This window comes from Mesorhizobium sp. RCAM 05099, assembly GCF_059683685.1.
The window spans coordinates 6,262,623-6,320,293 of sequence record NZ_CM185035.1; the positions used below are offsets into that span (position 1 = coordinate 6,262,623).

The 57,671-nt window shown below is 58.6% G+C and carries 43 protein-coding genes and 10 pseudogenes (2 of these 53 cut by a window edge); 21 read left to right on the top strand and 32 right to left on the bottom strand.

The features are described 5' to 3' along the window. Both AC56QQ_RS31040 and AC56QQ_RS31045 read left to right on the top strand, forming a co-directional pair. Positions 1 to 715, top strand: the final stretch of a protein-coding gene (locus tag AC56QQ_RS31040) for an NAD-dependent succinate-semialdehyde dehydrogenase (RefSeq protein ID WP_497124551.1). 764 nt of this gene lie to the left of the window's left edge; the window shows 715 of its 1,479 coding nt (coding positions 765-1,479); its start codon lies off the left edge, out of view; it ends in the stop codon at positions 713 to 715. 20 nt (positions 716 to 735) lie between these two features. Next, on the top strand, positions 736 to 2,139 hold the full coding sequence (locus AC56QQ_RS31045; protein WP_497124552.1) for an aspartate aminotransferase family protein: 1,404 nt from the start codon (positions 736 to 738) through the stop codon (positions 2,137 to 2,139). Positions 2,140 to 2,627: 488 nt separating this feature from the next. On the opposite strand, the pseudogene AC56QQ_RS31050 reads toward AC56QQ_RS31045, so the two are convergent. The 3 genes and pseudogenes from AC56QQ_RS31050 to AC56QQ_RS31060 form a co-directional block, all read right to left on the bottom strand. After that, positions 2,628 to 2,795: pseudogene (locus AC56QQ_RS31050) on the bottom strand (ABC transporter permease); the annotation flags it as partial. Positions 2,796 to 2,959: 164 nt separating this feature from the next. Next, positions 2,960 to 4,276 carry a serine hydrolase domain-containing protein gene (locus AC56QQ_RS31055; protein WP_497124553.1) on the bottom strand — a complete coding sequence of 439 codons (1,317 nt, stop codon included), beginning with the start codon at positions 4,274 to 4,276 and terminating at the stop codon, positions 2,960 to 2,962. A gap of 339 nt (positions 4,277 to 4,615) precedes the next feature. Next, positions 4,616 to 5,794: a M24 family metallopeptidase gene (locus tag AC56QQ_RS31060; protein WP_497124554.1), complete on the bottom strand. Its 1,179-nt coding sequence runs from the start codon at positions 5,792 to 5,794 to the stop codon at positions 4,616 to 4,618. 653 nt (positions 5,795 to 6,447) lie between these two features. On the opposite strand from AC56QQ_RS31060, the gene AC56QQ_RS31065 reads away from it, so the two are divergent. Further along, positions 6,448 to 7,656 carry an aminotransferase class V-fold PLP-dependent enzyme gene (locus AC56QQ_RS31065; protein WP_497124555.1) on the top strand — a complete coding sequence of 403 codons (1,209 nt, stop codon included), beginning with the start codon at positions 6,448 to 6,450 and terminating at the stop codon, positions 7,654 to 7,656. A 32-nt stretch (positions 7,657 to 7,688) separates the two neighbouring features. Then, positions 7,689 to 8,831 (top strand): M20 family metallopeptidase, encoded by a 1,143-nt coding sequence (locus AC56QQ_RS31070; protein WP_497124556.1) that lies wholly within the window; start codon positions 7,689 to 7,691, stop codon positions 8,829 to 8,831. Positions 8,832 to 9,027: 196 nt separating this feature from the next. Here the strand turns inward: AC56QQ_RS31070 and AC56QQ_RS31075 are convergent, their stop codons facing one another. Beyond that, entirely contained in the window at positions 9,028 to 9,852 is an 825-nt protein-coding gene (locus tag AC56QQ_RS31075) for an IS5 family transposase (RefSeq protein WP_258599892.1), read from the bottom strand. 21 nt (positions 9,853 to 9,873) lie between these two features. On the opposite strand from AC56QQ_RS31075, the gene AC56QQ_RS31080 reads away from it, so the two are divergent. Further along, positions 9,874 to 10,212: an SDR family NAD(P)-dependent oxidoreductase gene (locus AC56QQ_RS31080; protein WP_497124558.1), complete on the top strand. Its 339-nt coding sequence runs from the start codon at positions 9,874 to 9,876 to the stop codon at positions 10,210 to 10,212. A 44-nt stretch (positions 10,213 to 10,256) separates the two neighbouring features. Here the strand turns inward: AC56QQ_RS31080 and AC56QQ_RS31085 are convergent, their stop codons facing one another. After that, complete coding sequence (locus tag AC56QQ_RS31085) at positions 10,257 to 11,456, bottom strand: IS256 family transposase (protein ID WP_497124559.1); 1,200 nt, start codon at positions 11,454 to 11,456, stop codon at positions 10,257 to 10,259. Positions 11,457 to 11,625: 169 nt separating this feature from the next. Between AC56QQ_RS31085 and AC56QQ_RS31090 the strand changes: the two genes are divergently transcribed. The 8 genes and pseudogenes from AC56QQ_RS31090 to AC56QQ_RS31125 form a co-directional block, all read left to right on the top strand. Next, on the top strand, positions 11,626 to 11,994 hold the full coding sequence (locus AC56QQ_RS31090; RefSeq protein WP_497124560.1) for an SDR family oxidoreductase: 369 nt from the start codon (positions 11,626 to 11,628) through the stop codon (positions 11,992 to 11,994). 71 nt (positions 11,995 to 12,065) lie between these two features. After that, a complete protein-coding gene (locus AC56QQ_RS31095) occupies positions 12,066 to 13,409 on the top strand; it encodes an IS1380 family transposase (protein ID WP_497124561.1) in 1,344 nt (447 codons plus the stop codon). 689 nt (positions 13,410 to 14,098) lie between these two features. Beyond that, positions 14,099 to 14,275 carry a transposase gene (locus AC56QQ_RS31100; protein ID WP_497129195.1) on the top strand — a complete coding sequence of 59 codons (177 nt, stop codon included), beginning with the start codon at positions 14,099 to 14,101 and terminating at the stop codon, positions 14,273 to 14,275. 49 nt (positions 14,276 to 14,324) lie between these two features. Then, positions 14,325 to 14,525 (top strand): annotated as a pseudogene (locus AC56QQ_RS31105) (IS5/IS1182 family transposase); the annotation flags it as partial. Positions 14,526 to 14,603: 78 nt separating this feature from the next. Next, positions 14,604 to 15,107 carry an IS66-like element accessory protein TnpA gene (gene tnpA, locus AC56QQ_RS31110; protein ID WP_413776950.1) on the top strand — a complete coding sequence of 168 codons (504 nt, stop codon included), beginning with the start codon at positions 14,604 to 14,606 and terminating at the stop codon, positions 15,105 to 15,107. A gap of 47 nt (positions 15,108 to 15,154) precedes the next feature. Then, positions 15,155 to 15,457: an IS66 family insertion sequence element accessory protein TnpB gene (tnpB, locus tag AC56QQ_RS31115; protein WP_497129197.1), complete on the top strand. Its 303-nt coding sequence runs from the start codon at positions 15,155 to 15,157 to the stop codon at positions 15,455 to 15,457. Between the two features lie 34 nt (positions 15,458 to 15,491). Continuing rightward, positions 15,492 to 17,172: pseudogene (gene tnpC / locus AC56QQ_RS31120) on the top strand (IS66 family transposase). A gap of 77 nt (positions 17,173 to 17,249) precedes the next feature. Continuing rightward, positions 17,250 to 17,461, top strand: a pseudogene (locus AC56QQ_RS31125) (IS5/IS1182 family transposase); the annotation flags it as partial. Positions 17,462 to 17,927: 466 nt separating this feature from the next. Here the strand turns inward: AC56QQ_RS31125 and AC56QQ_RS31130 are convergent. The 8 genes from AC56QQ_RS31130 to AC56QQ_RS31165 all read right to left on the bottom strand — a co-directional run bounded on the left by AC56QQ_RS31130 (position 17,928) and on the right by AC56QQ_RS31165 (position 28,955). Then, on the bottom strand, positions 17,928 to 19,595 hold the full coding sequence (locus AC56QQ_RS31130) for an ABC transporter ATP-binding protein (RefSeq protein WP_497124562.1): 1,668 nt from the start codon (positions 19,593 to 19,595) through the stop codon (positions 17,928 to 17,930). After that, a complete protein-coding gene (locus AC56QQ_RS31135; protein WP_497124563.1) occupies positions 19,588 to 20,442 on the bottom strand; it encodes an ABC transporter permease in 855 nt (284 codons plus the stop codon). Before AC56QQ_RS31135 ends, AC56QQ_RS31130 begins: the two co-directional genes overlap by 8 nt. Then, positions 20,439 to 21,410, bottom strand: a complete 972-nt coding sequence (locus AC56QQ_RS31140; protein WP_497124564.1) for an ABC transporter permease — start codon at positions 21,408 to 21,410, stop codon at positions 20,439 to 20,441. Before AC56QQ_RS31140 ends, AC56QQ_RS31135 begins: the two co-directional genes overlap by 4 nt. 400 nt (positions 21,411 to 21,810) lie before the next feature. Beyond that, positions 21,811 to 23,394, bottom strand: coding sequence for an ABC transporter substrate-binding protein (locus tag AC56QQ_RS31145; RefSeq protein WP_497124565.1), 1,584 nt, complete (start codon positions 23,392 to 23,394; stop codon positions 21,811 to 21,813). Between the two features lie 658 nt (positions 23,395 to 24,052). Further along, a complete protein-coding gene (locus AC56QQ_RS31150; RefSeq protein ID WP_497124566.1) occupies positions 24,053 to 25,642 on the bottom strand; it encodes an ABC transporter substrate-binding protein in 1,590 nt (529 codons plus the stop codon). 549 nt (positions 25,643 to 26,191) lie between these two features. Then, positions 26,192 to 27,589: an MmgE/PrpD family protein gene (locus AC56QQ_RS31155; protein ID WP_497124567.1), complete on the bottom strand. Its 1,398-nt coding sequence runs from the start codon at positions 27,587 to 27,589 to the stop codon at positions 26,192 to 26,194. A gap of 201 nt (positions 27,590 to 27,790) precedes the next feature. Next, on the bottom strand, positions 27,791 to 28,663 hold the full coding sequence (locus tag AC56QQ_RS31160) for an alpha/beta fold hydrolase (protein WP_497124569.1): 873 nt from the start codon (positions 28,661 to 28,663) through the stop codon (positions 27,791 to 27,793). Beyond that, positions 28,653 to 28,955 carry a hypothetical protein gene (locus AC56QQ_RS31165; RefSeq protein WP_497124570.1) on the bottom strand — a complete coding sequence of 101 codons (303 nt, stop codon included), beginning with the start codon at positions 28,953 to 28,955 and terminating at the stop codon, positions 28,653 to 28,655. Before AC56QQ_RS31165 ends, AC56QQ_RS31160 begins: the two co-directional genes overlap by 11 nt. 429 nt (positions 28,956 to 29,384) lie before the next feature. Between AC56QQ_RS31165 and AC56QQ_RS31170 the strand changes: the two genes are divergently transcribed. After that, a complete protein-coding gene (locus tag AC56QQ_RS31170; protein WP_497124572.1) occupies positions 29,385 to 29,867 on the top strand; it encodes an Lrp/AsnC family transcriptional regulator in 483 nt (160 codons plus the stop codon). A 117-nt stretch (positions 29,868 to 29,984) separates the two neighbouring features. On the opposite strand, the gene AC56QQ_RS31175 is transcribed toward AC56QQ_RS31170, so the two are convergent. Further along, a complete protein-coding gene (locus AC56QQ_RS31175; protein ID WP_497124574.1) occupies positions 29,985 to 30,947 on the bottom strand; it encodes a LysR family transcriptional regulator in 963 nt (320 codons plus the stop codon). Positions 30,948 to 31,164: 217 nt separating this feature from the next. On the opposite strand from AC56QQ_RS31175, the gene AC56QQ_RS31180 reads away from it, so the two are divergent. Beyond that, positions 31,165 to 32,412 carry an ATP-grasp domain-containing protein gene (locus AC56QQ_RS31180; protein ID WP_497124576.1) on the top strand — a complete coding sequence of 416 codons (1,248 nt, stop codon included), beginning with the start codon at positions 31,165 to 31,167 and terminating at the stop codon, positions 32,410 to 32,412. 375 nt (positions 32,413 to 32,787) lie between these two features. Here AC56QQ_RS31180 and AC56QQ_RS31185 read toward each other — a convergent pair whose 3' ends face one another. The 6 genes and pseudogenes from AC56QQ_RS31185 to AC56QQ_RS31210 all read right to left on the bottom strand — a co-directional run. Further along, positions 32,788 to 33,006 (bottom strand): hypothetical protein, encoded by a 219-nt coding sequence (locus tag AC56QQ_RS31185; protein ID WP_497124577.1) that lies wholly within the window; start codon positions 33,004 to 33,006, stop codon positions 32,788 to 32,790. 377 nt (positions 33,007 to 33,383) lie between these two features. Then, positions 33,384 to 34,859: an aldehyde dehydrogenase gene (locus AC56QQ_RS31190; protein ID WP_497124578.1), complete on the bottom strand. Its 1,476-nt coding sequence runs from the start codon at positions 34,857 to 34,859 to the stop codon at positions 33,384 to 33,386. Between the two features lie 413 nt (positions 34,860 to 35,272). Beyond that, positions 35,273 to 35,689 carry a DUF2267 domain-containing protein gene (locus AC56QQ_RS31195; RefSeq protein ID WP_497124579.1) on the bottom strand — a complete coding sequence of 139 codons (417 nt, stop codon included), beginning with the start codon at positions 35,687 to 35,689 and terminating at the stop codon, positions 35,273 to 35,275. A 562-nt stretch (positions 35,690 to 36,251) separates the two neighbouring features. After that, positions 36,252 to 37,184, bottom strand: coding sequence for an isopenicillin N synthase family dioxygenase (locus tag AC56QQ_RS31200; protein WP_497124580.1), 933 nt, complete (start codon positions 37,182 to 37,184; stop codon positions 36,252 to 36,254). Positions 37,185 to 37,724: 540 nt separating this feature from the next. Continuing rightward, a complete protein-coding gene (locus AC56QQ_RS31205; RefSeq protein ID WP_497124582.1) occupies positions 37,725 to 39,422 on the bottom strand; it encodes a GMC family oxidoreductase in 1,698 nt (565 codons plus the stop codon). A gap of 1,642 nt (positions 39,423 to 41,064) precedes the next feature. Beyond that, a pseudogene (locus AC56QQ_RS31210) lies at positions 41,065 to 41,312 on the bottom strand (transposase); the annotation flags it as partial. 57 nt (positions 41,313 to 41,369) lie between these two features. On the opposite strand from AC56QQ_RS31210, the gene AC56QQ_RS31215 reads away from it, so the two are divergent. Then, a complete protein-coding gene (locus tag AC56QQ_RS31215; RefSeq protein ID WP_497124583.1) occupies positions 41,370 to 41,591 on the top strand; it encodes a hypothetical protein in 222 nt (73 codons plus the stop codon). Between the two features lie 285 nt (positions 41,592 to 41,876). Here the strand turns inward: AC56QQ_RS31215 and AC56QQ_RS31220 are convergent. From AC56QQ_RS31220 to ectB, 4 genes and pseudogenes are all read right to left on the bottom strand, one after another. Beyond that, positions 41,877 to 42,181 (bottom strand): annotated as a pseudogene (locus AC56QQ_RS31220) (transposase); the annotation flags it as partial. Further along, positions 42,178 to 43,182 (bottom strand): annotated as a pseudogene (locus tag AC56QQ_RS31225) (ATP-grasp domain-containing protein); the annotation flags it as partial. The pseudogenes AC56QQ_RS31220 and AC56QQ_RS31225, both read right to left, overlap by 4 nt. Positions 43,183 to 43,249: 67 nt before the next feature. Beyond that, positions 43,250 to 44,083, bottom strand: a complete 834-nt coding sequence (locus AC56QQ_RS31230) for a 2OG-Fe(II)-dependent halogenase WelO5 family protein (RefSeq protein WP_497124584.1) — start codon at positions 44,081 to 44,083, stop codon at positions 43,250 to 43,252. After that, positions 44,080 to 45,333, bottom strand: coding sequence for a diaminobutyrate--2-oxoglutarate transaminase (gene ectB / locus AC56QQ_RS31235; protein WP_497124585.1), 1,254 nt, complete (start codon positions 45,331 to 45,333; stop codon positions 44,080 to 44,082). Before ectB ends, AC56QQ_RS31230 begins: the two co-directional genes overlap by 4 nt. A 1,438-nt stretch (positions 45,334 to 46,771) precedes the next feature. Here ectB and gmd point away from each other — a divergent pair. The 5 genes and pseudogenes from gmd (at position 46,772) to pyrE (ending at position 50,669) form a co-directional block, all read left to right on the top strand. Continuing rightward, a pseudogene (gmd, locus tag AC56QQ_RS31240) lies at positions 46,772 to 47,832 on the top strand (GDP-mannose 4,6-dehydratase). An 877-nt stretch (positions 47,833 to 48,709) separates the two neighbouring features. After that, positions 48,710 to 48,847, top strand: coding sequence for a hypothetical protein (locus tag AC56QQ_RS31245; RefSeq protein WP_497124586.1), 138 nt, complete (start codon positions 48,710 to 48,712; stop codon positions 48,845 to 48,847). 23 nt (positions 48,848 to 48,870) lie between these two features. Then, positions 48,871 to 49,654 (top strand): annotated as a pseudogene (locus AC56QQ_RS31250) (acetoacetate decarboxylase). Then, positions 49,638 to 49,862, top strand: a complete 225-nt coding sequence (locus AC56QQ_RS31255) for a hypothetical protein (RefSeq protein ID WP_497124587.1) — start codon at positions 49,638 to 49,640, stop codon at positions 49,860 to 49,862. The pseudogene AC56QQ_RS31250 and the gene AC56QQ_RS31255 overlap by 17 nt, the downstream one beginning before the upstream one ends. A 210-nt stretch (positions 49,863 to 50,072) precedes the next feature. Next, positions 50,073 to 50,669 (top strand): orotate phosphoribosyltransferase, encoded by a 597-nt coding sequence (gene pyrE / locus AC56QQ_RS31260; protein ID WP_497124588.1) that lies wholly within the window; start codon positions 50,073 to 50,075, stop codon positions 50,667 to 50,669. A 537-nt stretch (positions 50,670 to 51,206) separates the two neighbouring features. On the opposite strand, the gene fdxB is transcribed toward pyrE, so the two are convergent. From fdxB to AC56QQ_RS31300, 8 genes and pseudogenes are all read right to left on the bottom strand, one after another. Beyond that, positions 51,207 to 51,527 carry a ferredoxin III, nif-specific gene (gene fdxB, locus AC56QQ_RS31265; protein WP_497124589.1) on the bottom strand — a complete coding sequence of 107 codons (321 nt, stop codon included), beginning with the start codon at positions 51,525 to 51,527 and terminating at the stop codon, positions 51,207 to 51,209. Next, positions 51,524 to 51,727, bottom strand: coding sequence for a CCE_0567 family metalloprotein (locus AC56QQ_RS31270; RefSeq protein ID WP_497124590.1), 204 nt, complete (start codon positions 51,725 to 51,727; stop codon positions 51,524 to 51,526). Before AC56QQ_RS31270 ends, fdxB begins: the two co-directional genes overlap by 4 nt. Continuing rightward, positions 51,714 to 52,214: a DUF269 domain-containing protein gene (locus tag AC56QQ_RS31275; protein ID WP_497124591.1), complete on the bottom strand. Its 501-nt coding sequence runs from the start codon at positions 52,212 to 52,214 to the stop codon at positions 51,714 to 51,716. Before AC56QQ_RS31275 ends, AC56QQ_RS31270 begins: the two co-directional genes overlap by 14 nt. A gap of 338 nt (positions 52,215 to 52,552) precedes the next feature. Next, positions 52,553 to 53,735: pseudogene (locus AC56QQ_RS31280) on the bottom strand (TlpA disulfide reductase family protein). A 1,350-nt stretch (positions 53,736 to 55,085) separates the two neighbouring features. Further along, complete coding sequence (locus AC56QQ_RS31285) at positions 55,086 to 55,361, bottom strand: universal stress protein (RefSeq protein WP_497124592.1); 276 nt, start codon at positions 55,359 to 55,361, stop codon at positions 55,086 to 55,088. A gap of 72 nt (positions 55,362 to 55,433) precedes the next feature. Further along, positions 55,434 to 55,808, bottom strand: coding sequence for a hypothetical protein (locus AC56QQ_RS31290; protein ID WP_497124593.1), 375 nt, complete (start codon positions 55,806 to 55,808; stop codon positions 55,434 to 55,436). A 262-nt stretch (positions 55,809 to 56,070) separates the two neighbouring features. Next, complete coding sequence (locus AC56QQ_RS31295; RefSeq protein ID WP_497124595.1) at positions 56,071 to 56,796, bottom strand: winged helix-turn-helix transcriptional regulator; 726 nt, start codon at positions 56,794 to 56,796, stop codon at positions 56,071 to 56,073. A 475-nt stretch (positions 56,797 to 57,271) separates the two neighbouring features. Further along, on the bottom strand, positions 57,272 to 57,671 hold the 3' portion of the coding sequence (locus AC56QQ_RS31300) for a NifX-associated nitrogen fixation protein (RefSeq protein WP_497124596.1). 80 nt of this gene lie beyond the right edge of the window; the window shows 400 of its 480 coding nt (coding positions 81-480); its start codon lies beyond the right edge, outside the window — the gene reads right to left on this strand; it ends in the stop codon at positions 57,272 to 57,274.

Sequence of the window (57,671 nt, forward strand, 5' to 3'; positions counted from 1 at the left end):
TGTCAAGAAAGCTTCGCTCGAACTGGGCGGCAATGCTCCCTTCATCCTTTTCGACGACGTGCCGATGGAAGTTGCGGTCGCTGGCTGCATGGCAGCCAAGTTCGCTACATCCGGCCAGGACTGTCTGGCAGCAAACAGGATTTACGTTCAGCGGGGAGTCTATGACCGTTTCGTAGAGGAATTGGGCAAGGCCACCAGCAAACTGAAAGTCGGACACGGACTGGAGTTCGACGTCGACATCGGTCCAATGACTAAGGCATCTGGTGCCGCAAAATGCAGGCGGCAGATCTCCGAGGCTCTTTCAGCAGGGGCTCGAATGATAGTCGGCGAACAGGATACCGCTCTTGGCGGGAACTTCGTGACGCCGACAGTGCTCGCCGATGTGACCGACGACATGCGGGTTGCAAAAGAAGAAACGTTCGGGCCTGTGGCTGCAATTCTGCCCTTCGAAGACGAAGCGGAGGTGCTCGCGCGCGCGAACAACTCGGAGATGGGCCTCGCGGCATATGTTTACACCCGAGATCTTAACCGCGCGATGCGGCTGACCGACCGGCTCGAATACGGCATGGTGGCGGTCAACACCCCAAAATTTACGGGAGCGCCCATTCCCTTCGGCGGATGGAAACAGTCCGGACTCGGCCGGGAAGGCTCCAAACACGGCATTACCGAGTATCTGGAATTAAAATACACCTGCTTCGGAAATCTTGCAGCATAAGAGATGAAAGGGTGAATTTGATGACTATCGACATCAAAGAAATAAGCAAGAAGGACAGGAATTCTGTCCTGCATCCCTTCACCCAGCTCAAGGATTTCGCAAGCGGCAAGCTTGGTGATCCGACGATCATCGAAACGGGCAAAGGAATCCGCATCCAAGATGCGCAGGGGAACCAGTTCATCGATGGCTTTGCCGGCCTTTACTGCGTCAATGTCGGGTATGGCCGCAGGGATGTCGCGGATGCGATCTCGCGTCAGGCCTATCGCCTGGCGTATTACCACTCCTACGCGGCGCACACGACCGACGAGCTTGCGATTCTGTCCGATCGCCTCGTGAAGATGGCGCCGGGCAAAATGAGCAAGGTGTTCTATGGCATGTCCGGCTCGGATGCCAACGAGACCCAGGCCAAGCTCGTCTGGTACTACAACAATCTCCGCGGCAAGCCGACCAAGAAGAAGATCATTTCGCGTGAACGCGGCTATCATGGCTGCAGCGTCGTGTCCGGCTCGATGACGGGCATGAGCTTCTATCATGACCACATGGACCTGCCGCTCCCGCAGATTGTTCACACCGGTGTTCCACACCATTACTGGGGCGCAACCCCGGGCGAGACTGAGCGCGAATTCTCCGCTCGCCGCGCCGCCGAGCTGGATCAGCTGATCGAACGCCTAGGTCCGGACAATGTTGGCGCCTTCATCGGCGAGCCGGTGCTCGGCACGGGCGGCATCACGCCGCCGCCGGAAGGGTACTGGGAAGCGATACAGACGGTCCTCAAAAAGCATGATGTGCTGCTCATTGCCGATGAAGTCATCACCGGTTTCGGCCGCACCGGTTCCATGTTCGGCTCCCAGCACTATGGCATGGAGCCAGATCTGATCACGATAGCGAAAGGTTTGACGTCGGCCTACTTCCCGCTCTCCGCGGCACTCGTCGGTGAGAAGGTGTATAAAGTCCTGGAGGATGGAGCCGACAAGGTCGGCGCATTCTCGCACGGCTACACCTATTCGGGTCATCCGATCGGAGCTGCGGCGGCAAACGCGGTTCTCGACATCGTCGAGAAGGAAGACCTACCCGGCAATGCTCGCAACGTTGGTGCATTCTTCCAGGCGCAATTGAAAGAAAGATTCGCGCAGTTACCGATCGTCGGCGAAGTGCGCGGCGTCGGCCTTATGGGTGCAATCGAGTTTGTCGCCGACCGGCACAATCGCAAACGTTTTGATCCGACGCTTAAGGTTGGTGCCAGAATTTCGAAGGCTGCCCGTGACCGTGGTCTCATCGCTCGTGCCATGCCGCACGGGGACATTTTGGGCTTTGCTCCGCCGTTGATAGCAACCAAGGCAGAAGTCGAAGAGATCGCTGCAATCGCCGAAAGCGCAGTGCGCTCGGTGGTGGACGAACTCGTCCGGGAGGGCCACATCCTCTGAAACACGCTTCGAGGTCTCCTGCACCATCAATGCGAGGCCGGAGAAGCCTTGCACATGTCCGTATAAACCAGTGGCCAGCCACACCTTCACGCCGTTCGGGACGGGATCGACCGCTCCAGCACATCAAGGATCCGGCCGAGCGCCGCAGCCGAAGGACGCCGCTAAGCTCCATTTTTCCATGCTGCTCTTCTTTGCGCGGTCGGAAGATCGGCGGTGGCTGTGCCACGACGACCTCCACGGTAACAAGCTGCGGCACGAACGGCACGGAGATCTGGCAGAGCTTCTTGCGACCGGAAAAGCTGGCAACATGAAGGTTTGCCGATCGCGCGATCTCCGAAACACCGCCCCAGCCTCGAAGGTCGCCGCGACCCGCCGCTCAACCTGATGCTTCGTCAGAGGGCTACTCTGAGTGCTTTGCACTGCTTCAGCCAACTCAGCAAGCCGGCCGTCAGTGTACCTCACTGTGAGGATGCGAAAGGACGGGGCAGAAGGAGGCACGGCGCGAAGCGAAGGCCGAGTTCGGAGAGTAGCGGCGACAGACATTCCGCAGAACCTCGCAGAAGATGATCCAGCCGCAGCCTACGCCCCGCATTTTGGCCGCCTCGACAAAGTCCATCGCATTGATGTCGGCGGGACGCGCGTGACAGCCGGTTGACCGCGCGGGTCTGGAGTTCGGCAGCAACACCGGCTATCACAACCAATCCAGGCCGTGCTAGATCTCTTCGCAAAAAATCAGCTTACCTTCGTGCGTAACCTACCCTGCCCCTCCGGCGGTGTTGCATCGCCGAACCGTTACGGTCTTGCACCGGTCACACAAATCTTAACGTTCCAGTGCATCTCGGATGGCGCGAATCGCCCCGAACGCATCAAAGGGAAGGGCTTTGGGGGGCTGGTAAACTTGGTCAGGCCACTGTGCCCGCTTAACCGGTGATTGGCCAGGCTGGTGTGAGAGCTTCACCGCCGCGAAGTCCGCTCGAGGATCAATATAGATCACCTGGCCACCATACCCCCACGCGATATAGGCGCCTCTCTCTTGGTCTTCAATCCAGAAAGTATTGTGATAAGCGCCATTGGGCAGGTCTGAACTGGCATCGGCATAAGAACCATTCGGCGCGAACAAGTCGAATAGAAGCGGCTTAGGGCGTCTTATCGCCTCGATCCATTCAGATGGAACGATCTGCCGGCCGTTGAGCCTGCCGCCGCGCAGATGCAGCAGCGCGAAGCGCGCGAAATCGCGGAGTGTGGCTTGAAATCCACCGGACGACATCGAGAAACGAGACTTGTCTACGATTTGGTAGGCGTCTTCCTCCGCTCCCATCGGACCCCATAATTCGCTGCTGTACAGTTCCGGGAGAAACTTGCCGGAAACGCGCTGCATGATTAGCCCGAGCACGTCGATGTTGGGGTCAAAGTACTTGAACCGCGCGCCATGCGGCGCCTCCTGCTCGGTTATCCGCAGAATCGCCTGCCATATATCGGCAGGAGCGTCAGGATGTCCCTCCGGGGGGCCGAAGTATCCTGTGGCCACAACGTAATTAAAGTAATCGTTGTGTGGCACGTACCACTGTCCCTTGAGAGTGGCGCCCGCAGTCATGTCTAGCAAGTGCTGCACGGTGGCGCCGCGATAAGCGGTCGCCTGCAGTTCCGGCAAATACCGTGTTACCAGACTCTCGGGGTCGATAAGCCCACGGTGGACAAGTATCCCGACCAAAGTCCCCGTGAGGGACTTCGAAGCCGATCTGGCGATGTGCCGAGAATGCGGTTCCATGCCATTCATGTATGTTTCGAACACGATCTCGCCGTGGTGCAGAACCAGAAACCCGTCAGTATAGTCCCTCTCGAGGTATTCGCGGACAGCGGCGCGCTGGCCGTCGCTGGACGCAACTTCGATGTCACCGATATCCCCCCTGGGCCGGCTTGGAAGCGGCAGGACCGGTCCTGGCCCGCGCCAGACCCGGGCGGTTCGCGTCGATTCGCTTACGTGCGAGTATGTCCATCTGCTATAAGGCCAAAAGGACCACTCGTCGGGTGGGATCATAGGCGCGCCTAGCGTCGGATCGAGCTGCCATAACTCGGGATTGGACTGCGATGACTTGCCGGCAACGCGGCGATTGAGATCATCGAATTCCTGAGACATCAAAACGCTCCTTTGACTTCGGCCAATGCCATCACGAGATGGCAGCAGATCGCTAATTTTATGAAATTCAGCCCTCATCAGGCCTATGCTTTGATCAAGGCGACACCGCCCGTGAAAGGTTTCACCTGGGCAATGGAGAGCCGATCGACATAAGCACTTAATCGGGACCACGCCCGTGTTCGCCAGCTGCTGCTGTGTTGGACGAAGCGAGGTTTGCAGGTGCGTTAACATTGCGCGTCTACTGTCCTGGCCGCGAACCGGGCCGGAATCGGGACACACTTATGTTGTCCTTGATTGGCCCAGCCTGGTGTCGTGACGATCAGAAGTTTGCGTCCGGTTTTAGCGGACGTAAAGCTGACGTTTGTAATTCGTCAAAATCTCGCAGCCAGTTTCGGTCACGCGAACAGTCTCGCTGGTGCCGACATCCGCAAAGCCGAACGCCTTGACCATCGAGGGGATATGGAAGACCATATTTGGCTTGAGGATCCGCGTTTCCCCTCGCTTAAACGACAGGATGTGTCCTTCGCCCCAATCCGGGGGGTAGCTGATGCCGATGGAATATCCTGTGCGCTTGAAACGACCTTCGTAGCCTCCATCGTTGACAGTCTGAGACCAGATGCTCCACACCTCACCGAGAGGGCGATCAGGACGTATGCCGTCGAGCATGTTTTCCAGCGCCCTTCGTGACACGTCCTCCATTTTCTCGAGTTCACGGTTGGATGGACTGACCACGGAAGCCCGCATGATCGCGGCGCTATAGCGCCGAACAGTGCCGGACAGTTCGAGGAAGACAGGATCACCCGGCTGAATCTGCCGGCCCGACCAAGTGCCATGCGCATAGCTCGTGCGCACGCCCGAAGTCACAAACGGCGGGTAGCCGGGGTATTCACTTCCCTTGAGCGTGACCACGCGCTGGATTTCGGCGGCGATTTCATTCTCGTTCACTCCAGCCCTTATCTGGTTGATGCCCGCTTCGATGCCGGCCTCGGCAATCCGCGCTGCCTGCCTGATATAGTCTATTTCGGCATCCGATTTGACGACGCGGACCGCCTCGACAATCATCGAGCCATCTTCGAAACGGACATCGGGGAGAAGGGTCTTGAGCGCTTCATAATCGGCGATCGAGAAGAACCAAGACTTTTTCTCGAACCCTACCTTCGCCTTGGCAAAACCCAGATTACGCAGCGTTTCCGCGAGCAGCTCGAGCGGGGCCTCGTGGTCCATGTAGCTGGTACTGTTATCTATCCACGAATAGGCCCGGACATTCACCTCTTCAATGCCACGCGTGATATGGAGGGGCTCCCCTTGCAGCGGGATAAGCAGATACTGGGCGGAGGCGTAACCGAGCGTGTTGTAACCGCTTAGGTAAAGCATGTTCTCGGGGACGGTCACCACGAGGATGTCCAGATCCCGGGCTGCAATGCCTTCGCGGACCGCCTTGAGCCTTCTTTGATACTCCAGGATGGTAAAAGCCAGGTCTTTTTCTACCTTTATGGTGTCTATGCCGGAAACTTTCATAGGAGCCCTTCAAAACAAAGAGGCGCGCCACGCGCTGGAAGGCATATCGTAGCATCTGACCTGCGCATAACGTTGCCGTCGTTCCCGAGTTCGCGCAGAAAACCTGCGTTGAACTGGCCTTGATTGCTCAAAAGCCTCCGTCTTCGTGGACATTGCTGTTACATCGACAACCACCCCCAACAATCCAAATGTCTAGAAAACGGCGGCGGGTGGGGCGAAATCTGCGCGATGGTTGCGCCCGCGTCGGGAGCCTGGACCCTCGCCGGCTTAGATCACTTCACGTCCGGCAGCCTCGGCGCGCGGGCGCGGGCCGTCGGAGTGTTCTGCCAGTTGAGATGGCAAGCTTGTTATCGGGTAAGAATGCGGCTGCCGTCACCGCTGGCGTCGCGTCCACTGTCTCGAGGCGCTGACGGCGCGGGCCTCCCGATGCCAAAGTGCCTGCGCGCACGATTGGCTGCTCCCTTCCGGCTCGAAAGTCTGCAAGCAATTCGCATCTATGCAGAAAATCCTCAACATGGGCGAGAAATAGGGGGAATTTCCCACCGTCTGACGGATATGATCAATCCTGCAGAGACGAAGCTAATTCCCCGCTGCCGCCAGCCGCGTTCGCGCTTGGAGTCTGTCCGCGGCGTTTGGACCAAGGTGAACCGCAATTGACAAGCACCATGACTATGAACGGCAGTAAGCTTCCATTAAACAGCATCCGTGACGATTTCCCAGCGACGCAAGACCTTATTTACATGGATGTTTCTAATCAAGGATTGATATCTCGAACCACAAGAGGGTCATTCGAGGATCATCTGAATAACAGATTGCACGGAATAAACGATGAGCTTAGCCAGTTGGCGGACATCGAGAAGACACGCGCCAGATTTGCTCAATTTGTTGGTGCGGATAAAGATGAAATTGCTATCACAAAGAACGCGTCAGAGGGGATCAACATAATCGCCAACGCGATTGACTGGCGATCCGGCGACAGCGTCGTCTTATGCCCTCAACTTGAGCATGCAAACAACATCCTGCCATGGCTCCAAGTGAAAGCTCTACATAATGTTGATCTCAAATTAGTGGAGCCGGATAAAGGGGCAATTCCCGTAGATGCGATTGTCGATGCGCTTGATTCCAGGACTCGCGTTGTGGCGCTTTCAACCGCAACGATGGTTCCTGGCTTTCGGACAGTCACGCAACCTGTCGCGGAGGCGTGCAGGCGTCATGGCGCATTCCTCTTGGCGGATGGGACTCAGTCGGTCGGAATACTCCATACCGATGTCAACCGGTTGGGAGTAGATGGTTTGGCCGTCTCGACTGTGAAGGGATTGATGGGCCTCTACGGATCGGGATTTCTCTACTGCCGCCGGGAGTGGGCAGATCAGCTAAAGCCAGCCTACCTCGCTCGCTTTAGCGTCGATCTCGGGAACGCACCAGAATCGGCTCCCATTCTCAACGCCGCCAAGCTGCGGGCTGGGGCGCCTCGTTTTGACATCGGGCATTACAATTTCCCAGGCATGATTGCCGCTCACGCATCCTTGGGGCAACTGCTGGAGATCGGAACAGAGGCAATCGACAAGCACGTGACATCTTTGGCAACTCGACTGGCTTCAGGACTGCTACAAGCCGGACTACCTGTCTGTGGCGGGCCTCCTGGCGAGCACACTGGGAGTATTGTGGCGGTGGGCGACATGGCTGCACTCGGCGGAGCGCAAGAAGTAGCCGCCTACATACCGTCGCTGCACTGCTATCTTGCGGAAAACAAGGTCGTTGCATCCACGCGACGAGGACTCCTTCGGTTCTCGCTCCATCTTTACAACAGCGAGGAGGAAGTCGACCAAGTTGTCGATATAGTCAAGAAATGGTCGAAGTAGCTGCGCCAGATCACAAGCCTATAGGAGAAGTTATGTCATCGCCAAGCGCAGATACCGTCGCGCTTCTTCAAGACCTTGTCAAAATTGAAAGCGTAAACCCTTCGCTTTCACCCAGGGGCAGCGGAGAACAGCGGGTCGCCGAATATCTTGAAAGGTTTTGCCGGGACCGAAACCTGCCTTATGAACTCCAGCACGTTGTCGACGGCCGCTCGAATTTCTTGACCTGGATCTCAGGCAAAGACCCTAGTCGGCGCCTTCTTTTTGTGGCCCATATGGACACGGTGCCCACTGATAACTGGGCTTCCGATCCATTTTCTCCCGAATTGAAGGATAATCGACTCTACGGTAGGGGAAGTTGCGACACAAAGGGTTCCCTCTCTGCAATGTTGATCGCCCTGAGTACCTTAGGGGACCGTCAGCCGAATGCCACAATTGTCGTTGCCGCCAGCATTGATGAAGAGTACCGCAAGATCGGCGCTCGCGCCATCGCTCTCTCCGGCAAGTCGTATGATGCCGCGGTTGTTGGTGAACCAACAGAGCTTGAGCTTGTAGTCGCCCACAAAGGGTCGGTCCGCTGGCAAATCGAGGTTCAGGGTGTCCCTGCTCACACTTCGAAGCCGCATCTCGGAGTCAATGCAATCTCAGGAATGGCAAAGGTGATATTGGCGCTCAACGAACACGGCGACAATCTTGCCTCACGCACCCAGCCTTTGGTCAGTGCTCCAACTTTGACGGTAAGTCTTATCGAGGGTGGCTTGGAATTGACGACGGTTCCTCCATCGTGCCGCATCTGGGTGGATCGGCGCCTCGTTCCAGGAGAGCGGCCGGAGCAGGCGTTGGCAGAAGTGGAGAACATACTGCAAGGCTTGCGGGATCGCGAAGACATCAAGGTCCGATCATTACTGCCTGCGCTTGAAGATCCTGCTCCGGACAGTGCCGAGTCGAGCAAGATAGCTTCCGTAGCTGCGCAGGCGTGCGCCGATGTTGCCGGGACAGGCAGGTACATTGGAGTGCCGTACGGCACGGATGCTAGTCAGCTATCGTTGGCGGGCATTCCATGCATCGTGCTTGGGCCGGGAAGCATTGATCGCGCTCACACGAACAATGAGTTCATTGAATTGGACCAACTCGAAAGATCCGTTGAAATATATAGGCGAATAATGCTCGATTATTAAGTTATAGAGAGAGAGAGAGAGCAATTGTCCGGCTCGACCACTCTCAATTGGGAGGAGATCTCGCTTGGATGATCGTGGCAGAAAAGTTCTGGTGATGGCCAGTAGCAAGGGTCTTGGCTTAGCCATCGCCAAACGATTAGCGGAAAACCGTTCGGAAATTGTTATCTGCGGTTGCAATAAGAGTCGGTTTGGAAAATCACGGATGGGCGTTTCTGCGTAGCATGATGCCGCCCATGGCGACGAGGATCATGGCCTGCGAGACATCGATGCGCTGCTCGTAATCGCGCACGAGGCGTCGCCACCGGATCATCCATCCGAACGTCCGTTCGACGACCCAGCGACGCGGTAGAACCTTGAAGCCTTTCTGGTCGTCGGAGCGGCGGATGATCTCGACGATGAAGTCGAGATAGCAGGCCTTATCCATCAGCTTGAGCCGGTCATAGGCCCCGTCGGCGAAGAGATGCTTGACCCACGGCCAGCGTTTGCGGATGCCGTCGAGTATCGCCTGCGCACCCGCGCTGTCGGAGATGTCAGCGGTGGTCAGGTTGACCATCAGGAGCCGTCCGTCCGTATCGACCGCAATATGGCGCTTGCGCCCGACGATCTTCTTACCCGCGTCGTAGCCTCGTGCTTTTGCATGGGGTGCCTTGATCGACTGACTATCAATCACACCAGCGCTGGGTGAAGGTTCGCGACCCTGCCGCTCGCGGTCGAGCATCAGTTCCACGTCGTGGATCGTCTGAAACAGGAAGCGCCGTGCCAACTCGCGGAACCAGCTATAGACCGTCTGCCACGGCCCAAAATGAATGGGCAACATCCGCCACCCACAGCCTGAGCGCACCAGATAGCGCACCGCGTTGATTACCTCCCGAAAATCCACCTCGCGGGGACGCCCACGCCGACCAGGAACCGGCATCAGTGGCGCGATCCGCTCCCATTCCTCATCTGTCAGATCACACGGATAACGCTTCGTCTTACGCGCGATCTTGGCAACACGGCCACGGCTCTGTTCGGTCCACATCCACGCTCTGAATCAGACTTCATGCGCAAACGAAACCCCTCAAATCCGATTTTCCAAACAGCCTCTAAGGCTACGTTAGACAAAGCTGTAGATGATCTACTGAATATAGAGGGATGCGCTGGCGCTCATGGCATAATTGCAGACCTAGCCCGGCGATCAGACGTCGACATGTTGATGCAACGCACTTTGGAGCTCCTCGGGAGCATTGATTGCGTCGTCGTAAATTCTGGTCATATGCCGTACGGATCTATCGAAGACCTAAGCGACGATGATTGGGACCAATCCTACGAGACGCTTCTCATGAGTGCAGTAAGGGTGTCGCGAGCGGCAGCGGCGATCGTGTCCCAGGGAGTGGTGTAGCTGACGGCTTGGTCGCCGCGCTCTCCGGCATGGGGCCGGGATGATCAGCGTGCCACGGCTGGCAGGCTGATGAGAGGATCATCGCTCATTTGGCTGATGGTTTCCAGCGTCATGTAGCTGGCGCGCTGGACGGCCCATTCATCATTCTGTTCAAGCAGCAACGCGCCGACGAGGCGGACGATGGCATCGTCATTGGGGAAGATGCCGACGACCTCGGTCCTGCGCTTGATCTCGCCGTTGAGGCGCTCGATCGGGTTGGTGCTATGCAGCTTGGCGCGGTGCTCCCTGGGGAAGGTCATGTAGGCCAGCACGTCGGGCTCGGCGTCGTCCATGATGGCGGCGAGCTTGGGCACCTTCGGCCGGATCTGGTCGGCGACGGCACGCCATTGGGTGCTGGCGGCTTCTGGCGTCTCCTGGGCAAACGCGGTGGCGATGAAGGCGGAGACGACACGGCGCCCGCTCTTGCCGGCATGCGCCAGCACGTTCCTCATGAAGTGGACCCGGCAGCGCTGCCATGTCGCGCACAGCACCTTGGTGACGGCCGCCTTGATGCCTTCATGGGCATCGGAGACGACGAGCTTGACGCCCCTGAGGCCGCGGCGGGTCAGCTTGCGCAAAAACTCCGTCCAGATCGGCTCGGCCTCAGACGTGCCGACCTCCATGCCCAGCACCTCGCGCCGGCCGTCCGCGTTGACGCCGACAGCGATGATGACGGCGACCGAGACGATGCGTCCGCCGCGGCGCACCTTGAGGTAGGTGGCATCGATCCACAGGTATGGCCAGTCGCCCTCGATGGGTCTTTCAAGGAACGCTTTGACCTTGCCGTCGATCTCTTCGCACAGCCGTGAGACCTGGCTCTTGGAGATGCCGCTCATGCCCATGGCCTTGACCAGGTCGTCGACCGAGCGGGTCGAGATACCTTGGACGTAGGCCTCCTGGATGACGGCCGTCAGCGCCTTCTCCGCCATGCGCCGCGGTTCGAGGAAGCCCGGAAAGTAGGAGCCCTTCCTGAGCTTGGGGATGCGCAGCTCGACGGTGCCGGCCCGCGTCTCCCAATCGCGATCGCGATAGCCGTTGCGCTGAGCCGTCCGCAGCGGGTTCTTCTCGCCATAGGCGGCGCCGGTGGCGGCGCCCACCTCCAGCTCCATCAGCCGCTCGGCGGCAAAGCCGATCATCTCGCGCAAGATATCGGCGTCGGGGGTCTTCTCCACGAGCGTGCGCAGGTTCATCATGTCGTCGGTCATCGGTGGTTCCTTCGAATCAGGTTGGTGTCAGCAACCCGACCTTACCGGGGAACATCGATGACCGCCGCAAAGCCGCTCGCTCGCTACGGCGCTGTTGAGGGCGCGCTCGCGAGCGGCTTCGCTACCGCCGAGCTACACCACGTCTGGGGACGCGACCGCAGCGGCTGCGATGAAAGCGTCTGGTCGTGGGGGTGATATCGTCTATGTTACCTCGGTAGGCGTGCACGAGGTAACAGGTCACCTATTGCTGTCGCACGTCATGCGTGCCGGCATAGCAGTATTAGCTAAGCACCTCGCAGACACACTCTCGGGAACTGGCGTTCGCGTGAACGTTGTCGCGCCTGGCTATTTTGACACGGGCAGAGTTCACAAGAGAATTGAGGCGTTGATGGTCGACGAAGGTCTCGATCGAGATGCCGCTATCAAACGTGTGGCCAATACCAATCCCTTGGGGCGTATTGGAACTGCCGACGAACTCGCGGAGCTAGCCCGTCTTATGCACGACAACCGATCTGAGAGGCTGGCGGATGTAGCCTAAGCGATTGATTTGGCGTAGGATTCGGTTGTCTAAGCCAACCCTGCCACCGCCTCTCGCGAGCCACACCCGCCATGACCGATGATACGTTGCTGCCGCTCTCATTTCCAGCCGTTGGACGCAAGAAGATCACAGCTGCGTTTGACGGCGGGCGCATCACCTCGGATGGTGGCGTCATGCTGCTGGCAGCGGCCGAGCGACGCCTGCAACTGGCCGACAGGCTGGCCGCCGCGATCCACGATCCGCGCGATCCAGCGCGGGTGACGCACGCCATGGCCGACATTGTGCGCGCCCGCATCTTTGCGATCGCATGCGGCTACGAGGATGCCAACGATCTCGACCGACTGCGCACCGACCCGGCCTTCAAGCTCGCCTGCGGACGGCTGCCCGACAGCGGGATTGATCTGTGCTCGCAGCCGACCTGCTCGCGCCTCGAGAACCTGCCCGACCTGCGCACCGTCATCCGGCTCGGCTGGGTGCTGGTCGATCTGTGGCTGTCGAGCTATGCCGCGCCGCCCAAAAGCGTCACGCTCGACATTGACGACACGGTGGATGTCGTTCACGGCCATCAGCAGCTCTCGCTCTTCAACGCCCATTACGACGAACGCTGCTTCCTGCCGATCCACATCTACGACGCCGCGACAGGACGCCCGGTCGCCATGATCCTGCGTCCCGGCAAGACCCCGACGGGCAAGGAGATCCGCGGCCATCTGCGCCGCCTTGTCCGGCGCATCCGCGCCCGCTGGCCTGCCACCCGCATTCTGATCCGCGGCGATGGCCACTATGGCCGGGCGGAAGTCATGGCCTGGTGCGAGAACAACGCGATCGACTACGTCTTCGGCCTGCCCGGCAACAAGGTTCTCCAGCGTCTCGTCGATGAAGCCGCCGACGACATCCGCACCCGCCGCGCACTCGAGCAGAAGCCGGTGCTGCGCGGCTATGCCGAGACCCGATACAAGGCGAGATCCTGGAAGACGGAACGTCGCGTCTGCGCCCGCATCGAGGCAACCTCGATGGGCCTCGACATCCGCTTCGTCGTCACCAATCTCGACAAAGGCTCCGCCGCGCATGTCTACGACGTGATCTACTGCGCCCGCGGCCGGGCCGAAAACCTGATCAAGATGCACAAGAGCCAGCTTGCCTCCGACCGCACCAGCTGCCGCTCACCGATTGCCAACCAGGTGCGCCTCGTCCTGCACACCGCCGCATACTGGCTGATGCTCACCCTGCGCGAGGCGGTGCCCGGAACCCATCATCTGCGCAACGCCGAGTTCGCCACGCTGCGGCTCAGGCTCCTCAAGCTCGGCGCCCGCGTCATCGAAACCGTCTCGCGCATCCGCCTGGCCTTCGCCGCTGTCTGTCCCGAGGCCAGCCTGTTCCGACAAATCGCTCTCACGCTGCAGCCCGCAGGACCATGACGGCCGGGGCATCAAAGCCCCGCCGAACCCGACACCTTAACCCTCCAGCGCGTTCCAAAGTCCAGTCTCAGCTGCGGTGAAAAAGACGCCTCACACCTTCATGACCGAACGCCCAGCGGCAACGAACTAAGCTGCTCGTGAATAGGACGGGCTAGTTGGATTCATCGTCGGTGACCGAGCAAGATACCTGAATGGCACGACAATAGTGATTGATGGAGGGGGCAGTCGCGTTGTGATGTAGCTGTAGGTGGACGTTGCTGTATCCCCGTCGCATCCGACCTCAGCGCACAAGCCAGCCGAAAGAGGGCGAATTATTTTTCTGCCCCAATGCCCCTCATGAGCTATGCAGCCGATTATGGCTGGCTGCTTGAGAGCTTGGATTTGAATGGCACGGCAAGGATGGACTTACAGCGGCGAGTTTCCGGCCGCACATCAGACACTCACTCTACGGTAAACGGAAGCCGGGGTCACGGCGGACTTTATGTCTTACGCTGCGAGCCGATGGCTCGGTACGCCCCCGACGAGGGCTGCCTTGCGCTAGCATGGCACGGTAGCGAAGCTGCACTCTTAAGGTCGTCCTGACGAGCACAGTAGCACAGTAAGCAGCACAGCATGAGCCATGTGACGTTATTGACCGGACCGGACCGGAGCGTCGTCGTCGTTGGCGTGAAGAGGATCAGTGCCGGATACTGGCCGCGGCATTCGCGCTCGGGGCCACAGTGGCGGCGGTGGCGCGTCAGTACGATGTCGCGATCAGCCTGATCTATAAGTGGCGCCGCACGCTGAGAGCCCGCGAGACAGGCTTTGCCGAAGTGGTACCCGATGAGCCTATTGCCGCTTCGGTGCCGGCGGCGTCCCAGCGGTGATCGAGCTGCAGATCGCCTGCAAGGTGCGGCTGCGCTGGGCGTTGCATGGATCAAGGCGTGGGCTTCGATGAAGAGCGTTAAGCCGACGGTCGGCTCGGGCGCACCGCCGGCGGACCGCGGCGGCCGCAATGCGGAAGCTGACTTCCATGGCCAGAAACGATCGAACGAGACGCATAGCTCGACCACCGATCCCAACGCCAGGCTCTACCGCAAGGGACGGGACAAGGAGGCCAAGCTGTGCTTCATGGGTATGCATACGACGAAGGCCGCCTACTGACGCGTACCTTGAGGCGTTAGTGTCCGCTTAGATTAAGTGGACGCTTGGCGAATGAAGTATCTGGCTATGGAGCAGCCGTCGACGGTTGATGCGAGCACGTCCGCGGCCCTGCCGCTGCCGCCGGGTGCGGGCCGACAGCGGACGCGCCGCTCCTGGACGGTCGAGCAGAAGCTGGCGATCGTGCGTGAGGTGCAGGAGTCCGGTGATCCGGTGTCGATTGTGGCGCGGCGTCACGACATGAACGCGAACCACTTGTTCATCTGGATGAAGCAAGCCCAGCAAGGGCGATTGGGCCGAGCCAACTCGGTGCCTGAGACCCCTCCGATCGCCTTCATTGACATGGGTGTTGTCGGTCCCAGCGTGCACGATGTAGAGCCGGAAGAGTCGGCTCCTGCGCGATCGCACTCTGAAGTACCAGCTACGATCAGCCAAGCGGTGTCTACCGGTGGCCGGATGGAAATCGTCGGGGCCAACGGCCGGCGTGTGATCGTTGACCGCACTGTTGACGTAAGTGTCCTGATGCGGATCTTGCAGGGGCTGGAAATGCTGCGATGATCCCGACAGAAGGCGTGCGTGTGTGGTTAGCCACAGGCTACACCGACATGAGATGTGGCTTTCCATCACTGGCGCTACGGGTGCAGGAGGTCCTCAAACATAATCCCCTTGGGGGCAACCTGTTTTGCTTCAGGGGGAAACGCGGAAATTTGTTGAAGGTCATCTGGCATGATGGCCAAGGAGCATGCCTGTTCACAAAAAGACTTGAGCGCGGCCGCTTCATATGGCCGACAGTTGAGGGTGGAGCTGTGACAGTATCTTCTGCACAGCTGAGTTATCTCTTGTCTGGCATAGACTGGCGGAACCTCAGGAAACGTGGCGTCCTGCTCGGGTTGGGTAGCATTTTTTAATTGAAAATACAATGGAATGTGATTCAATCGGCATATGACTTCGAAGCCGGTTGAGCTCCCCTCGGATCTTGCCAGCGCCTACGTGGCGCTGCTGGCTGAACGTGAGGCGTTGCAGGCTGAACGCGATGTGGCGGTCGCGGATGCTGCCAACTGGCAGGCTGAAGCCGCCAACGCGCAGGCCATGCTGTCCGACACCGAGGCCCGGATTGCGCATCTCGAGCTGCGCATCGAGAAGCTGAAACGCGAACTGTACGGGCAGCGCTCCGAGCGCACGGTGCGGCTGATCGAGCAGTTGGAATTGGAGCTCGAAGAACTCGTCACCTCGGCGACCGAGGACGAGCTTGCCGCGCAGGCCGCGGCGGCGAAGACCCAGACGGTGCGCCCCTTCACGCGCAAACGGCCGGTGCGCAAGCCATGGCCGGATGACATCGAACACGAGCGCGTCGTCATCGACCCTCCAACTGCCTGCGCCTGCTGCGGCGGATCGCGGCTGTCGAAACTGGGTGAGGACGTGACCGAGACGTGAGATCCCGCGCCGCTTCAAGCTGATCGAGACGGTGCGCGAAAAGTTCACCTGCCGCGACTGCGAGAAGATCACCCAGCCGCCGGCGCCGTTCCACGCCACGCCGCGCGGCTTCATCGGTCCCCGACTGCTGGCGACAATCCTGTTCGACAAGTTCGGCATGCATGCTCCACTCAACCGACAGAGTGCGCGCTTCAAGGCCGAGGGGATCGACCTGCCGCTGTCGACGCTGGCCGATCAGGTCGGCCACGGAACCTTCGCCGTCATGCCGCTCTTCCAGCTGATCGAGCGCCATGTGCTCGCGGCCGAGCGCCTTCATGGCGACGACACCACCATTCGCATCCTGGCGAAGGGCAAGTGCGCGACCGGGCGCATATGGACCTATACGCGCGATGACCGTCCCTTCGCCGGGCCGGCGCCGCCGGCGGCGATCTATTACGCCTCGAGCGACCGGCGCGGCGAGCATCCTCAGAAACATCTGGCCGGATTCGGCGGCATCCTTCAGTGCGACTGTTACAGTGGCTTCGAGCCGTTGTTCGACCCGCAGCGGAAGGAGCAGCCGATCACGCCCGCCTTTTGCTACGCCCATGCGCGGCGAGGATTCTTCGAATTGGCCGACATCGCGAAAAAGGCCCGAGATGGCAAGAAGGGCAAACCGATCTCCCCGATCGCGCTGGAGGCGGTCAGGCGCCTCGACGCGCTGTTCGAGATCGAGCGCGCCATCAACGGCCGCAGCGCTGACGGGCGGTATGCCGTGCGGCAGGAGAAGAGCAAACCACTTCTCGACGACATGCACGCCTGGTTGCTCCGCGAGCGCGATACCCTCTCGCGCTCTTCCGAGGTCCTGAAGCCGATCAACTACATGCTCAGGCGCTGGGCCGACTTCGCCCGCTTCATTGACGACGGCAGAATCTGCCTCAGCAACAACGCGGCCGAAAGAGCGCTGCGCGGTATTGCTCTGGGAAGGCGCAACTGGACCTTCGCCGGTTCCCAGCGCGGCGCCGACCGCGCCGCCGTTATGCTTACCCTCATCACGACGGCACGCCTCAACGACGTCGACCCGAAAGCCTGGCTCGCCGATGTCCTGGCCCGCATTGCCGATCTTCCCACCTCGCGTCTGCACGAATTACTGCCCTGGCACTGGAAGCGCCTGCGCGAAGCCGACAAACCCGCCAATCAGCAGGCCGCCTGACCTCACGCAACGTCATCATAGAGCCCGCCGCGCCCACGCGCGCGTGCCAATCATGCGGCCTTCGTCGTATGCGTACCTTCATGGGACATGGGCTGATGGAGAACCGCCACGCCTGTTGGTCGAAGCCTGCTTGACACTGGCCGACGGAGATGCTGAGCGAGTGGCGGCGCTGCACATGATTGAGCCTCGTGCCCACCGACCGCAGGCGATCACGCTCAGTGCCGACAAGGCCTACGATGCGGAGGACTTCGTCAATGAGTTGCGCTCAGTGAAGGTGACGCCGCATGTGGTGCTAGTATAGTTGTGGATAGATGTGCGCGTACTTCGACTATACGATATTGCTGCAGTAAATCGGTGTTTTCCCGCGGCCGGACGCGCCACCACTACGGACACACGGGACGACGTTCTCGCATTCGGGTACCACCATCGTTCGGAAGTCAATCATCCATCTCAGTGGGCCACATTTTGGAAAGCCAGAGAGGAAAAAAGCGTCGCGTTACGTCTTTGGTCGATCCAGCAGCTTGGGGTAGCGAGCCGGGGATTCACCAAGATCAGCTGCATTCAGATTAAGCAATTTCCGCTCTGTTTCAGCTGCCCTCCCCGCTTGTCATTGGGCGTGCGCCGGCAGGGGCTCTTATCCTGCCCTCAGTCGGTGACCTGCCTGATCTTCGCTGCCAACTCGAAAATTGCCGCGCCTACCTGGCGCCCCTCAACAGGCCTGAGTGCGTTCAACGCCACTATCGTGCGGCCAGAGTTCAGTTCCCCCCGCTTTCCACGCGACGTCCCTTTATGGCGTTTTCCAACCAGCCAAGCTCCATCTCGGGAACTGAGGAGAGTAGAAGGTCAGTATAGGCGTCGAAGGGCGGGGTGAGCACTTCCGTCTTGGAGCCATAGCGCACGACCGTTCCTTGGTAGATCACTGCGATGGAATCGGCGATCGCCTTTACCGTCGCGAGATCGTGGGTGATGAACAGATACGCCACGTCCTCGATCTTCTGCAGGCGCAGCAGCAGCTTGAGGATGCCATCAGCCACGAGCGGGTCGAGAGCGCTGGTCACCTCGTCGCAGATGATAAGTTTCGGCTTCGCAGCGAGCGCGCGGGCGATGCAGACGCGCTGTTTCTGGCCGCCCGAGAGTTCGGCAGGATAGCGATCGACGAAAGCCTTGCCCATCTCGATCTCGTCGAGCAGTTCCGTCACGCGATCGTCGCGCTCGCGACCGCGCATCCCGAAATAGAATTCGAGCGGACGGCCGATGATGGTGCCAACTGTCTGGCGCGGATTCATCGCCACGTCAGCCATTTGGTAAATCATTTGCAATTCGCGCAGATCGTCCGTCGAGCGCTCCGCAAGCCTCGGCGTGAGCGTGCGGCCGGCAAAGGTGATCATGCCGGATGTGGGCGGCAGCAGACCGGTGATCGCGCGCGCAAGCGTGGACTTACCCGAGCCGGACTCGCCCACCACGGCCAGCGTCTGACCGGGATGGACCTCGACCGAAACGTCCTGCAGCACCTTTACATGACCGCCGTAGGCCGCGGTGACATTCCTCACCTCGAGCACCGGACAGGCTGCCGGCCTCTTTTCCTGATGCTCGATCGAACGTACCGACACCAGCGCCTTGGTGTAATCCGTCCGCGGTGCCTCGATGATCTGCCGCGTCTCGCCATGCTCGACCATTTTGCCGTGACGAAGCACCATGATCTCATCCGAGACTTGGGCAACGACCGAAAGGTCATGCGTAATATAAAGGGCCGCGACGCCAGTATCACGGATCGCATCCTTTATTGCAGCGAGCACATCGATCTGTGTCGTCACGTCGAGCGCCGTGGTGGGCTCGTCAAAGACGATAAGGTCGGGCTCGGAGCATAGCGCCATGGCTGTCATGACGCGCTGCAATTGACCGCCAGAAACCTGGTGCGGGTAACGACGGCCGATGGTTTCCGGGTTGGGCAGGCCGAGCTTTTTGAACAGCGCCATGGCGCGCCTCTCCGCCTCGGCTCGGGTCGCAACACGGTGCAGCAACGCGGACTCTATGACTTGCTCCATCAGACGAAGCGCCGGATTGAACGCTGCGGCAGCCGACTGCGCAACATAACAGACTTTGTTGCCGCGCACTTTGCGCAATCCCGAGACGCCGCCTGCTAGAATGTTGCGCCCGTTGAGGAGAACTTCGCCCCCGGTGATGCGCACACCACCTCGCCCGTATCCCAACGAGGCCAGACCGATGCTCGATTTGCCGGCGCCGGACTCGCCGATCAGGCCCAAGACGCGGCCTTTCTCCAGCTTTAGCGAAACATCGTCGACGATCACGGTGTTCTGCGGATCGCCGCTCGGCGAGTAGGAGGTTGCTTCGATCCGCAGTCTCCTGATGTCGAGCAACGGACCACTTTCGTCATGAGGTTGTTTCATTACCGCCTTAGGCATTTCCGCGCCCTCCCCTGAGTGAGGTGGTCCGATTAAGGATCCAATCCGCGACGAGATTGACTGAGATGGCGAGTGCTGCGATTGCCCCCGCTGGGATGAGGGCAGCGGAAATACCGAAAACAATGCCATCTTTGTTCTCTTTCACCATTCCGCCCCAGTCGGCTTGTGGCGGCTGGACACCGAGGCCAAGGAAGGACAAGGCAGACAGGAAGAGCACGGCGAAGATGAAGCGCAGGCCGAGTTCGGAGACTAGCGGCGACAGCGCATTGGGCAGAATCTCGCGGAAGATGATCCAGGCACGGCCTTCGCCTCGCAATTTGGCCGCCTCGACGAAGTCCATCGCATTGATGTCGGCGGCGACGGCGCGTGACAGCCGGTAAACGCGGGTAGAGTCCAGTGTACCCATGACTAATATCAGTGTCACCACGTTGGATGGGAGCACCGACAGCACGACAAGACCGAAGATCAGCGTCGGGATCGACATCAACAGATCCACGAACCGCGACATTGTCATATCGAACCAGCCACCGACGACGGCTGCGGTGAAGCCGAGTATCGACCCCAGCGTAAAGGAAAGCGCGGTAGCGGCCGCCGCTATTAAGATCGTCGTGCGGGCGCCATAAATCATCCTCGAGAGCAGATCCCGACCGAGATTGTCGGTGCCGAACCAGTGCTCGCCCGACATGGGCATCCAAACGTCGCCGATGATCTCCCCCAGCGGATGCGGTGCGATCAGTGGCGCGAAAATCGCAGCGAAGAGGAACAATGCGGTGAAGAACAGGCCGATCGCGGCACCGATGGGTATGCGACGCCGGCCTTTGGCGGGTGGGGCTGACGAGACGCTCATTTGGGATGCCTGAGCCGCGGGTTGGCGATGATTGCGGCGACGTCAGCGATGATGTTCAGGCCGATATAAACGGCCGCGAAGATCAGGCCGACGGCTTGCACGACCGGTACATCGCGCTTTGAGACATGGTCGACAAGATACTGCCCCATGCCGGGGTAAACGAAGATCACCTCGACGACGACAACGCCGACGATCAGGAAGGCCAGGTTGAGCATCACCACATTGATTACCGGCGCGATGGCGTTCGGGAATGCATGGCGGCGGATAATCTCGATCTGCCGCAGCCCCTTGAGCTCGGCCGTCTCTATATAGGCCGACTGCATCACGTTCAGGATCGCGGCGCGCGTCATACGCATCATATGGGCGAGCACGACGAGCGTTAGTACCGTCGCCGGGAGGGCGATGGCCTTCATGCGTTCCAGAAACGGCATGCCAACGTAGACAGTGGAGATACCTGGAAGCCACTGCAGCTTCACGGCAAAGAAATACACCAGGAGGTAACCGATGAAGAATTCGGGAAGCGAGGTTGAGGTAAGCGCGAATCCGGAGAGCAGCTTATCGATTGCGCCGTTGCGATAGCGCACCGCCAGCAGCCCGAGGATGATGGCGAGCGGGACAGCCACAGTCGCCGCGCAGAAGGCCAGGAAGAGTGTATTCCACAGCCGGGGCAGCAACGTCGCGGTAATCTCCTGTCGCGAAGTGAGCGCGGTGCCGAGATCGCCAGTCAGCACACCGCCCAACCATCGGAAATAGCGGATATACGCCGGGTCGTTAAGGCCCAGCTCGGCGCGCAGATTGGCGAGTGCTTCCGGGGTTGCAGACTGTCCGAGAATGGCTTGCGAGACGTCGCCTGGCAGGATTTGCGTGCCGGCAAAGATTAGGATCGAGACAAGGAAAAGGAGCAGGATGCCAAGCGCGATGCGCTGGGTGATTAGTCTTACAATGGGGGACATCGCCGAAAACCGCATTACGCCGCCAGCCAGCAATTGGCCAGCGCGCAGTCATTCATCGGATTGGTGTAGTCGCCGCCAAAGCCGCGCCGGTTGAGATAGTCGAGTTTAAGTGACATGAGACGTTCCTCACTACTGTTCACTAATGCCGACAAGGCGGCCAACCAAATGAGCGCAACCCGGCCAAGCCAGGCTGGTAGGCGCCCGTCACGCTGCATTCGCACCCAGGACGCGTAGGCCAGCGGCCATCGAGCGCGAGGGTAATTGGCGCGCTTATCTCGGGCGCGACTACGGGGTCACCTACGTCGCGCCACTAACAAGATCTGATAAGCTGTCCCTGTCGGATAATGCGACCTATGCCTAACAACCAGAGAGTGGCCGGGTAGCGTCCGAGCTGAAGGTTAACGGCGCCGACGAACTAGGTCTTTAGCCAGCATTTGGCAAAAGCCAAGCTGTTCATCAGAGCGTCGTGCCAAGCGACATAGCCGCCAACCTTGTCGGAAATAGCGTCGACTGCCTGGTTGAACATTGGCACGATCACGCCTCCCTCATCGCGAACAATGATGGCCATCTCGCGATAGAGATTTTTCCGCTTGTCCTGATCGAGTTCAGCGCGCGCTTCTATGAGAAGCTTATCGAACTTCTCGTTAGAGAAATGGGTGTCGTTCCATACCGCCGTTGAGAGATACGTGGTCGAGTACATCTGGTCCTGTGTCGCTCGGCCTGACCAATAAGTATTGCAGAAGGGTTGCTTGTTCCAGACCTCCGACCAGAAGCCGTCGTCTGGCACGCGCTGGATCTCAAGGGCAATGCCGGCTTTGGCACAGCTCTGCTGGTAGAGCTGTGCAGCATCGACCGCTCCAGGAAAGCCGGCGTTCGCGACCCGAAGGAGGATCGGGCCGCTGTGACCGGATTTTTTGTAATAATGCTTGGCTTGGTCGGCATCGAACTCGCGCTGGGGAATGTCTTCGGGAAACAGGCGGTATGCGTTGTTGATCGGGAAGTCGTTGCCGAGCGTGCCGTAGCCGCGTAGGATCTTGTCGAGCATCTCCTGACGGTCGATCGCAAGCTTGAGTGCCATCCTCAGATCGTTGTTGTCGAAGGGCGGGGTGTCACAAAACATGTTGAAGCAATAGTAGCCAGGACCCGAGACGGCCTCCACCTTCAAGTTGGGCGACCGCTTGATTAGATCGACGACCTTGGGCTCGACCTTGTCGATTATATGCACCTGGCCGGCCTGCAGCGCGGAGATACGAGCCGTCGCGTCATTGATGGCGAGGAGCTCAATTTGGTCGGCAAAACCCATTTTATCTGGCTGCCAGAAATTGGGGAAACGCTCGCCGCCGTACCGAACGCCGGGCTCGTTGACGCTGGCCTTGTACGGCCCAGCGCTGATGCCTTCGGCTGGATTGTCCTTCCCCCCATTCGGCTGAATAATGAGGTGATAGTCGGTCATAAGGTAAGGGAAGTCAGCATTGGCATCCTTCAAGGTTACGACCACTTCGTCACCATTCGCTTTTATGGTGTCGATGCTCTTCAGCACACCTAGCGCGCCGGACTTCGATTTCGGGTCAGAGTGACGCTCGAGAGTCGCCGCCACATCCATCGCCGTCACCGCCATGCCGTTGTGGAACTCGAGCCCCTTGCGGATCTTCATCGTCCAGGTTTTGGCGTCCTTGCTGGCCTCAATGCTCTCAGCGATGCGGTTTTCCAGTCCGCCGTCTGGCACCATCGCTACCAGATACTCGCCCCAGCAGGCGCCGAAAATTGACGACAAAGTCGAGAACGTCGCCGGATCGAGACTATCGGTTGCGCTACCTCCAGAAAGGCCGCCCTTAAGGATACCGCCGCGTATTGGCTCCTCCGCTCGCGCAACGCTCGTAAGGAGCGAATTCGCAAACGTCGCCGAGACGCCGAGCGCCGCTGCGCGGCCAAGAAATTCACGCCGGCTCAGCCGGCCCGCAGCGAAGCGAAGGCTGAGATAATCGAGTTCCTGCGACATTTTGGATGCTCCTCGGTTAAGATGCGTTCCCTTGGGCCCGGATGATGCGGCCTCTATTTAGAGCACCATTGGTAGCAGTACCAATGTGCCTCTTTGTATGCATTGCCCGTCTATCCGAGCACGAAATCGGCGTTTTGGCCGCCATTCGCGCAGGATCCCTACCGTTGCCTTGCCGCTCAGAACAGGGGGGTTCAGCTGGGCACCAGGTGATCACGATCAAACTAGATGACCCTCTCGGTCACATTCAAACGCCCATCCAATTAAGTCCATAGGCAGCTTTTTCTCTGCTCTCCTGCCAGTCAGTGGGGCCAGGGGGGCGGCGGTTGTTGCCGGTGAAGGCAGTCACTAGTCACATGCCTTCCCTTTGCTATGAACGAATGACAGCCAAACCCGGTAGGCTCGCAGGAAACGTAGCTTCGCGCGTGGTGCCGACCACTTAAGCCGCGCCACTGCGCAGGAGCGGTTAAAGCACGGACTGCTGAGCTCATGCGGACTCAAAGCCCTCCGCTTACGGTTGAGGCCCACTCCTCAATCACGCGCCCCTTGAAGCCGGCGTGGCCAGCATCGTCAAACGTGTCCTTTTTATGCGCTGCTAATGTCGAACATCCTATGCCGGTTGCTCTGCGGGTCGCCTAGGATCGAGCCGTAAGTCCCGCCGTCAGGATTCGAGCCAGCATACGGTTAAGGCGGAGGCGTTGCTCATATCGCGCGCAGGATGCTTCACGAACCCTTTCACGCCCGGCCCCGTCGCATCGATGAACTGGTTAAAGAAGGGCGCGATTAAGCCGCCCTCGTCGCGAACGATGATTGCCATCTCGCGATAGAGGTTTTTGCGCCTGCCCTGATCGAGTTCGGCCCTCGCCTCGATGAGAAGCTTGTCAAACTTCTCGTTGACGAAGCGCGTGTCGTTCCATGCGGCCGTCGACAAATACGCGACGGAGTACGCCTGGTCCTGCGTCGCGCGACCAGTCCAGAAGGTGGCGGCGAATGGCTGCTTTAACCAGACTTCCGACCAGTAGCCGTCGCTCGGCTCGCGCTTGACCTCGATGGCAATTCCGGCCTTGGCGCAGCTCTGCTGATAGAGTTGGGCGGCATCAACGGCACCGGGGAAGGCGACGTCAGAGGTGCGCAGCAGGAGCGGTCCGCTATGGCCCGACTTCCGATAGTGAAACTTTGCTTTGTCCGGATCAAAGGTGCGCTGCTCGATATCGTCAGAAAACAGCGGGTACGAAGCGTTGATTGGAAAATCGTTGGCCACTGAGCCATAGCCGCGCAGGATTTGGGTGAGCATCTGCTCGCGGTCGATGGCGAGCTTGAGGGCCATCCGGAGATCGTTGTTGTCGAAGGGAGCCGTGTCGCAGAACATGTTGAAGCAATAGTAGCCGCGTCCCGAAACGTTCTGGACGGTCACGCCAGGGATACGCTTGACCAGGTCCACAACCTTCGGCTCCACGCGGTCGATCATGTGGACTTGGTTGCTTCGCAGGGCCGAAATACGCGCCGTGGCGTCGTTGATGACGATGATCTCGATCTGATCGGCATGGCCACGCTTTTCGCCCTGCCAGAAATTCTTGAATCGTTCGCCGCCGTGCCGTACGCCCGGCTCATTAACCGTAATTTTGTAGGGCCCCGCTCCGATGCCGGCAGCCGGATTGTCCTTGCCCCCGTTCGGTTGGATGACGAGATGATAATCGGTCATCAGATAAGGGAAGTCAGCATTGCCGCCCTTCAGGGTGACGACGACCTCGTCGCCATTTGCCTTGAGCGTGTCAATGCTTCCCAGCACGCCCAGAGCGCCCGATTTTGACTTGGAATCCGAGTGCCGCTCGAGCGTCGCCACCACATCATCCGCGGTCACGGTCTTGCCGTTGTGGAACTCGACCCCCTTGCGGATCTTCATCGTCCAAGTCTTGGCGTCCTTGGACGAGCCGATTTCCTCAGCGAGACGGTTCTCAACGCCGCCGTCTGGGGTCAATTCCATCAGCAGCTCGCCCCAACATTTGCTGAAGGCGATCGGGACCGCGCCGGGGAAGAACGCCGGGTCGAGAGTGTCAGTCGCTTGACCGCCCTGAAGGCCGGCTTTGAGAATGCCGCCCCTGTGCGGGACCTGCGCCTTCACCGCGCCGGCAAGCAGCGAGTTGGCGAAGGCGGCACTAGCGCCGAGTGCCGTCGCACGACCGAGAAATTCACGCCGGCTCAGTCGGCCGGAGGCGACGCGGCGGCTGAGATTATCAAGTTCCTGCGACATTTGGGTGCTCCTCGTTCAGACGTGTTCCCATCGGGCCGGACAAGCGGCCTCTATTTTGCGTATGAGTACCAGCACCAATTTGCTGCGTTGAACGAATTGTGGTTCTAACGGCGCAGGAAATCGGCGTTTTACCTATCATTCGCGCACGATCGCCAAGATGACCCTCGAGGGTCAAAGGCATCACCCGTTGCAGGCCGACCGCCGGCCATAGCTCCTTGAGCCCGTCGCCTTGGATGCGCGAATTCGTAGTGGGCGACTTGAGGAGCAGCCGACTGTGGCCCAGACTTCAAACGCGCGACCGTCGATCTGTAAGCGGCTTTCTGAATACGATCCGCTTTTTGCAGCGACGACCACGACGTGCTGAAGCCCCGAGCAGTTGTCAGGAGGATCGGCAAGTCGACCAGCCTTCGATCGTGAACAGAGCTAACTTATAGACGCGGACAAAACGGGGAGTACGTCAGTTGCGCTTGGCTTCGTCGGCGAGCAACTCGATTATCGCAAGCGCGCAGCTGCCGCGGTGGAGACCAACGTTATTTCCCCACTTCTTGACTACTTCCCGCCAACAAGCAGCTCGAATAGCGGGGCCAACGTGGGTCGCTTGTCAAGGTCCTCGACGAATTCCCCGATCAACTCGAGCTGTGTATCGGAGAACGGCAACATGGATATTTCGGCGCAGGCTCTGAGTTTACGCATGCCATCCGAGAGCGAAGCAGGATTATCCGGATGGCCAAATGGCTTGTCAATCCGAATGGAATGCTCTGCACCTCCCCTTAGCTTCACAGTAACTGCTGTCGGCGAATTTTGATGCAGGCCGTGAGTACGATCAATCTCTGCATCAACTTCAATCTTCGTGACAGCCATGATCCGACGAACGGCCGGGTCCTCAAATGCTTCCGGACGGAAATCGCTAATTCCTACTCTGCCGTGTTGCGCCGCGACAGCGATGACGTAAGGCAGGCTGAAGCGAGCTACGACCGGATCCTTTGGGTTCCACTTTTGGTCGCGCGGCTGTACCACATAACTCTCAGCGACGAGACGGTTAACACCGAGCTCAAGTGAGATAATATCCTCCCCCTTGAACCCGTGCTTGTCGCGCAATTGCTTCAGTCCATCGATCCCGGGATGCATAGCCCTGCAGGTCGGCCAAGCTTTGAAGCTGATCTCAGTGTTCACATAGTCCTGACCAAGTTTCTCCATAAGCAAATCGATGTCGTAGTTAGGTTCGAAGGCTCTATAGAAGCCGTATTTGCCGAAGAGCGGCTCCCGCGGGCCGTTGAAACCCACCATAGCTGACAGGGCCGATTCCAGCCCCGAACGCGCCCGCAATCCTTGCTGCAGCGACACAGTGTGCGCGCCTTCTTCATACATCTGTACTTCCCCGGCAGCGTGGGCGTAAGCGATGCCGAACGCATTGCGGGTTGTCACTTCATCCAGCCGCAGCAATTTTGCGCTAACCGCGGTGGTACCCCACACCGCAACAATATTGTCGCGGCCGGTTTTCAAAGAATGGGTCGTCACGCTACGCGCAAGACGCATGTGCAAATCGATAGCCGTCGCTAATGCGACCAGCAATTCGCTTCCGGTAATAGAAGAATCACGTTCCGCGAGCGCCAGCGCTGGCGGCACATTGTAAGCGCTGGCGTGGCACCCGTTGATACAAAGCTCGTAGGTATCATCAAAGTCGATTGCTCTAGCAATAGTGGCGTTGACAAGGGCTGCCGAGCAGGCAGGAAGTTTTTCTCCAGAAACCCAGACGGTGCATTCTGCCTTGCCACCGGACAAGCTGCCCAGCCGACGAGCGAAGTGCGCGATCTTGTCATCCGATCCGCCAATCGCGCTGGCAAGGGTGTCGAGAATGGAGAGTTTGGCGCGTTCAATCGACTTCTTAGGTATTGTCTCTGTACCCGAATCGATAACGTGCCTAATGAGTTGCGCCGTCAAATCCATCGCAAAACCTCGCCCCAATTAATAAACTACTGGCAAAAAGGGGTGGGACAGCCCGCCCCTTTGCCTGTGTTCGAGATTGCCATGGCATGCGTTGCACAATCAGCTTTGATTGACGCGCCGGCAGGCTGTTTGTGCATATCTCTTCCTCAGAAAAACAGGCGCTTGCGCAACACGGCGTTACACCTAGGGATCGGACAGTTGCTAGTTTGTCCTTGTCGGTGATTTAGCAGTCCAGTGTCGGATGAGTCTGTTCACTGCTTCGCTCCGGTCGATCTGGACCTCATGCCCAGCATTGTTCAGCAGGTGGAAATCCGAATTCTTGATCAGCTTTGCCAGCTTTACACCGCGGTCAGGCGGCACTGTGGCGTCGTTCTTGGACCAGATAATCAATGTCTCGGCCCGAAGCCGATCAAGGTATGGGAACACATAGGTCTGCTGCAGGACAACATACAGACGGAGATTGGTTTCTTCTTTGGGCAGGCTCTGGAGAATCTCGTATTGCCCGCGCGCCGCGGCCCGCCGATAGGCCTCCCTCTTAGCCTCTTCTACATCCTGCCCATAGGCGCGGGTGCTCTTTCGCCAGGCGGCGACGTATTCCTCTTCGCTCGGCATCCGCCTGGAATTGTCGTAAGCTTCCATATAGGCCTGCCACCAAGTTTCGTCTCGGTCGTCCCCATAGGCCGGGGAAACGGAACTGGCCGTCAGCAATACAAGCCTCGAGACAAGATCGGGACGCAGGATCGCGACCCGTGCGGCGACGAATGACCCTTCTGAATGCCCGACGAGGGTGATCTGCTTCACCCCCAGCGCTTCGATGAAGCCAATCACGTGGTCTACACGACCAAGTCGGTTTACGAATTTTTGATCGGCGGGATAATCGGTGCCGCCACACTGCAGTTGATCTACCGCGACAACCCTGAACTGATCTGACAGCTCGTTGAGCTGCCGCACGAAGGAACTCTTTCCGTCCGCGCCGAAGCCGGCACCGTGCAGGAATACGACAGGCTCGCCTGTTCCGCTCTCATAGTACGCGGTCCCGATACCACTCACTGAAATGCTGCGTTCAGAGATCATCTTTTTCCTTGACGTAAGCCACAGGCCTTGAAGTGCTGTACGGAAACTGCAGTTTTGCCAGCGAGCGCCCCAATCCTACCAAGCCCGCGGTCACGATGCTGAGCAAAGTTTTCCTTCGGGGCGCAGGAAACCGGCGTTCTTCGTCCCTTGGGTGCACTGTCCCTTCACTGGACGGGACCAAAAGGAACGAAAAAAGACAGGCACTGCATTGTGACACCACCATGTGCAGCAGTTTTGCCTTGAGTTCTGCAAATTCGCTCAGCGAATAGTGCGAGTTGGCTACGTTCAGCATCGCAGCACCGGATCGGATGCGGCGCCGCCAGTATGCGGTGGAAGTCGAAGCGGCCGAGCACAACTGTGAACAGCGGCCCACAAGGCAGCCTAGGTTTTTAATCCAAGGCTTTGATGGAGCATCCTTGTCCTCCGAAGGGATGCGCTATGGGCAGGTTCTTCGTGGGAGCGCCACGACGACAGAGGCGGTTCGATCACGGGCGCATCTTAAGAGCTCGATACAATGCCTCTTCGACGCACCGACAGCGATGATGGCTTACTCGTAGCAGCCGGGCCGCTCCCGGTCACGCGGTTATTGGGCGTCCGGCCCTGTCAGCCGAGCGGGAGATAGCCAGCGCATAGCAGATATATGGAATCGGTATGAGCGGGACATCGCAGAAGTTGGGCTAAGATTGGTAAGAAGGTGCAGTTTTCCTGCGAGGAGCCCCCAATGTTGCATACCCCACCGCCAGATTTGGACCGAATTGATCGGAAACTCCTCATTGCCGTACAGCGTAATAATCGCCTTACCACAGAGGAATTGGGCGAACTTGCAGGCCTTTCGGCAACCGCATGTCAGCGGCGTTTGAAGCGACTTCGAGATACGCGTGTAATTCAGGCAGATGTTGCTGTAATCTCGCCAGAAGCGATCGGCAGGCCCATGCTCATGCTAGCCTCCATCACTTTAGAGCGCGATCGCGCTGACATCATCGATCGTTTCAAACAAGCGATCCGACGCACGCCCGAGATTATGAACGGATATTACGTCACAGGTGAAGCCGATTTTGTTCTCGCAATTTCGGTGCGTGATATGGTCGAGTACGAGGCGTTTACCCGTCGCTTTTTTCATGAGCACCCCGATATCAAGGGCTTTAAAACCATGGTCGTAATGGATCGAATTAAAGCATCATTGGCTCTGCCAATTGACGAATAGAATGGACGCACCAGTAGCACACTGCGTCCCGAAGATCGGCAACCCCCTCGCGAATAGGTGCGTTGCAGGCGATGACAAATCGTCGATTAGCTAGGGCCCGCCGGTGCTCCAGCCACTTCAAGAGTTGGTCAATGAACTCGTGCCGCCAGTGATAAACTCGCCCGACCAGCGCCCGAGCTCGACATAACGTCGAACCATCTGCTCAAGAAATGATATGATGTGCCGTGCGGCGGGCGGCAGTATCGTCCCATATGCGGTTGTTAACGCCAATTCGAAGCTTAGCGAAGACCGCTCAATCGCCGCGACAGATAGGTTCGGGCCTTCGAGATCTTCCCACAAGCACGCACGACTAAAAATCCCATAGCCTTCATCCAGTGCAATCATTCGCTTAATGAGAGGTATCGAGTCGATCTCGTACTTGAATGTCAATTCCACCTGCTGCTCGTGTGCCGCTGCCTCGAGGCGTCGCCGCGTGTAACTCGGCGGCGCCGGAACAATCAGCGGAAGGCCCTCCAATTCGGACAACAACACCCTCTCACCGAAGGGCCAATTCCTTGTTGATCCAACCAAATAAACTTTTTCTTTGAAGAGGAATTCGGGATTCAGATGGCGATAACTATCGACATCGTAGGCGAAGCCTAGATCGATCTGCTTGCTCTGGATCCAGTTCGCGGTTTGGTAAGTGAACCCCTCAAGTAACTTTAGCTTAACACGGGGGAATTGCTGACGGCAGCTTAAAATAAGCTCCGCCATGAAGGTCGGGCCCAGGTTGGGCAGAACTCCCACGCGAATGACACCAGATGGACTCCCTTCATCGACCCGAGCTTGAAGACAAGCATTGTCCAGCCGCAGCAAGACATTCGCAACTTCGTCGCGGAGCTTGGCGCCAGTTTCCGTCAACCTCACCCCGCGGCCATCCCGAATGAACAATTGCACGCCGAGCGTTTCCTCCAGGCGACGCATTTGCCTGGATAGGGCAGGTTGCGCTATGCGCAACTCGACCGCAGCTCGGCTGATGCTGCTAAGTTCGGACACTCGGATGAAATGCCTAAGGGCGCGAAGCTCAATCTGATTATCCACGTGTTCGGCTCGCTCATTGAGACGACTTGGCACCCGACTCCCCTCAGCGTTTCCACTAACCCAGCCGTTGCAGATCCTTCGCATAAATATACACAATCTTCGCAACCGCAAATCGTAGGCGATGCTATTTTCACTTCTGAGGCCAGGCACAGCCGAACGGGCTGATGCCCGACTTTTGCTCCTGCAGGTCGCAGGGACACAACGTAGGAGACAGCCAATGGCAAGGAAAGCGCTCATCCTGATCGAAGGTCATAGGGGTAATGGTCAACTCTATGTCCAAGCGGCTCAGCGTCTTGGTTTACATCCGATTACACTGTCGGCTGATCCGACACAGTACGAATATCTTGCAGCGGAAAACCTTCAGACAATTCGTGTCGATATAGACAATCTCGATGCGTTAATCCATGAATGTTCCCGGCTGCATGCCACATTCGGCATTGCCGGCATTACCGGCTTTGCGGGCGAAGACGAGTCGATCTCTGCGACAGTTGGTAAGCTCTGCCGGCGTTTTGATCTACCGGGTCCCAACCCCGCGTCAATTGAACAATGCTACGACAAATTCGTTCAACGTCAGCTCCTCGCCGAGGCCGGTGTTGCAATACCTGCTTATCGGCTGGCAGAGAATGCGACGGACGTTCAAAGCTCGGCTGCCGAGATCGGCCTGCCAGTGATTGTTAAGCCAGCCGTCGGCAGTGGCAGTATGGGTGTCCGATTGTGCCGCAGCATCGATGAGTTGGACGAACATACGGCCTATCTGTTTCAGGGGAAGCACATATGGCGGTCTCCGCCAAGAGTGCTGGTCGAAGAATTCGCAGAAGGCCCTTCGTATGTCGCTGCAGTAATGGGACATGAGGTCGTTGGGATTGTCGCCGCTGACTACCATCCGCCACCGCACTTCGTCTATCGAGAGTGCACTTTTCCGGCCCGGCTAACTGACGAGGAGCATGAGCGTATCGCTGATGTTTCGCTGAGTTGTTTGCCAGCTCTCGGCCTTGACTGGGGACCAAAAAGTATCGAACTCCGGTTGACCAAACGGGGCCCAGTCGTCATTGAAGTCAATCCGCGTCTTAGTGGTGCCCCCACTCCTCTACTGATTAAACTTGCGTACGGTGTCGATCTTATTACCGCGCACATCAAACTTGTCACCGGCGGTGAACCGAACTTGCGCAAAAGAGAATCACAGGTTGCGGTGGGGCGATTTCTAGTTGCTGATAGCGATGGCACCCTCGATTGGACCGATGGCGCCGGCCGGGCAGCTGCTGTACCAGGTGTCGCCGAGGTCAGATTGTATGTTAAGCCTGGGGCGCCGATCGTGAGGAAAGGCGATTACCGAGACTGCATCGGGCATGTCATCGCCGCTTCACCCACCCATGCTCAGACGGAAGCGCTAGTGCAGCGTGCCGTCGCCTCAATTGGTTGGTCAATAACCCCATTGCCCACTGTTGAGGAAGGGGAGAAGGCATAGGAGCAGGGACACGAGACCTTCGAGACCCCGCCTGGCGAGCAGGCGCAGGTCGACTGTGCCCACATGTCGACTTCACCGACGAACCAACGACACCGAGGATCATCTGGCTGTTCTCTCCGGTTAATCAGCTTCAGCCGCTTGATTCGGCGCGCTTCGATGAGGATCTGCTGCTGCTTATATTTTCCCATTCCGCTGCTTTCGAGGGTCGGGCGGCGCTCCTCGTGACGTGCTCGACGGGTCTATGGATACGGCGGTGATCGGCGAACGCGAAATCGGCGACTTCATAGCTCATGGCACGTGCGCGAGAACGAGGTGCATGGCATCGTGCAGGCGGGCCTCGGGCCAAAGTGCCCGCATGCCGATCTCTTCAACCGTCTAAGTCGCGCCTGGCTCCTGGCTCGAGCGGCAGGTGCTTCCAGACGACGAGCGGGTCGCTGTCGCCCGCCACATCCGCGAGATCGACCACCTAGCCGAGATCTGGCTGGCCTCGATCACGACATCGCCCAGGAAGCGGTTGATGATGTGCAAGTCCGGCGGCTTCAGACAATCACCGGCGTCAACGCCATCGTCGCGAGCGGTATCGTCGCCCCCCATCCGGCGGTTCCGTGAACCGCGGAAGCAGGTGAGCTACTTCGGCCTCAATCCGCGTAGCGCCAATCCGGTCTTGGCTTGGCGCAATGTGGCAAGAACAGCAAACACGGGCGGTCCCATGCCCGCGCCATGCTGGTCCAGGCCTCGGGCGCCGCGGTTCGGCTTACGCCTACAACGTGAAGAAGTGAAGAAGTTGCGAAACAGCGATAGAGCCGCGGCCGTGAATGCCGAGCGTGTGCCTACGAGTTGATGCTTCGGCATTGGCGGCCACGCGGGGGCCGGTCGGCGCGCGCACAGGCGAAGCCAATAAGCAAAAACACGACTAGAAATACTGGCTCAGGTCCTAGCTTCACTAATCCCGCGCAGTTGGGCGCGTCGCATTACACAGCACTCGACCGTTGAGCCGGAAAGATCGACTTAATCTCGAGGAATGCCGCCAGCCCCTCAGGTCCGAGTTCCCGACCAAGGCCGCTTCCCTTGACGCCACCGAATGGCGCGTCGATGTGAAGCGCGTAACGGTTGATGCCGACGACACCAGCCTCCACTCGGCGCGCAATCGCCATGCCCCGCTCAGGGTCGGACGTGAACACCGCACCACCCAGGCCATACGTTGTGCCGTTGCAGATCGCGATCGCCTCCTCCTCGTTCTGGTACGGGATCACAGACACCACCGGCCCGAAGATCTCCTCCTGCGCGATCCGCATAGATGCGTCGACATCACGAAAGACCGTTGGCTCGACATAATATCCGACGTCAAGTCCTTGCGGACGTCGACCGCCGGTAACGACCTTCGCGCCCTGCACGCATCCAGATGCAATGTACTCCTCGACGCGAACACGCTGCCGTTTCGCAACCAGTGGCCCGACTTGCGTCGCTGGATTGAGCGGGTGGCCCACGACTAGCCCAGCCACCTTGTTCGCAATTCCTTCGACGACTTCGTCGTACCGTGCGCGCGGAGCAAGGACGCGGGTCAGGGCGTGACAGATCTGACCGCTGAACGGGATGCACGCCGGCGCAATTAGGGGGAGAAACGTGTCAAGATCGACATCCTCGAGCAACAACGCCGCCGACTTGCCGCCAAGCTCGAGCGTAACGCGCGCGAAGCGCTTGGCGCAGGCCAGTGCAACCTGGCGACCAGCGTGCGTCGAACCGGTAAATGACACTTTGTCGACACCCGGATGCGACGCAACCAATGCTCCTGTTTCGCGCCCACCGAACACGATATTCACGACCCCGGGGGGAATGCCTGCCTCGCCTAGGGCTTCGGCGAGCAGATACGAGTCCAGTGATGCTTCCGGTGGGGGCTTAACGACCGTCGTACAACCAGCGGCCAACGCTGGCGCCAGCTTCCATGCGATTGCGCCCTGAGGGCCGTTCCACGGTACGATCAATCCGGCAACACCTACCGGCTCCCTCCGAATGACAGTTTGCAACTCGTGTCCTATGCGCTCGGATTCAACTTCTAGTTGATCGGCAAGCTCGGCGTAGTAGCGGTAATATTTCGATGTGCCGCTCCCATTCGATTGCACGGAGCTTACCAGGGGCATCCCGATCTGCGCCGTGACAACCGCGCCCAGCTGCTCGGCGCGATCTTCGATTGCATGCGCGAGCCTGCGCAAATAATGGGCTCGCTTCGACGGCGGCAGCTGTGGCCACCCGGAGTTCCGAAACGCCGCACGTGCGGCATCCACCGCGGCAGAAACGTCGTGCTTGTCGCCATCGGGGATTGTCGCAAATTCCTGCTCATCCGCCGGGTTCACAACCGGTATCCGAGCCGACGAATGGGCCGGCCGGAGCTCGCCGTCGACATAGATATCGGTGTGCTCGCCTGTCATCAAGCTGGTTGCCGTGGTCATTGCTCTGCCTTTCATCACGTAGGCTAATCCCTCCAAAGGGCTCAACCAATTTGTCCACTCAGCACCGCCGCTACGCGTCGACCTTGGTGGCGGGGCCGCTTGGCGGCTTTCCTGCATGCTGGCCAGCAACCAGACGCCGCGACGACTCGCACCGCCAGCCGATTGGTTGATGCTGTGGCACGAACTCGGCCAGGGCGATCGACAGCTTCGGCTCATTCGGTCATTTTTGTTGAACACACTCAAACGCATTCAATCGAGCCATTACTAGGATTGGGGGATGCCCGCGACGAGTTCCAACCTTGCGGCCGCCGCCTACACCTCTAGAGCCAAATTCAATCCGTGCCAAAACCAAGGCCAGCGTTAAGGAACCAAGTGCCACGAGGACAGCGGGCGCTCGTGGGCAGACGCCTGTCTCAGGGCCAAAGGTTTTGCAGCACTCTTGGAGTGGCAGCCTTGGCACGCTTGGCCTCTGCTCTGGGCAAGCGGTCGACAAATTGGGCCAGCACTAAGCGGGCAACCACTTCCGGATCGACCGCCGGGTCTCGCTGGACGCCGACGTGGATCCGTTCGAGAAATGAATTCCGGCTTCTGGCTTTGGCGCCGCGGCCGGGATTCCAACCCTCGTAGTACAAGCCGCGAAGCAAAGCTGGCAACCGAGCGCCCATATAAACGGCGTGGTCGCGATCCAGGCAGTCGCGCAGAGCGTGCAGTGTCGCAATCAAAGCTTGGTAGACCCGCTCGCGATCGTGCCAGCGAAGTCTCCACATCAGATCGCTGATCCAATTCTGAGTTACTTCTAATGCGTTGTTGAAATCATGCCTCGTGCACATTTGCTTTTCTCATGTTCTTGAGGTTGTCAGGATCAGATCACTCCCCATAAGATCGAAATGCGCCTCATCGGCCTTGAGGTTGTCCCTGGTAAGGCGAGACTAGCGCTGCAAAGAAGACGACCATAAGAAATCAGCTTCCGTCCGCCGTGAACCACGATGCCTGACAGATGTCGCCCTTGGAAAAAAGGCCTTCCGGTAGCGAAGTAGCTTCTAGGGGCAAAGCTGGAGTTCACACGGTTTCACAACATATCAACCGGAGCGTTCGCGAATGCTCCTGCGGGCGCGGCTCGACCCATACAAACACTCTCTTTGGTTCTGATCATCTCATTCCATCCATATTAATCGCTCAGCTTCCGCGTCAGCCTCAGCGCAGCGCTAGGATCTCGTTCGGCCCAACCCAAACAGTTTGGCAGTCCCTGCGTGCCTCATTCCAAGGCCTAGAGGCCGCCGCGCTATACTCGACGGCGGCACGAATTGCTTCTCGGAGAGTTCTTCTGGGGGATCACGTCGGCGTGTGCTGCGTCGTCACCGCAGTTTGCTCACGTTTCACAAAGCCGAACACCTACTGCAACTCTCGCGCGCGCCCGGCGCCATTCCCCTTGTCCCAAATTGATTCGTAGTTGCGCAGCATCATTTCCGCGACACCAAAGGTGTGATTGCCTTGCCGCGAAGTCAGGCGAGCGTCGATGTCGGGATAGATAAAGAAGGGCAGGGAAATTCGTTCGGCCGGACCACTGTGCACCACCTGATGCGGCGTACTCTTGAACCGGTTATCGCTCAAAACCTGAAGCATGTCGCCCAGATTGACCACGAGACTATCGGGGAGGCTCGGCGCCGGTATCCAACGCCCGTGGAACCACACCTGCAAGGAGCGAGTAGGGAGTTCCTCCTGGAGCAGGAGCGTGAAGAAGCCATTGTCGGTATGCTTAGCGGCCGCGCCGCCAGTAGACGGGTAACGGATCACGCGTTGCAAAACCGTCGGCGGGCTGAAATGACGTCTGAACCAGCCTTTTTCCATATCGAGCAGGTCGGCCAGCGCGTTCCCGAGCTGCGGCACAACCCCATTGAGCACGGTAGCTTGCAAAGCAAGCAAGCTTCGCGCGAAACCAGGAGCCAAGGCATCATCCGGAAGGCGTGTGCGTCCGGCGAATGGACGCCGGTCGCTTTCATTCTCGATTCCGAGATCGAACATTTCCTTTGGATCCGGGCCGGCCTCGGGATGTAGCATTTCACCGTGCAACGGACTGTATCCACGGGCGGTGGTGGGGTGGACGTTTTGGAAAGCGTGACCATAGCGTTCCTTGGTAGCCAGTGGCAAAGCGAAGAAACGCCGGGAAGCGTCGATCGCTTCTGCGATCTGCTCCTTCGGGATTCCGTGCTCGATAAGGTAGAAGAACCCGTACTCCTCGCAGGCCGCGCGTAAGCACTGTTGCTCTTCACGTCGCGTTGCATCGGATGACAGTTTCGCCAATGAGATTCGCGGTAGCGTAGTCATAGTCGCTCCTTCGTCGGTGCTGTGCCCAGCGGGATTATCTAAGTCAACAGCTTGCGCTGAACACATCTTTGTATTCTCTATCAAAGTGAATATCCATCATAATTACGGCAGTAGCAACAAGAAATATATTAATACTATGCGGCATTACTGTCACATTTATTTAACAGTCCTTGAACATCCGTAGCAGGAGAGGTTTATTATCCCTCGAGCACAAAGGGGCCACAAGCAACTTTCCTGCAGAAGCAAAAGCCTGCTCTACGACATGCGCGAAGATCTGCCCAAATTTCACGCTGGCCGCGGTCTGGACGTCGTGGACGCAGCCGTGTCGCATTGCGATCTCGATATAGACGACTGCCCGCCACGACCGCCACGCTTCAGTGGGTTGGCAATGCGGAACAGCAAGCATAAGTATGTATGTTGATAGGGACGGGAGCGAAAGCGGCGGCAAGTTCGGGAATTGTTTGGCATTTGACAGCTCATCAGCCCCGATCAACTTGGCGAAAGATGAATCCCGCCACGCCCTCATCGATGAAGTTTTGATCACCTCTTCGCTGGCGATTCCCGGTCCTCTTTCAAAATGGCATCAGCCATCTTCTCGGCCACCATGATTGTTGGAATGTTTGTATTGGCGCGGGGGCAGAAGGGCATCACCGAAGCGTCGGCAATCCTCAAGCCCGAAACGCCACGAACCCGGCCCGACGGATCGGTCACCGCAATAGGGTCGGAGGCTGGCCCTATCCTGCAACTCGACGTCGGATGCCAATTGCCGGTCACGTTCTGTCGGACAAACCGATCCAGATGCTCCTCGTTCTCGATCAGATCTGAAATGCTATGGCCATTGGTGATGACATGCCTAATCAGAGCGCGGCGCAAGCGTGGAGAACTGTCCATGAGCAGAGCCAGCACCGACGTAAGCCCGTAATTAATGCAATTTACCTTGCTGACCTGCTTCGCTCGCACATTCCAAGCTGACGGGAATGGGTCGAGCCCCACCCCGGACAGGGAATCTTGCAGCAGAAGGCGGGCCACGAAACGGAATCCCTGCTTCAGTCGCTCGGCATCCCGCTGGTCGCTCAACCAGTTGAAATCTACCTCCGGCTCAACGGCATGAGAGCGATCCTTGAGCACGATGGTTCCTGCTGAATAAGTGCGGTTGACCCACACGTAAAGGGAGCCGAGGCGCTTGCCGAGCGGGTGCCAGGCCGACTTGGCAACCGCCGATACTGCCATGTCCGTCGAAGGACACCCATTGTAGCCCGACGAGTAACGAGCATGCATCTGAATGTGGCCGCTCACATTGGGTGCCATGCGATCGCCCCGTTTCAAATACGCCGAAACGGCGATCCCTGGATGTTCTTGAAGGTTCCGGCCCACTCCTCTTACATCTGCAACGACCGGAATACCGAGCTTTGTCAGTTGCTCGGCCGAGCCGATCCCGGAGCGCATCAATATGGCGGGCGAATGGATGGCTCCGGCGCAGAGGATCACGGTCGAGGCGCGATACGACGGTCGTCCGAACTTGTTTTCCGTCTCGACCCCAGTTATGGCGCGTCCTGAAAAGGCCAGCCGCACAACCGTCGTTTCGGGCAAGATTGTCAAGTTGCGTCGAGAGCGGACACTCTCGGACAAGTAGGCCATCGCAGCAGAAACGCGATGCCCGTTTCGATTGGTCAAGGGAACAACCGAGTATCCGTCACCAAATTCACCGTTGAAGTCCGGCCTGAAATGAAGACCCTCATTTTCATACGCTTTCGATACTGCTCGGATAAAGCCGGACCAATCTGATTGCCGCACTCGTCTTATTGGCAGGGGACCAGCCCTGCCGTGAAATTCGCCGCCAAAATCCAGATCACATTCGAGGCGACGGAAATATGGAAGAACCTCTTCCCAACTCCAGCCCGCTGCACCGCTTGCGGCCCAGTCATCGTAGTCTTCGGGACCACCGCGGTTGGCCACCTGGGCATTGATGCTGGAGCCGCCCCCCATGACCCGGGCCTGCTCGTAATGAATGGGCTTGCGGCCATCCCGAACCGTAGTCGCGTCTAGTGAAGGCCATTGATAATCAGGATTGAAGTAAGCACGTGTTGGATTGCCGTCCAAGATGTCGTCAGGGACGGCATTCGGGGGCGTATCAGGACCGGCCTCGATAAGCAGTACGCGACGTCCATCGGCGGAGAGCCTGCTCGCCATGACGGATCCAGAGGAACCACCACCGATCACGATATAATCGAAAACCAACACAACCTCCCACCATCGTATGGTGCTTAGACGAGGGATAAGAGGCGCTATCGGCGCTCCCCAGCAAAGGGATCACTCGTCAAGCAGCAAAATACTTGCTGGTGCCGCGGAAAATCCACACCACACCCTAGTAGTTGGTAAGAGGCCGGGAATCAGCTAAGATGGGGAAACATGGAATGAACGTCGCTACGGCGGCGTGATGGGCGAGATCGAGAAGGGGGAACTCCTCCGAGAGATCGTAAATTTCGTTCGCCCTCTCAGATAGGGAAATTCCAAAGAGCCGCAACGAGCCGTCAACGCCGACGCACGATCAACAACGCAGCGGTCCCGCAACTGTCGCTGCTACGGAGCGTAGCTCGTCAAGTTCGCGACTATCTTGCCGGTCACCGGGACGTATGCGACCTGCAGATGTTCTCATAGTCCTGCTCGCGCCGGGGCCCGTTTGGCCACCGCTGAACGGGCCTGTGTGCGACCGCGGTTCTTTTATCGCGTAACGCTCGGACAAGCGACGATCCCGGGAGCGGATCTCCGATGTCAGTGCGCTTGCTGTTGCTTTTGCCAAAAAATCCCACTCCGCTATAACGCGAACGCGTCAACTACCAGATGAGGGTGGTGTCGGTGCATTCCCGCAAACTGTAGAAGCCATGGTGTGTTCAGCGCACTGATCGGGGTGCATCGACATGCAGAGCAACGTCACGACCCTAGAGCTTTCGAGGTGCATCTGTGCGGCAGACGAGTTGGCGCGCAAGGTGGGTCTTCACATTACGATGGGCGACGATTTTGAGGAGTACGTTGGGATAACCAGCAGACTTCCCGGGAAGTCACCCACATACCCAAGCTTCCGTCCCGACTGCTCTGATCTTCCACCTGGAAAAGCTTTTTGGATCGTCGGGCGGGATCGGGAGGGAACAGTAGCGCATGTCCAAGCAATGCGTTTAGATCATCTGTCAAAAACGGACGTTGCTGAGCACCTTGGGTCGTTGAGAGCCTGGTTCACGGATCCTATCCTAAAAGCCGGGCCCGGTTCCTCGTCCAGTTGCGACGCGCCCAGCGCGCGCAGCATAACCGGGCTGGTCGCCTATCATGGCGACATCTGGTTGCGCGAGGACTATAGAGGCCGCGGTCTCTCTACCTTTATCGGTCGCATTGCGTTCGGACTGGCTTGGGCTAAATGGGCGCCGGACTTCATCTATGCGCTAGTTGCCGACTGGCACATAGAAAGAGGCGTAGTCGATCAATACGGGTATCTACACCAGGAGCCACACGGATCAGTCCTGCACTTGCCGGCGCACGGTATAGTTGATGACGATTGGCTCGTCTGGCTGACGCGACACGAGCTTTTGAAGAGGCTTCGTACTTCCGCATTGCGAGCGCACGGTGTGAGTACTGCAGCGATAGCCGACTCTCTATGATAGACAAATCGCAACACGCTGATCTAAGCCGGAACCCAGACGGTACCAAGGCCTCCTCGTCCCGGTGAATGGTAAGTTTCCAACACATCCGAGAGCCTACCCATTTATCTTTGAGCTGTCGCCATTCCGGCTACGCTGTTGGTCCCGTGTAGCATGCCGGTCGAGATCACACTTTGCCACTGGGGTGGTCAATTTATGTGGGACCGCGCGATTCTGCCGGCTTGGACCTAGCTTCCCTTCCTGAGCTTGGGGATGCGCAGCTCGATGGTGCCGGCCCGCGTCTCCCCGTCCCGGTCGCGCTAGCCATTGCGCTGGGCGAGACGCAGCGGGTTCTTCTCGCCATAGGCGGCGCCGGTGGCCGCGCCCACCTCCATTTCCATCAGCCGCTCGGCGGCAAAGCCGATCATCTCCCGCAGGAGATCGGCATCCGGGGTCTTCTCCACGAGCGCGTGCACAGGTTCATCATATCGTCGGTCATCGGTGGTCCTTACGAAATGGGTTGGCGTCAACAACCAAACCCTACCGGAAAGCGCCGATGACCACCGACACGCCGCTCACTCGCTTGTATGGGGTGATCTTTGTCAACGTGATCTTTCAGTCGTTCCGTCTCCTTGTTGAGCCGTTGCGCCCATTTGTTCCTGCTTTGGCTCCGGGGTTCATTGGGGCGCCGCGCACAGTGACGGTCAAGGGTGGGCCATGGCCATCACGAAGCGATTTGCCCTTGATGATCACGAGCACGGCGGCAGCGTTACATTGAGCCGGTAGGTGCTGTTCGTAGAGGTCTACAATCTGCAAACCGAGGGAGCTCGCCATCAGGCGCTGAAACGCGCCGCAAGCTTGTATGCGGTTGATCCTCCCGGATCGAAAACCATGATGCAGCCATACGCATCGGCGGCGAAGCTCCGGGCGGTGGGCCCATTCTACAGCGCGGCGTCGTAAGCCATGTGAGTGACCGGGATCACCACCACTCGGATCGTTATCGGCAGACGCTATTGCAGCTGCCAAACTTCAATGCTTGTCCTCTCGAACGCTCCTTCATGCTTTATACCGGACGCAGGGCTACTCCCGTCGGGATCTCGCCGGTCGTGACAAGTCGCCAGAATGCAATCAGTGGCTTGCGCGCCAAAGCCACGATCATCGTCTTGCGCGTACCGCCACGGCCATCGGCCGTCCTCGCGCGAAACCAGTGCGCTAGCGCGCTGTCCTTTGGTATTGGAGGAACCGCCAAGCCAACAGGATCATGCCATAACGGACGCGAGCATTGCCGGCCCGCGCAAGACCTTTCTCGCGCCTGCGTTGGCCGCTCTCATCCAGCGCCCCGGTAAGTCCGGCATAGTGGGCGACGGCTCAACATACAAGTCGACCTCGACGATACCTGGTACAGCAGCTGCATGAAGGTTACCACCAATCCGATCCAGAGTGCCGTTGCGATCAGCGACCAAGAACCGCACGCCCGCCACTTGTGAATGCGTTCTCCGCAAATCCCATTGCTCGCCGATGACAAGCTTGACGTGTTCGGTGACGAGATCGATACCGTAACTCCGCTGAACCAGTCGAGGGTTGACCCCACCCGCAAGACGCGGATTAACTTCAATCACTACTGGGCCACGCTCCGTCCACCTTAACTCAACGAACGAGGGCCCCCAGCCAAGGTTGAGAGCTTGCATACAGCTGCGAAACATGGGCGATGCGCTTATACTCCTCATCAGTTAGCGCGGCAGGGTGAGTGTACCCACGACAGACGAAATGCGGTGGGGGGCCGCTTTCAACGGCACAAATCCCAACGACTTGAGTGCCCATTATGTCGGCGCTAAATGAGTCCTTGTGCGAATTCTTCGACCAGGATCCGCGGCGAGGAGGGCCACATGTGGTTCTCATCCAACAAATAGGTTGTATGTTCGGCCAGCTCATTGGCGTTGCGGCACAATCGAACCCCGATGCTGCCGTGGCCTACGGTTGGTTTGAGAACCACGGGAAAGCCGATCTCCGCGACAGCGCTTTCTACCTCCTTCGCATTCGTCGCCAAGCGATAAGCAGGTATCGGTACGCCGACCTGCTCAAGGAGCTGACGTTGAACAAATTTGTCGCAACATCGCTCAATCGATGTGGGGTTCGGTCCCGGCAGCAATGGTATAGGTCGTATTTAGCCGGGAACATTCGCGGATCAGCGCGTCAAAATTGTTTGTATCGACACGGATTCCCTCACACCCTCCCCCCGCAAGATAGTCGTGCCGAGCGGGATCGGCCGCCAATGTAATTGGGTAAAGCCCAAGACACTGGGCTGCTTTCACGTAGAGAAGCCCGTTGCTCCTTGTGCCTTCAACCAGGATGAGCGCTCTTTTTGACATTGTCGTTGACCCTCCTTTGCGTGCTGCGCGCCCGTCGAAATCCGGTCAGTCGCCGCGACATCCAACGTCAGGTCCACCAGAGAACAAGATCCGGCCGCGCGAATCCGAAAAAGCTGTTCAGCACTAGGCGAGGCTTTCCGTTGCCTGATTGACCGGTGACCCCGTGAACGAAACCGCCATCGATCAGGGCAATGTCCCCGGCCTTAAGCTTGAACTCGCGACAAGGAACGGTTTCAAGATAAGCTGCCGAATAGGGATAGCCCGTGGCCTCCACACCCTGCGATCTTCGGTCCGCGACGGTCGGCTTATGGCTCCAGAGCCGCAGATTGCCACCTTCCTCGGGCATGCTGGGATAGAAGTTGAGTGCTGCTACAGTGTTGTTTGCCACCGAAGAAAGCTCATAACCGCTCCCAGCACATAAGACTTGAGCGACATCGTCGTGGGGGTCCAGTGAAAATGTGCCGCTGCCAGACCAGCTGATAGCGCGACAAACATTGGCCTGTCCGTGTTCTGAACGGGCCAGTCGCAGTTCAATGCCCTGGTTGTGAAGCTCGCGTTTCAACGCGCCGAATATTGCTCGGACCGGGTCAACCAAATTCTCAAACAGGGCCTCGACGTACGGTCGCGCGTTTTCGGCCTCTGCGAAATAGGTGGCTGCATCCTTCCTGTAGTGGGATGCGCCGACATATTGTCCGGGGATGCCATCCTTACGCTCCTTGAGAGCGGGACTGCCACCGAAGTTCGCGGTGATCTCCTCGGCTATTTCGGTGCTGAAAGCTTGCTTGATGTGCAGAGCGGTGGTCTCACCTTTCAGGACTGAGATGATCTCCGCAGTGCTGATCGAGCCGGTGCGTTCTCTGATCGCAACAGGCGAGATGGCTGGCGCTTGATGAGTAGTCATTGGCTTGCTCCTTTAAGTGCCTGATCAAGGATGGCGATCCCATGATCGAGTTCGTCATCGGTTATGGTTATCGGCGGGAGGACTTTGATGACGTCGCGATTTGGCCCTGAGGATTCGATCAGCAGGCCATTTTCGAACGCGACATCGTGCACACGACCGACAACGGTCTGCGAACGGCACTTGAGGCCCGCCATCAGACCGCGGCCGCGCTTTTGTTCAATGCACTTGGGAAATTTCGCAACGAGGCGGTCAAGGTGTCGTTGCAGCTTGACGGCTGTCCGCTCGACGCCTGCAGTAAACTGCCTGTCGGACCACAGTTTGCACATGGCCCCTGCAGTCACGAAGGCGAAATTGTTGCCTCTGAAGGTTCCGCTATGTTCTCCGGGATTCCATATGTCTATGTCGGGGCGGATCAGAACAATGGAGAATGGACTACCTGAACCGCTTAGGGATTTTGAAAGGCACACGATGTCTGGTTCGATTTTTGCGAACTCGAAGGAGAAGAAATCGCCCGTTCGTCCTGCACCTGCCTGAATGTCGTCGACGATCAGAACAACGCCGTGCTTACGGCAAATGCGCTGAATTTCTGTGAGCCAAGCTGCGGATGCGGCGTTCATGCCGCCTTCTGCCTGGATGGTCTCCAGAATGATTGCGGCAGGCTTTTCTATGCCGCTGCCTGGATCGCCCAAAACCCAGTCGATGTAACTGGCGGAATCGAAATGTTGGCTCGGATAGCCGTCATAGGGGACACGGACCACATCGTGGCGAGCAACGCCGCCCAGCTCCCTGGTTGACGCCGAACCCGACACCGCCAGAGAGCCGAGTGACATGCCGTGGAACGCATTTGTGAAGGCCATGACGCTCGAGCGGCCGGTATATTTTCGCGCCAGCGCCAGCGCCGCTTCGTTGGCGTTTGTGCCGGTCGGCCCAGGAAACTGTATCTTGTACGAAAGGCCTCTAGGCTTCAGGATCGAATCGACAAACGCTTCAATGAAGTCACGCTTCGCCGCCGTATACATATCAAGCGACAGAAGAATGTTCTCACCGATGAGATATTCGATAGCTGGCGCAATAATATTCGGGTTGTTGTGTCCGTAGTTGAGTGCACCAGACCCTACAAGAAAATCGATATATGGGTTACCGGCCTCATCCCAGATTGTCGCCCCAAGGGCCTTCGTAAAGACCGTGGGAAATGACCGCCCATAGCGACGAACGTTGGACTCGTGAGCCGTGAAAGCGTCGGTATTCATTTAGGGTCCCTCTGATGTAGGCGTCGCGTCGAGCGAGAGAGCGATTAAATGCCTTTGGTGGGGTTGTTCTTCAGTTTGGTTCAGACAAGTCCGGGCGGTGTTTGGTAGGTTGGTGATTTCCCTGATATTCAGGAAGTCTGCTGGTCATAGCGATATGCTCCTCAAAAGTTTCGCCGTAAAATAGAGACCGGACCTGGGCGCTGACTCATCTGCTACACGGATGCTCTTCGATGCCTCCAGCATCGTCACGTTGCTCTGCATGCCGAAACCTCTCGGTCAATGCGTTTACACGAGCTCGTTTCTAGAGTTGTCGGCTGAGCGCCGATACTACGGCATCTGGTAGTTGACGCATCTGCTCATCGCCACGAAGCGCCTGCCAGTCAATAAAATCAAAAGCTTAGCGCAAACAGCGGCTCATGTGTGACAGGCACATATAGCCTAGCATGTTGGGTGTTGCAGGTCCCTTCGGCAGCAACAAGAACCGGTTCCATGCCTTAGAGCGCACTCTGCGCATACGGCCGCCCCTTCTAACTGCCTAAGGCAGGCAGAGGCCCTATCGCGATCGGCTAGAATCTACAGGCACATTTGACAATCAACGTCAGCGCAAGAAGGACGAATAGCGGCGCGAACAAATGCCATCGCCAGTCGGCATATCCTGTTCACTCTCGTGAGTTCGTTTCCGGCGTTGGATTTGCCCTGTTGGCGGTGGAAGCGACGGGCGCTGGCGCGGAGCCTTCGCATTGCGCAGCGCTAGCGACCGTCGCGGATTGAAGTTCTGCAAACTCGCTCCGCGTCTGCCATCCGATCTGTGAATTAGGCCGCGCGCCTTTGCAGTCGGCGCGCCATAGGGCCAGGGAGGCGCGGATCTGACGAGGTGAACAGCGTCTCATTCAACAGTTCGTCGCGCAGGCGACGAGCGAGTTGGGCGTTTCCGTCAATGCAGTGCTTATCGATCTGAAGGAAGGAAACGGCTCTTGCCATCTCAGAGACCGTTTCGAAACTCGCTCCTGCGGCCATCTGGCGGTTTTCTGCGCTTCCGGTGGCTCACGTACTCAATGTACGCTCCGCTCCCGTCCTCAAAACACCACCGTATGACTCGCAGCAGCGAGTTTCAAAACGGTCTCTCAGCGCCGCGCGGATCGCTGCGTTATTTGGCAATTCGAAGGCTCTGAAAACTCCATCTAGCCGATAAGAATCTATCCATTCTGTGGATGCATTGCATTGAGACAATCAATTTTGCGAAGAGTAACGGACATGAAAAGACGCCTCTTCGGAAGGCGACGCCTACAAGGAGGTCTCTCCCGTCGCACGGAAGATGGGGGCGAAGTCTGCCTGGATCTGATGCCGACGGCACACGACACTCAATGTAATCCGCATGCCTTCTTGACATCACTCGAGGCGCGCCTGTCCATAGTCCTCATCCACGGAAATATTACAAATGAGTTCACCCCGGCGTACGGCGTTCATTACAGGTATCACCGGTCAGGACGGCGCTTTGCTTGCCGAACTGCTGCTTTCGAAGGGCTACATGGTGCATGGCCTGAAGCGGCGAGCGTCGCTGATCGGGAATACCCAACGCATCGACCACCTCTATCAAGATCCTCATGAGGACCATCCCGACATGGTCCTGCATTGCGGGGACATGACGGATGCGACAAACCTGATCCGCCTCCTGCAGGAAACGCAGCCCGACGAAATCTACAATCTGGCTGCGCAAAGCCATGTGCAAGTCTCATTCGAGACCCCCGAATATACGGCCAATGCCGATGCTCTCGGCACACTGCGGCTGCTGGAAGCGATCCGCATTCTTCGCCTTGAGAAAAAACGCGGTTTTACCAGGCCTCCACGTCCGAACTCTTCGGTTCGGTCCAGGGTGTGCCGCAGGGGGAGACTACCCCATTTTATCCACGCTCGCCCTATGCGGTAGCGAAACTCTACGCCTACTGGATCACGGTGAACTATCGCGAGGCATACGGGCTCTATGCCAGCAAGGGATTCTGTTCAATCACGAAGGACCGACGCGCGGCGAGACTTTCATCACGCGCAAGGTGACGCGTGCAGTAGCTGCGATTATGGCCGGCAAGCAGGACTGCCTTTATCTCGGATAATCTAGAGGCAAAGCGCGACTGGGGCTCGGCGCGCGACTATGTCGAGGGCATGTGGCGCCTCCTGCAGCACCACGAGCCTGACGATTTCGTGCTCGCGACTGGCGAGACGCATTCGGTCCGCAGCTTTGTCGAGGCTGCTTTCATGCGGGTCGGGAAGGAGATCGTCTGGGAAGGCGAAGGTGTTGACGAGGTGGGCCGCGAACGCAAGAGTAACCAGGCACTGATCCGGATAGACAAGCGTTATTTCCGTCCGACCGAGGTTGACCTGCTGATCGGTGATGCCTCCAAGGCGGCCACCCAGCTCGGTTGGGAGCCAAAGACCACCTTCGATGAGCTCGTCTCGGAAATGGTCGAGGCCGATTGCCGTGCCTACGGAATCTTGCTCGATTAGCGTGAAAAGATAATGTTTCGCTGGAGGGCAAACGCATCTGGTCGCCGGCTATAGCGGCATGTTTGGGTCCGCACTGGTGCGCCGGCTGTCCGGCTTGCCCGAAGTAAGATCCTCACGGTGGCAGTCGTGATCTCGACCTGACCGATCGCGTAGCGACGACTGCAGGCCGCAGACCACAACGAGGAAGAGGATTCGGAGGAAAAGAAGCACGGACGCTGGTGCGCCAGTGCTCCTCTCCGCCAAATGTCTGGGCTCGTGCGCTTCAATCATGTCGATGCTATAACGCTCCGGTCCGAGAGATGTGCCTCTCAGTTCTTCGACCGAAAATAGTGGGGCCCTTTCGCCAGACATTCGCCTAACAGGCTGCTCTTGTTGACGCCGGCACGCATTTCGCCCGCACTCCTCCGCTGATTGAGCTGGTACAGCCCCGGGCCGATGGTGACCAGGTGGAGCATAGCACCCCGGTCGGAGCCATTTGCCTGAGCGGCGGAGACCTTCGAGGCGCAACCTCTTCCGCACGAGCGAGAAACCTCCCAACCCGCAAGCATTTCGAGTTGGGCGCTGTCCGATGACCGACAATGTCTGATACGCAACGTAGCTGAGCCAGATCTATCACTTTGCCTCGAAACGGTTTTTCATTTGGCATGGTACATGCGTGCTCATCCGCAAACCACGTCATGGACTGAGGAGAAATCGTCCCATGATCACCTCCCGAAATATACCGTCGCCGAGGATTTCCCGGACCCATCCAAAGATGACGCTCGACCAGAGGCCTGGCAACATGCAGACGGCTCATCTGGCTAGGCGCTGCCCGCCGATCCACCTTCTCCCACAAGGGCAGACGGGGAAGCAGCGCCTTTGTCCGGCATCATCGCCAATGAGCGCGCCCCCCAAGGCAATCGCCCAGCGCAAATGGTTGCGCGCGATCTACGGCACTCATCCTTATTCGAGGCCGAACGAAGGCGCCAAGGAGAGCCTCGCCGCCATCACGCAGGCCGATCTAAGCGCCGCTTGATCCAGCACAAAGGAATTTCAGACATGCACCAAGACACCGTGCGGGCGAGGGCTTTCGCCATGCCCCTAACCAGCCCGGCCTATCCGGCCGGCCCATATCGCTTCCGAAACCGGGAGTATCTGATCATCACAATCGCACCGATCCACAGAAACTGCGCGACCTGGTGCCGGAGCCGCTTGAGGTGTGCGAGCCTCTCATCAAATTCGAGTTCATTCGCATGCTGGACTCTACGGGCTTCGGCGACTACACGGAAAGCGGGCAAGTCATCCCAGTCGCGTTCCGCGGACGCAAGGGCAGCTACACCCACTGCATGTTTCTCGATGACCATCCGCCGATAGCCGGCGGACGCGAGTTGTGGGGCTTTCCCAAGAAGCTCGCCAGCCCAACGCTCCGAACGGAGACGGATACCCTTGTTGGCACGCTGGACTACGGCCCCGTGCGCGTCGCGACGGGTACCATGGGCTACAAGCACCGAGCCGCCGACCTTGCGAGCGTGAAGGCCTCGCTCGCCGAACCGAACTTCCTCCTCAAAATCATCCCGCATGTTGACGGCACGCCGCGCATCTGTGAGCTCGTGGAATATCACCTGGAGGACATCGATCTGAGGGGCGCCTGGACCGGCCCGGCAGCCCTGAACCTGTGGTCGCATGCGCTTGCCCCCGTCGCCGAACTGCCGGTGCTGGAAGGGTCTCTGCCGTACACCTCGTCGCAGATCTCACGCTCGCGCTCGGGAAAGTCGTCCACGACTACCTCGCGGAAGCCGATCCTCGCTATCGGAAAGGAAGAATCCATGAACTTTCAGAATGATATCCTATCGAACCAGCGCGACGACGGAGGCGGTAGTCGGCTTCTCGACAAGGTAGCGGTGATCACCGGAGCCGCGAGCGGTATCGGCAAGGAGATTGCCTATTTTGCCCGTAAGTTCGGCCTCACCAAAGATGAAGCGCTCAACACCCTCAAAGAGGCCCGCGTTGTGAAACCCGTGCCTAGCAGAGACCGGGCAAAGGTCGGGTAGCCAGCGCTACCCAGCCATAGAGGAATGGGAGCCGCCAACCCGTGGTTACGCTTAGGCACGCAATAACGATAACGGAAAAATCTGCGCGAAACGGTCGCACCGGTATTGACTTTAATTGACACACCCCGCGAACACTTGCATAAGCCGCATAGCGGTAGTCGCTGAGGGGCATGCCGCACCCAATTTTTCCCTAGGGGCGAGGTCTGATCTATGGCGGCACTGGCAAAATTCAGACCAGTTGATTCCGGCCAACACGGCAAGGACGAACTCCGCGAGATTGTCCGTGAGCGCTCTTTTCGATTCGGACGCTACACGCTCTCGTCGGGCATAGAGAGCGACATCTATTTCAATATGAAGCCTACTATGATGGTGGCGCGAGGCGCGCAACTTGCTGCACTTGAGTTCCTAAAGATCGTTGAGCAAACGAAAGCAGAATACGTCGGCGGCCTTGAAATGGGCGCGGTCCCCGTAATCGGATCAATGGCGGCTGTCAGCTCGGTCATGAACAAACCCGTAAACACGATCTTCGTTCGCAAGGCTCCAAAGCCCCACGGCACAAGGGACGTGATTGAAGGCCTTGGCCCCAAAGAAGATCTCAAGGGAAAAGTCGTCCTGATCGTTGACGACGTTGCCACAAGCGGCAAGTCGATATTGAAGGCGATTGAAGAGGTTCGCCACGTCGGGGGCATTGTGCGTGACGCTGCTTGCCTCGTGGACCGCGACGAGGGAGCTACGGCGCTGCTAGCCCAACATGGCGTAACGCTGCATTCCGTGCTGCATGCGAGCGAATTTGTGGAACGCCACTGACAATCTCATACAACGTCTTTCCGGCGACCTAGCTTTAGAGGACATTCCGCCGATTTGCAGCGAGTGCAAGCGCCTCGCGACTGAGAGCGATTGCCCTTGCCCATCCTCCCTGTTGTTGGTGCGACACATGCTCGCTGCCGCTCACCAGCGGCTTGACGCCGTTGGCTACCTCTCTGAGCAAGGCGCCATAAGACTGAAGGCTTTTACCGATTATCTGGCGGCGGTCGTTCGCATAACTTCAGAGACCGGCGACGCGGCACCGTGGATTGATCTAGCCAGCCGGTTTAGCGCTCTTTTCGGTCCCGATGAGGTTGCCCATTAGGGCTTATTGCGCTTTTGCTGGACGAGCAGCCTCGGCGGCAATGCGTCATGGTTCGCCGGCGGCATGCCGGCGCCATGGTACGAGCGTAAAAGCGCCGAGCAGCCGGTGCTGGATCTCGGACGCGACGCCGCCGATTGGTGGGATGCGGCGTTGGTGCACGGGCCCCTCGTGCCGCGTTCCAAGCACGGATGAGCTGCGTCCCCCATTCCGCGGTATCATGCTCGCGACCCCCTCGGTGGCGCCGCAACATGCGTCTGGCAGTTCTTCGGGCAGACGCGGGCGCAGGCTCCGCAGCCGATGCAACGGCCGGCGTGGTCGACGACCATGATCATGCGATTGAGCTCGCCGTCGAAGTCATCGTCTTCGCCGTCGCAGATACCGAGGATTTCACCCGCGTCATCGACGCCGTAAAGATGCATGACCTCGCGCGAGCAGACCTTGAAACAGCGACCGCAGCCGATGCAGGTCGTGCCGTCAATAGCGGTCAGATATTGCGGCATCCATCCGGAGCCGTCGCGGGTGAGGAAGGCGCTCATCGTGAACTCTCCAACGCAGCGAGCTGTCTCTTGGCAGCGTCCCACTCGGCAAACACGTCGAACGTTTTCTCGGCGACCGCCTTGATCTCGGTCCAGTTGACCGGAAGGTCCTCGGCAAGGTCGTGCAATTCCATCTTCGCGGTTCCCGCACGCGACTGCAGCTTGCGGACCTTCTTCTGCAATTCCTCAAGGCCTGACATGATCCCCTTCCTCGAAACTGGTTTCATCACGTCCGCGCCGCGTCGGGATAGGCCGTAAGGCTGCAGTCGCATCGTCGACAAGTTTCGTACCGGCCTCCGCGAGTCTCCGGAACGTCTCAAAGCCGAACTGGTGGACGTCTCGACAGAACGACCAACCGCCGGACCGCGAAAAGCATGCGCCCGAAGCTCCCATGGGTTTCACTGGCGATGTCATCAGGCCGGAGCGCTCCTCGATCGCGAGCCCGACGGCGGTGTAAAACATGTCTAGCCTCCACAGCACGTCCGGATCGGGATCGCCGATGATCGGGATGGCACGGCGCTGTTCTCTGGTGACGATGAAGGCGGCCAACAGCTCGGTATCCGATCTCCCTTCCCATGACCCGAAGGGATCGCGAGCACGGATCAGCCGCAAGAGGCATTTGACGAACGGGGTGGCAAGGGCGGCCTCGTCCTCGTTGACAGGAGGGCCAACCGCGGCGTCAGGCACTTCGCTTTCTCCTCATCAGTCCTCTTCCTCGATGGACGATTTCTGTTTTCGGGGACGCCTACTTCGGGCACAATTGCGCAGCCGACGCCCGGCTCGGAGTGGCTGAGCCAACGCAATTGATGTCCCTGTGGCCGACCTTGGAGATGCCCTCGACTGGGAGGTCTTCCACTGCGACGCGAATTCGCGTCGAACATCCCTTCTGCCGCGATGCGGCTGGAGGTCATCGCAAGATTCGAATCCCGAACCCGCTGCAAACGATCCACCCTGTGCTGCGTTGACTCTGCTTGCAGCGGCCACGCCAGAGAAATGGAAGAATTGGCCAGTAGACATTCCGACCATCACTCCTTTTTCTGTTTTCTCCTCGGTTTTGTGTTTTTCCTCGTCCGGCTGCTCTTTGGCCCCTTCGGGAAATTGTTTTGCGGAGCCGCACAGAGAGCGCCGCAACAAACCTCCTCACCCTTGTAGTTGGCCAGGGCCTGCAGCAATTCTGGCAAAAGGTGCTGTTTCAGTTCGTTCGAGACAGGCTCCGGACCGTCCAGCGACTTCAGTGCCAGCTCGACCAACTCGATCGCGCGATCTTTGTTGCCTCTCTCATGGTAGTACCGGGCGACCGCCGGATAAGACCAAAACTTAGGGCTGTCGCCTTGCGCGGGATTCAGTGCCAAGATCTGTTCGGAGAGCTCCTTGCCCATCGCAAAGCGCTCAGCAGACGGAAAGCGCGAATGGTCAAGGTTCGGATGGAAGAGTTGGTCTAGCGCTGCAATCATCCAATGCTCGGAGTTTCTGTCGATCGCGTCGCAAGCGAATTGGCGCATGACGGGCAAGCCGGTCCACATGTCGTGCATTCTGTGAAGCACCAGATGCGCATGAGCCTGGCGGAAATTGAGGTTGTCCGGCAGCAAGGCGATGCCCTCTTCGATCGCCAAGAGCGCCGTCTTCCAATCCTCTTACTCCACCGCCGCCCTAAATCTGTCATTGATCGGCTTCTTCAACGCTTGTTCGCGCGCCATGGCTTCGCTTCTGGCGATCCGCTGCGTATCGGCGGCTTTCGCTTCATCGCTAGTGCGCCAGCTGCCGTTAAGCACTTTCGGCAAAACGTCATCGAGTTCCATCGGATGGCCGATAAAGGCGATGTGGCCGTCCCGGTCGACCACGAACGAGGCTGGAATCCCGCCAGAAAAGCTGGGTTCCCTCCAAAGCCTGTTCATCAGTGTGGTCGAACGCGATCCGATAGTTCAGATTCGAGCACTTTTCGCTCAACCACGCATCCAGCTTGGTTCGGGCCTCATCGGCCGTTGGAGCCTGTTCATCAGCCGCGACGCCGATGACCTCAAGTCCGCTGTCCTTGTATTGCTCCTGCAGCTGCACCAGATGGGGCATCGCCGCCAAACATGGTCCGCACCAGGTTGCCCAAAATTCGACGATGTACACTTTGCCGGGCTGGAAGTTCGCGAGGGGCTCGCCAATTAGCCAATCCTCCACTTTGATTGAAGGAGCCGGGGACTCCATCCGCAATACCATGTTGCTCTCCAAAGCTATTGCCAAAGCTTGCGCGACCTTATGCGCAAGCTTGTTTCCCCCTTAAGACGGGGCACATGGGTTCAATGAAAGGAGAGCATTGCTCGTCTCGCGCGTCTGCATTCAGTCAGCCCTCACTCCGTGTCGCATCTCAATTCGCAAAGGCCGTGCCAGCGCGCTCCACGCGCAGTAAGCGCAGGATTAGGCTTTGAAAAATCTCCACCTGCCCAAGATGGTCGCTTGTCTTGAACCAGACACTTTTTCTCCCTCTGTCAGGTTCTGGACATGCAAACGCGCTCCCGTCGCCAAAAAGCGTGGCCACGGACGACTGACCATTTATTCGGGCTGAGGGCGAGCAGATGGACGTCATGACTGCGTTGGCTACCGCCAGGCTCGTCATCATCGTCCGCGCCACGCCACCGGGCTTTGAGCATCCAGCCATTCTGGTCTCTGTCGGTCAGCGGATCTCGCCATTTGCGAATTCAGGGGGGCCGCTCCATCCGAGCCTGTTGCCCTGCCCTCTTCCGCCTTGCGATTGAATTCCTAGCTGGCGACATGGGCGTTCTTCGCGAAGCCGGTCCAGCCGCGGCCCGCGAATGCCATCATCGTCAGATTGGCGATGATGATGACGAAAAGGCCCAGGAAGAGTGCCGGCACGTGCCGTCCGGTGAACTCCCCGGCATTCCTCCTTTGTGTCGTTATCTTCTGTGTCCCCTGGACTCAGGCGCTACGGGACCGCCTAGTTCGAATGTGAGCCTTGTCGGAATTGACCGTCCAAAGGCCGCCCGGTCTCCACGCGGCCCGGCGGACCGACGGAACACGCTGAGGATGCGGCCGCCTTCGCCGCTAATCGCCTACAGACCTAGGCAATGGCAACGTGATTGACGCCATCGATTCCCGCCGACGACGGCCAAGAGCAAGACCGTCCCGACCCGACGTTGAGGGCCTCGGCCACGGCACGGTCATTGCGTTGTTCACCACCCAGCCGCAGTGAGCAAGAGATCTGGTCGCGCGCATGCAAATGCCGCTGTGGGATCCGAACGCGATCTGCCGTGCTGAAACGAGTCTCCTTCTGGACCTGACGCCGACCTGCGAAGCCGTGGCATTGAGTGCATTCAGGTGCGCTGTACCTCTGCGCGGCCGGCCTCCGCATTGCGGATCATCTCGGGCCGAGCGGAACCCCCGACAACGCTAGAGAGGTCCGGGATGGTTTCGACGAGGGCGCGTGCGGATTGGCTGCGAGGAGGCTCGCGAAATTTCCTGTGTTCGCCGCGACCTTGCCCCCAATTGGTATCAGGATCGCCGACCCAAGGGAGTAGAGCTTCGAACAGCTTGGTATTCCCCTGGAATCAGTCAGCGAGCCAAAAACAACGGCAATGGCCGCTTTCCAACCAACCATCTCGTGACACCGCCGAAGAGCCGCTCACGCAGCCGGCGGCTGCCATAAGCGCCCATGACGATCATGTCGGCGGAGGTGTCGATTGCGTGCTGCGCGAGCACCGTTGCCACCGGTTTACCGGCGCTCGGCAGCCGGTCAACTGACACCTGAGCACCGTGCCGGGTTAGATAGGCGGCGATGTCGGCTCCCGGCTCGGCGCCGTTTCCGTTGCGGGTCGCCTTCGGATCCACCAGTGTGACACGAACTTCCTCAGCACCGCATAGCAGATCCAGCGCTTCCCGAACCGCGCGGGACGCCTCGACTCACGAATCCCAGCCGACCAGCACACGCCGCGGCGACAGTGTCGCCTCAGCGCCCTTCGGCACAACAAGCACCGGCTTTCCCCTATCGAACAAGCTGCCATTGATAACAAGAGGTCCGAGATTATTATCGCTGAGAAGTGCGGGGCCGACGAGGTCGGTGCAGTGCGCCCGCTGCCGCACCGCGTCACCAACGTTGGCCAGATCGCAGTAATCGGTATCGACGTCATAGCAAAGCGACGTGGCTCTCAGCAGTTTCTGGATTTCCCTGGATGTTTTTTCCAGGCTGGCCATGTCCTGCGAAAATCTCTCGATCTGCCTAAACCGTTTGTCCAGCCTGGCAATGGCCTGTCCGCGTTGTCCAGGCCACTCGGCCATGCCATCGCCGAGCAGCGGAGACGACATAACGAGCGGCGGAGGCGACATAATCAATACGGAAAGATATGCGCCGACACTCGGCACATAAGCCGGCAGCTGGTCTGACGTCCTGATCGGAGTGGTCAGAACCCGTGACACAGAGTACGCTTTTAAAAGCCATCTGACTGCTTCTTTCTTTTCGAATATGTCGGGCCTTTAAGCGCGTTCGACGCCCTTAGCTTGCCCTCAGCACGACGGAGGGGGAGTGGCAGCGCACCGATGCCTATTCACCGTCAGGTTCAGGTTCAGCGTGCGCCTCCTCGAGCGAGTAGCCCTCGGACCTGATGGTACGAATGACGCTGCCGGCCGACGTCCTCTTCAGCTCCTTTCTGATCCGGCTGATATGGACATCGACGGTGCGCTCTTCGACGTGGATGTTGGGCCCCCAAGCTGCGTCCTTTAACTCCTTCCGCTTGAACACCTTGCCGGGATTCTCGAGCAAATGCTGCAGCAGTTTGTACTGGAGCGGTCCGAGGTGGATGTCGTGGCCGTTACCGCGGACTCGGCGGGCATCGACGTTCATCTCAAGGCTGCCACAGCGGAGCAATCTGCCGTTTACAATCCCGTTTGAACCGGGCTTCGCCAGCGCCAGCTTCGTCCGTAGACAGTCGAGCAGCTTGCCCGGTGCGAATGGCCGCACAAAACTTTCGTCAATGCCTGCCTTCAATAGATCGAAATGCTGGTTCTGGGCGCCGGGCGCGATCAGGGCAATAACGAGCAGCCGGCCGGTCCGGGGGTCCCCCTTGAGCTGGGAGCAGATGGTGGATCGTGTCGCGCTTGCCGGCTGGCAGTCCAGCACCACGGCCTTCGGCTCCCGCTCAACTGTCAATTTAAGCACGTCATCCACGCTGCTGGCCAGTTCAGACCTGAAGACATCCGCCTCCAGGATGTGTCCGTAGTTATGAATGAACTCCGGATCTTGCGAACAGATCAGGACCAGTGGCTTCATCGGTGCTGCGTTGTCTAAAGACATTAATTCTGCCTCGGCCGCATGGATTGATTGAGCTCGACATAGAAGTCGTCCCCCTGGGCGGCGCAGATGCCGACGGTTTCACCCGCCTGAGCCATGCCGTGAAGTTGCATGACCTCGCGTCAGCAGATCTTGAGGCGGCGACAGCAACCGATGCAGGTCGTCGCGTTGATAGCGGTCGCATATTCCGGGATCCTTCTGGACGTCGCGGGTGACGGAAGGGCTCGTCATCATGAATTCTCCAATGCACCGAACACTCTCCTTGCAGCGTCCACTCGGCAAGAATGTCGAACGTTTTCCCGCCGACGGCCTTGATCTCGGACAGCTTGATGGGAAGGCTCTTGGCGAGGTCGTGCAGTTGTCGTCTTCGCTGCACGCGAGAGACTGCAGGTTCGGCACGTTCTATGCAGCGCCTCAAGGTCTGACATGATCTCTTTCCCTCGAACCGGTTCCATCACGCACGCGCCACCTCGGGATAGGTCTCGATGGTGGCGATTGCGTCGTCGACCAGTTTCGTACCGGCCTGAGTGAGCTTCTGGTACGTCTCGAAGCCGAACCGGTGGACATCGCGCAGGGTCTTCGACAGAGCCACCAACCGCCCGGCCGTGAACAGCACCCGCCCGAAGCCTTCATGGCTCATCTCCATTATCGGCGATGCCATCAGCCCGCAGCGCTCCTCGATCGCAAGCCCAACAGCGGTGTAGAACATATCAAGCCTCCACAGCACGTCCGGATCGGGATCGCCGATGATCGGGATTGCACGGCGCTGTTCCTTACTGATGATGAAGGAGGCCAACAGCTCGGGCTCCGCTTTGCCTTCCCACGCTCCGTAGGAGTCCTGAGCACGGATTAGC

Coding starts and splice junctions, on each gene's coding strand:
- AC56QQ_RS31145 (WP_497124565.1), bottom strand. CDS start 23,394: ATGTCGCAGGAACTCGATTATCTCAGCCTTCGCTTCGCTGCGGGCCGG.
- AC56QQ_RS31130 (WP_497124562.1), bottom strand. CDS start 19,595: ATGCCTAAGGCGGTAATGAAACAACCTCATGACGAAAGTGGTCCGTTG.
- AC56QQ_RS31215 (WP_497124583.1), top strand. CDS start 41,370: ATGACCACCGACACGCCGCTCACTCGCTTGTATGGGGTGATCTTTGTC.
- tnpB (WP_497129197.1), top strand. CDS start 15,155: ATGAGATGTGGCTTTCCATCACTGGCGCTACGGGTGCAGGAGGTCCTC.
- AC56QQ_RS31165 (WP_497124570.1), bottom strand. CDS start 28,955: ATGCTGAACGTAGCCAACTCGCACTATTCGCTGAGCGAATTTGCAGAA.
- AC56QQ_RS31060 (WP_497124554.1), bottom strand. CDS start 5,794: ATGAAAGTTTCCGGCATAGACACCATAAAGGTAGAAAAAGACCTGGCT.
- AC56QQ_RS31255 (WP_497124587.1), top strand. CDS start 49,638: ATGAACTTTCAGAATGATATCCTATCGAACCAGCGCGACGACGGAGGC.
- AC56QQ_RS31245 (WP_497124586.1), top strand. CDS start 48,710: ATGAGCGCGCCCCCCAAGGCAATCGCCCAGCGCAAATGGTTGCGCGCG.
- AC56QQ_RS31055 (WP_497124553.1), bottom strand. CDS start 4,276: ATGTCTCAGGAATTCGATGATCTCAATCGCCGCGTTGCCGGCAAGTCA.
- AC56QQ_RS31160 (WP_497124569.1), bottom strand. CDS start 28,663: ATGATCTCTGAACGCAGCATTTCAGTGAGTGGTATCGGGACCGCGTAC.
- AC56QQ_RS31095 (WP_497124561.1), top strand. CDS start 12,066: ATGACCGATGATACGTTGCTGCCGCTCTCATTTCCAGCCGTTGGACGC.
- AC56QQ_RS31290 (WP_497124593.1), bottom strand. CDS start 55,808: ATGGCCGAGTGGCCTGGACAACGCGGACAGGCCATTGCCAGGCTGGAC.
- AC56QQ_RS31190 (WP_497124578.1), bottom strand. CDS start 34,859: ATGACCACGGCAACCAGCTTGATGACAGGCGAGCACACCGATATCTAT.
- AC56QQ_RS31195 (WP_497124579.1), bottom strand. CDS start 35,689: ATGTGCACGAGGCATGATTTCAACAACGCATTAGAAGTAACTCAGAAT.
- AC56QQ_RS31185 (WP_497124577.1), bottom strand. CDS start 33,006: ATGGGGGGCGACGATACCGCTCGCGACGATGGCGTTGACGCCGGTGAT.
- ectB (WP_497124585.1), bottom strand. CDS start 45,333: ATGAATACCGACGCTTTCACGGCTCACGAGTCCAACGTTCGTCGCTAT.
- AC56QQ_RS31045 (WP_497124552.1), top strand. CDS start 736: ATGACTATCGACATCAAAGAAATAAGCAAGAAGGACAGGAATTCTGTC.
- AC56QQ_RS31270 (WP_497124590.1), bottom strand. CDS start 51,727: ATGTCAGGCCTTGAGGAATTGCAGAAGAAGGTCCGCAAGCTGCAGTCG.
- AC56QQ_RS31180 (WP_497124576.1), top strand. CDS start 31,165: ATGGCAAGGAAAGCGCTCATCCTGATCGAAGGTCATAGGGGTAATGGT.
- AC56QQ_RS31155 (WP_497124567.1), bottom strand. CDS start 27,589: ATGGATTTGACGGCGCAACTCATTAGGCACGTTATCGATTCGGGTACA.
- AC56QQ_RS31080 (WP_497124558.1), top strand. CDS start 9,874: ATGCGCAAACGAAACCCCTCAAATCCGATTTTCCAAACAGCCTCTAAG.
- AC56QQ_RS31075 (WP_258599892.1), bottom strand. CDS start 9,852: ATGTGGACCGAACAGAGCCGTGGCCGTGTTGCCAAGATCGCGCGTAAG.
- fdxB (WP_497124589.1), bottom strand. CDS start 51,527: ATGAGCGCCTTCCTCACCCGCGACGGCTCCGGATGGATGCCGCAATAT.
- AC56QQ_RS31090 (WP_497124560.1), top strand. CDS start 11,626: ATGAAAGCGTCTGGTCGTGGGGGTGATATCGTCTATGTTACCTCGGTA.
- AC56QQ_RS31200 (WP_497124580.1), bottom strand. CDS start 37,184: ATGACTACGCTACCGCGAATCTCATTGGCGAAACTGTCATCCGATGCA.
- AC56QQ_RS31140 (WP_497124564.1), bottom strand. CDS start 21,410: ATGCGGTTTTCGGCGATGTCCCCCATTGTAAGACTAATCACCCAGCGC.
- AC56QQ_RS31230 (WP_497124584.1), bottom strand. CDS start 44,083: ATGACTACTCATCAAGCGCCAGCCATCTCGCCTGTTGCGATCAGAGAA.
- AC56QQ_RS31150 (WP_497124566.1), bottom strand. CDS start 25,642: ATGTCGCAGGAACTTGATAATCTCAGCCGCCGCGTCGCCTCCGGCCGA.
- tnpA (WP_413776950.1), top strand. CDS start 14,604: ATGAAGTATCTGGCTATGGAGCAGCCGTCGACGGTTGATGCGAGCACG.
- AC56QQ_RS31170 (WP_497124572.1), top strand. CDS start 29,385: ATGTTGCATACCCCACCGCCAGATTTGGACCGAATTGATCGGAAACTC.
- AC56QQ_RS31135 (WP_497124563.1), bottom strand. CDS start 20,442: ATGAGCGTCTCGTCAGCCCCACCCGCCAAAGGCCGGCGTCGCATACCC.
- AC56QQ_RS31295 (WP_497124595.1), bottom strand. CDS start 56,796: ATGAAGCCACTGGTCCTGATCTGTTCGCAAGATCCGGAGTTCATTCAT.
- AC56QQ_RS31070 (WP_497124556.1), top strand. CDS start 7,689: ATGTCATCGCCAAGCGCAGATACCGTCGCGCTTCTTCAAGACCTTGTC.
- AC56QQ_RS31085 (WP_497124559.1), bottom strand. CDS start 11,456: ATGACCGACGACATGATGAACCTGCGCACGCTCGTGGAGAAGACCCCC.
- pyrE (WP_497124588.1), top strand. CDS start 50,073: ATGGCGGCACTGGCAAAATTCAGACCAGTTGATTCCGGCCAACACGGC.